The 57321-nt window shown below is 70.4% G+C and carries 51 protein-coding genes (1 of these 51 only partly in view); 17 read left to right on the top strand and 34 right to left on the bottom strand.

Annotated elements, in window-relative coordinates; all coding sequences use genetic code 11:
• Window positions 1-59 precede the first annotated feature (59 nt).
• Complete coding sequence (locus ACIRRY_RS41100) at window positions 60-1262, top strand: ricin-type beta-trefoil lectin domain protein (RefSeq protein WP_403983615.1); 1203 nt, start codon at window positions 60-62, stop codon at window positions 1260-1262.
• Window positions 1263-1794: 532 nt separating this feature from the next.
• Here the strand turns inward: ACIRRY_RS41100 and ACIRRY_RS41095 are convergent.
• The gene (locus ACIRRY_RS41095; protein WP_403983613.1) at window positions 1795-2646 is read right to left on the bottom strand and encodes a MarR family transcriptional regulator; all 852 of its coding nucleotides are present in this window, start codon (window positions 2644-2646) and stop codon (window positions 1795-1797) included.
• A 352-nt stretch (window positions 2647-2998) separates the two neighbouring features.
• On the opposite strand from ACIRRY_RS41095, the gene ACIRRY_RS41090 reads away from it, so the two are divergent.
• The gene (locus tag ACIRRY_RS41090) at window positions 2999-3379 is read left to right on the top strand and encodes a peptidase inhibitor family I36 protein (protein ID WP_403983611.1); all 381 of its coding nucleotides are present in this window, start codon (window positions 2999-3001) and stop codon (window positions 3377-3379) included.
• A gap of 462 nt (window positions 3380-3841) precedes the next feature.
• Here ACIRRY_RS41090 and ACIRRY_RS41085 read toward each other — a convergent pair whose 3' ends face one another.
• From ACIRRY_RS41085 to ACIRRY_RS41060, 6 genes are all read right to left on the bottom strand, one after another.
• Complete coding sequence (locus ACIRRY_RS41085; protein WP_403983609.1) at window positions 3842-4273, bottom strand: hypothetical protein; 432 nt, start codon at window positions 4271-4273, stop codon at window positions 3842-3844.
• Between the two features lie 156 nt (window positions 4274-4429).
• Complete coding sequence (locus tag ACIRRY_RS41080; protein ID WP_403983607.1) at window positions 4430-5443, bottom strand: NAD(P)H-dependent flavin oxidoreductase; 1014 nt, start codon at window positions 5441-5443, stop codon at window positions 4430-4432.
• A 51-nt stretch (window positions 5444-5494) separates the two neighbouring features.
• Window positions 5495-6649, bottom strand: coding sequence for an acyl-CoA dehydrogenase family protein (locus ACIRRY_RS41075; RefSeq protein ID WP_403983605.1), 1155 nt, complete (start codon window positions 6647-6649; stop codon window positions 5495-5497).
• A complete protein-coding gene (locus tag ACIRRY_RS41070) occupies window positions 6633-8744 on the bottom strand; it encodes an acetate--CoA ligase family protein (RefSeq protein WP_403983603.1) in 2112 nt (703 codons plus the stop codon). The genes ACIRRY_RS41075 and ACIRRY_RS41070 overlap by 17 nt, the downstream gene beginning before the upstream one ends.
• A gap of 79 nt (window positions 8745-8823) precedes the next feature.
• Window positions 8824-10206, bottom strand: a complete 1383-nt coding sequence (locus tag ACIRRY_RS41065) for an NAD-dependent succinate-semialdehyde dehydrogenase (protein WP_403983601.1) — start codon at window positions 10204-10206, stop codon at window positions 8824-8826.
• A gap of 41 nt (window positions 10207-10247) precedes the next feature.
• Window positions 10248-11837 carry an APC family permease gene (locus ACIRRY_RS41060; protein WP_403983599.1) on the bottom strand — a complete coding sequence of 530 codons (1590 nt, stop codon included), beginning with the start codon at window positions 11835-11837 and terminating at the stop codon, window positions 10248-10250.
• Between the two features lie 158 nt (window positions 11838-11995).
• Here ACIRRY_RS41060 and ACIRRY_RS41055 point away from each other — a divergent pair, with 158 nt between their 5' ends.
• Window positions 11996-13390, top strand: coding sequence for a flavin monoamine oxidase family protein (locus ACIRRY_RS41055; RefSeq protein WP_403983597.1), 1395 nt, complete (start codon window positions 11996-11998; stop codon window positions 13388-13390).
• A 29-nt stretch (window positions 13391-13419) separates the two neighbouring features.
• Entirely contained in the window at window positions 13420-14307 is an 888-nt protein-coding gene (locus tag ACIRRY_RS41050) for a TetR family transcriptional regulator C-terminal domain-containing protein (protein ID WP_403983595.1), read from the top strand.
• Window positions 14308-14332: 25 nt separating this feature from the next.
• Here the strand turns inward: ACIRRY_RS41050 and ACIRRY_RS41045 are convergent, their stop codons facing one another.
• Entirely contained in the window at window positions 14333-16237 is a 1905-nt protein-coding gene (locus ACIRRY_RS41045; RefSeq protein WP_403983593.1) for a glycoside hydrolase family 5 protein, read from the bottom strand.
• A 215-nt stretch (window positions 16238-16452) separates the two neighbouring features.
• Between ACIRRY_RS41045 and ACIRRY_RS41040 the strand changes: the two genes are divergently transcribed.
• Complete coding sequence (locus ACIRRY_RS41040; protein ID WP_403983591.1) at window positions 16453-17253, top strand: SDR family NAD(P)-dependent oxidoreductase; 801 nt, start codon at window positions 16453-16455, stop codon at window positions 17251-17253.
• A 48-nt stretch (window positions 17254-17301) separates the two neighbouring features.
• Window positions 17302-18051, top strand: coding sequence for an SDR family NAD(P)-dependent oxidoreductase (locus ACIRRY_RS41035; RefSeq protein WP_403983589.1), 750 nt, complete (start codon window positions 17302-17304; stop codon window positions 18049-18051).
• Window positions 18052-18057: 6 nt separating this feature from the next.
• Here ACIRRY_RS41035 and ACIRRY_RS41030 read toward each other — a convergent pair whose 3' ends face one another.
• The 17 genes from ACIRRY_RS41030 to ACIRRY_RS40950 all read right to left on the bottom strand — a co-directional run bounded on the left by ACIRRY_RS41030 (window position 18058) and on the right by ACIRRY_RS40950 (window position 33072).
• Entirely contained in the window at window positions 18058-19110 is a 1053-nt protein-coding gene (locus ACIRRY_RS41030; RefSeq protein ID WP_403983587.1) for an MBL fold metallo-hydrolase, read from the bottom strand.
• Window positions 19107-20639 (bottom strand): class I adenylate-forming enzyme family protein, encoded by a 1533-nt coding sequence (locus ACIRRY_RS41025; protein ID WP_403983585.1) that lies wholly within the window; start codon window positions 20637-20639, stop codon window positions 19107-19109. Before ACIRRY_RS41025 ends, ACIRRY_RS41030 begins: the two co-directional genes overlap by 4 nt.
• Window positions 20640-20687: 48 nt before the next feature.
• Window positions 20688-21038 carry an EthD family reductase gene (locus ACIRRY_RS41020; RefSeq protein WP_403983583.1) on the bottom strand — a complete coding sequence of 117 codons (351 nt, stop codon included), beginning with the start codon at window positions 21036-21038 and terminating at the stop codon, window positions 20688-20690.
• An 11-nt stretch (window positions 21039-21049) separates the two neighbouring features.
• Window positions 21050-21430: a hypothetical protein gene (locus tag ACIRRY_RS41015; RefSeq protein WP_403983581.1), complete on the bottom strand. Its 381-nt coding sequence runs from the start codon at window positions 21428-21430 to the stop codon at window positions 21050-21052.
• On the bottom strand, window positions 21427-21777 hold the full coding sequence (locus ACIRRY_RS41010; protein ID WP_403983579.1) for a nuclear transport factor 2 family protein: 351 nt from the start codon (window positions 21775-21777) through the stop codon (window positions 21427-21429). The genes ACIRRY_RS41015 and ACIRRY_RS41010 overlap by 4 nt, the downstream gene beginning before the upstream one ends.
• Before the next feature lie 142 nt (window positions 21778-21919).
• Complete coding sequence (locus tag ACIRRY_RS41005) at window positions 21920-22546, bottom strand: TetR/AcrR family transcriptional regulator (protein ID WP_403983577.1); 627 nt, start codon at window positions 22544-22546, stop codon at window positions 21920-21922.
• A gap of 234 nt (window positions 22547-22780) precedes the next feature.
• The gene (locus tag ACIRRY_RS41000; protein WP_403983575.1) at window positions 22781-23635 is read right to left on the bottom strand and encodes an enoyl-CoA hydratase/isomerase family protein; all 855 of its coding nucleotides are present in this window, start codon (window positions 23633-23635) and stop codon (window positions 22781-22783) included.
• Entirely contained in the window at window positions 23632-24408 is a 777-nt protein-coding gene (locus ACIRRY_RS40995; protein ID WP_403983573.1) for an SDR family NAD(P)-dependent oxidoreductase, read from the bottom strand. The genes ACIRRY_RS41000 and ACIRRY_RS40995 overlap by 4 nt, the downstream gene beginning before the upstream one ends.
• The gene (locus ACIRRY_RS40990; RefSeq protein ID WP_403983571.1) at window positions 24405-25214 is read right to left on the bottom strand and encodes an SDR family oxidoreductase; all 810 of its coding nucleotides are present in this window, start codon (window positions 25212-25214) and stop codon (window positions 24405-24407) included. Before ACIRRY_RS40990 ends, ACIRRY_RS40995 begins: the two co-directional genes overlap by 4 nt.
• Window positions 25211-26425, bottom strand: coding sequence for an acyl-CoA dehydrogenase family protein (locus ACIRRY_RS40985; RefSeq protein WP_403983569.1), 1215 nt, complete (start codon window positions 26423-26425; stop codon window positions 25211-25213). Before ACIRRY_RS40985 ends, ACIRRY_RS40990 begins: the two co-directional genes overlap by 4 nt.
• 12 nt (window positions 26426-26437) lie before the next feature.
• Window positions 26438-27406: a phosphotransferase family protein gene (locus ACIRRY_RS40980; protein ID WP_403983567.1), complete on the bottom strand. Its 969-nt coding sequence runs from the start codon at window positions 27404-27406 to the stop codon at window positions 26438-26440.
• A complete protein-coding gene (locus tag ACIRRY_RS40975) occupies window positions 27403-28614 on the bottom strand; it encodes an acyl-CoA dehydrogenase family protein (RefSeq protein WP_403983565.1) in 1212 nt (403 codons plus the stop codon). The genes ACIRRY_RS40980 and ACIRRY_RS40975 overlap by 4 nt, the downstream gene beginning before the upstream one ends.
• Window positions 28615-28649: 35 nt before the next feature.
• On the bottom strand, window positions 28650-29798 hold the full coding sequence (locus tag ACIRRY_RS40970; protein ID WP_403983563.1) for a thiolase family protein: 1149 nt from the start codon (window positions 29796-29798) through the stop codon (window positions 28650-28652).
• Entirely contained in the window at window positions 29795-30148 is a 354-nt protein-coding gene (locus ACIRRY_RS40965; RefSeq protein ID WP_403983561.1) for a Zn-ribbon domain-containing OB-fold protein, read from the bottom strand. The genes ACIRRY_RS40970 and ACIRRY_RS40965 overlap by 4 nt, the downstream gene beginning before the upstream one ends.
• Before the next feature lie 5 nt (window positions 30149-30153).
• The gene (locus tag ACIRRY_RS40960; protein WP_366499084.1) at window positions 30154-30942 is read right to left on the bottom strand and encodes an enoyl-CoA hydratase/isomerase family protein; all 789 of its coding nucleotides are present in this window, start codon (window positions 30940-30942) and stop codon (window positions 30154-30156) included.
• Between the two features lie 92 nt (window positions 30943-31034).
• On the bottom strand, window positions 31035-32159 hold the full coding sequence (locus ACIRRY_RS40955) for an acyl-CoA dehydrogenase family protein (protein WP_403983558.1): 1125 nt from the start codon (window positions 32157-32159) through the stop codon (window positions 31035-31037).
• Between the two features lie 118 nt (window positions 32160-32277).
• Window positions 32278-33072 carry an SDR family NAD(P)-dependent oxidoreductase gene (locus tag ACIRRY_RS40950; RefSeq protein WP_403983556.1) on the bottom strand — a complete coding sequence of 265 codons (795 nt, stop codon included), beginning with the start codon at window positions 33070-33072 and terminating at the stop codon, window positions 32278-32280.
• A 61-nt stretch (window positions 33073-33133) separates the two neighbouring features.
• Here ACIRRY_RS40950 and ACIRRY_RS40945 point away from each other — a divergent pair, with 61 nt between their 5' ends.
• The 6 genes from ACIRRY_RS40945 (at window position 33134) to ACIRRY_RS40920 (ending at window position 41437) form a co-directional block, all read left to right on the top strand.
• A complete protein-coding gene (locus ACIRRY_RS40945; RefSeq protein WP_403983554.1) occupies window positions 33134-34213 on the top strand; it encodes an NAD(P)-dependent alcohol dehydrogenase in 1080 nt (359 codons plus the stop codon).
• Between the two features lie 119 nt (window positions 34214-34332).
• On the top strand, window positions 34333-35691 hold the full coding sequence (locus ACIRRY_RS40940; RefSeq protein WP_403983552.1) for an FAD-dependent oxidoreductase: 1359 nt from the start codon (window positions 34333-34335) through the stop codon (window positions 35689-35691).
• A gap of 163 nt (window positions 35692-35854) precedes the next feature.
• Window positions 35855-36724: a branched-chain amino acid ABC transporter permease gene (locus ACIRRY_RS40935; protein WP_403983550.1), complete on the top strand. Its 870-nt coding sequence runs from the start codon at window positions 35855-35857 to the stop codon at window positions 36722-36724.
• Between the two features lie 12 nt (window positions 36725-36736).
• On the top strand, window positions 36737-39265 hold the full coding sequence (locus tag ACIRRY_RS40930) for an ATP-binding cassette domain-containing protein (RefSeq protein ID WP_403983548.1): 2529 nt from the start codon (window positions 36737-36739) through the stop codon (window positions 39263-39265).
• A gap of 49 nt (window positions 39266-39314) precedes the next feature.
• The gene (locus ACIRRY_RS40925; RefSeq protein WP_403983546.1) at window positions 39315-40523 is read left to right on the top strand and encodes an ABC transporter substrate-binding protein; all 1209 of its coding nucleotides are present in this window, start codon (window positions 39315-39317) and stop codon (window positions 40521-40523) included.
• A 236-nt stretch (window positions 40524-40759) separates the two neighbouring features.
• Window positions 40760-41437 carry a class I SAM-dependent methyltransferase gene (locus ACIRRY_RS40920; protein WP_403983544.1) on the top strand — a complete coding sequence of 226 codons (678 nt, stop codon included), beginning with the start codon at window positions 40760-40762 and terminating at the stop codon, window positions 41435-41437.
• Window positions 41438-41492: 55 nt separating this feature from the next.
• Here ACIRRY_RS40920 and ACIRRY_RS40915 read toward each other — a convergent pair whose 3' ends face one another.
• From ACIRRY_RS40915 to ACIRRY_RS40875, 9 genes are all read right to left on the bottom strand, one after another.
• On the bottom strand, window positions 41493-41804 hold the full coding sequence (locus ACIRRY_RS40915; RefSeq protein WP_403983542.1) for a type II toxin-antitoxin system PemK/MazF family toxin: 312 nt from the start codon (window positions 41802-41804) through the stop codon (window positions 41493-41495).
• Window positions 41801-41986, bottom strand: coding sequence for a hypothetical protein (locus ACIRRY_RS40910; protein WP_329241748.1), 186 nt, complete (start codon window positions 41984-41986; stop codon window positions 41801-41803). Before ACIRRY_RS40910 ends, ACIRRY_RS40915 begins: the two co-directional genes overlap by 4 nt.
• Window positions 41987-42141: 155 nt before the next feature.
• The gene (locus ACIRRY_RS40905) at window positions 42142-43284 is read right to left on the bottom strand and encodes a glycoside hydrolase family 19 protein (RefSeq protein ID WP_403983540.1); all 1143 of its coding nucleotides are present in this window, start codon (window positions 43282-43284) and stop codon (window positions 42142-42144) included.
• Between the two features lie 86 nt (window positions 43285-43370).
• Window positions 43371-44189, bottom strand: a complete 819-nt coding sequence (locus ACIRRY_RS40900; protein ID WP_403983538.1) for a ricin-type beta-trefoil lectin domain protein — start codon at window positions 44187-44189, stop codon at window positions 43371-43373.
• A 1019-nt stretch (window positions 44190-45208) separates the two neighbouring features.
• Window positions 45209-46057, bottom strand: a complete 849-nt coding sequence (locus ACIRRY_RS40895) for a carbohydrate ABC transporter permease (RefSeq protein WP_403983536.1) — start codon at window positions 46055-46057, stop codon at window positions 45209-45211.
• On the bottom strand, window positions 46047-47012 hold the full coding sequence (locus ACIRRY_RS40890) for a carbohydrate ABC transporter permease (RefSeq protein WP_403983534.1): 966 nt from the start codon (window positions 47010-47012) through the stop codon (window positions 46047-46049). Before ACIRRY_RS40890 ends, ACIRRY_RS40895 begins: the two co-directional genes overlap by 11 nt.
• Window positions 47009-48271 carry an extracellular solute-binding protein gene (locus ACIRRY_RS40885; protein ID WP_403983532.1) on the bottom strand — a complete coding sequence of 421 codons (1263 nt, stop codon included), beginning with the start codon at window positions 48269-48271 and terminating at the stop codon, window positions 47009-47011. Before ACIRRY_RS40885 ends, ACIRRY_RS40890 begins: the two co-directional genes overlap by 4 nt.
• A 36-nt stretch (window positions 48272-48307) precedes the next feature.
• Window positions 48308-49903 carry an FAD-dependent oxidoreductase gene (locus ACIRRY_RS40880; protein WP_403983530.1) on the bottom strand — a complete coding sequence of 532 codons (1596 nt, stop codon included), beginning with the start codon at window positions 49901-49903 and terminating at the stop codon, window positions 48308-48310.
• A 5-nt stretch (window positions 49904-49908) separates the two neighbouring features.
• Window positions 49909-50958, bottom strand: coding sequence for a LacI family DNA-binding transcriptional regulator (locus tag ACIRRY_RS40875; RefSeq protein ID WP_403983528.1), 1050 nt, complete (start codon window positions 50956-50958; stop codon window positions 49909-49911).
• 169 nt (window positions 50959-51127) lie between these two features.
• Here ACIRRY_RS40875 and ACIRRY_RS40870 point away from each other — a divergent pair, with 169 nt between their 5' ends.
• The 5 genes from ACIRRY_RS40870 to ACIRRY_RS40850 all read left to right on the top strand — a co-directional run.
• Window positions 51128-53470, top strand: coding sequence for a hypothetical protein (locus ACIRRY_RS40870; RefSeq protein ID WP_403983527.1), 2343 nt, complete (start codon window positions 51128-51130; stop codon window positions 53468-53470).
• A gap of 53 nt (window positions 53471-53523) precedes the next feature.
• On the top strand, window positions 53524-55170 hold the full coding sequence (locus ACIRRY_RS40865; protein WP_403983525.1) for a glycoside hydrolase family 13 protein: 1647 nt from the start codon (window positions 53524-53526) through the stop codon (window positions 55168-55170).
• Window positions 55171-55490: 320 nt separating this feature from the next.
• Window positions 55491-55865 (top strand): hypothetical protein, encoded by a 375-nt coding sequence (locus tag ACIRRY_RS40860; RefSeq protein ID WP_403983523.1) that lies wholly within the window; start codon window positions 55491-55493, stop codon window positions 55863-55865.
• Window positions 55866-56071: 206 nt separating this feature from the next.
• Window positions 56072-56431, top strand: a complete 360-nt coding sequence (locus ACIRRY_RS40855) for an ArsR/SmtB family transcription factor (protein ID WP_403983521.1) — start codon at window positions 56072-56074, stop codon at window positions 56429-56431.
• A gap of 149 nt (window positions 56432-56580) precedes the next feature.
• A protein-coding gene (locus ACIRRY_RS40850) for an AAA family ATPase (protein ID WP_403983519.1) crosses the window boundary here: on the top strand, window positions 56581-57321 show its beginning. Its footprint extends 2022 nt past the window's final position; the window shows 741 of its 2763 coding nt (coding positions 1-741); the start codon lies at window positions 56581-56583; its stop codon lies beyond the right edge, outside the window.

The following is a 57321-nucleotide window of genomic DNA, read 5'->3' as shown; positions in this document are numbered from 1 at the left end:
GTCGTGCGCACGACAGAATCGCCTCGGGCACGAGGACGGTGATCGTCGGCGCCCGCTCAATGCCATCGCGGACCACCGCGGGCCACCACGACGTCTTCGGCACTTCGACGCAGTACCGGCCGCGCGGGAATCCACAACTTCAGTACCGGAAGGACGACATGACGGCCTCCTCCGAGGATCCGACGGCGGAGGCCGCCACGGCCCGGCCCGACCAGTCCGACTCCGCGTCGCGGCCCCTGCCACGCCGGTCGAGGGGGCCCTCGGCGATCGCCGAGGCCGCCGCCGCGCTGGGGCCCGCTGCCGCCTCCGAGTCCGGGGCGGTGGCCGACCCCGAGCAGGTGCCTCCGCTGCCGCCCATGTCCGCGGTGGCGGCCGAGTTCGCGGCATCCACCGAACGCGCGGCGGTCACGGCGGCGTCAGACGCCCGTACCGATGCCCACGCGGGGGACGTGCCTGACCACCATGCCGACGTCACGCCCGTTCCGAGCCGGTCCGCGCCCCGACCCGCACGGCGCCGCAAGATACTGCTTGCCGCCGCCGCTACCGCCGGCGTCCTGCTGACCGGCTCCCTGTTCCTCATGGACGGCGATGGCGGCACGGGGCGTTCGGCGGCCGGCACCGGATCGGACACCGTCCGGGGCGACGGAGAGACCGGGGACGTGACCGACTCGTCGGACTCGGCCTCGCCGTCGGGTGAATCCTCCGCACTCGAAGCCGACTCCACGCGGCAGTCCAGCGGGCGGCCGTCCCCGAAGGCCGGCTTGCCGACGTCCGGAACGAACACCGGTGACACCACAGCCACTTCGGAGGGCGACACCAAGAACGGCGGGGCGCCGTCCGGGAGTTCCTCACCGGCCACCGATTCCAGCGACATCGCCAAGGGCGTACTGATCCGGGGTCACGCCTCCGACCGCTGTATCGACGTGACCGGAGGCAACCCGGTGGACAACACCCGCTTGCAGATCTGGGACTGCACGGGCGCCGCCCAGCAGAAGTGGCAGTTCGCGTCCGATGGAACAGTCCGCGCCCTGGGCAAGTGCATGGACGTCGACGGCGGTTCGCGGACGGACGGCGCGTGGATCAAACTTGTCGCCTGCAACGGCACCGGGGCCCAGCAGTTCCGGCTCAACGCCGCGCACGATCTGGTCAACATCCAGGCCGACAAGTGCGTCGACGTCACCGATGCGGGGACCGGCAACGGCGCGGAGCTGCAACTGTGGAGCTGTACCGGCGGGGGCAACCAGAAATGGAGCACCGGCTGACGGCACGCCCTTCGAGGTCAACGCCGTTGCTTTGTCGGCCTGTTGGGTCTGGGCGGGCGGATCGTGACGACACTGGCACCGGGCTTGCTCCGGAGCCGTCGTGGTCGTAGCAGGGTTGTCAGCAGGCTGTCCCGGAGTCGGATCGGTGCGGTGATCAGGGGCTCAGGGTGTGGCGGTGACGGTGCGCGGGCCACTCGCAGGGTGTCGGTGAAAGAAAGCCGGTCGGGGTCGACGTCGTGGACGGCGCCGGTTCTGGAGATCAGGGACCTCAAGGCGTGGTGGGCCCGCAAGGGGGCCCAGACCTGCCGGCGTACGCCGTCGAGATCCACCGCGACCTGGACCTGCCGGCCGCCGGCCCGCGCTGGGCGAGCGCGCCGCCCGTGTCCGCACGGGACTGCACCAGGTCCGGCGGCCTGCATATGACCATTCTTGCCAACACGAACCTCCAGGCTCACCAAGCCATCGCCCCACGGCGCGAGTGCTGTGTCAGCAGGACGGGCGGGCGTGGCTTCAGCCGCGCAATTTCTGCGTGTCACTGCGAGCCTGTGGCCACCAGGATCGCGGTGATGGGTTCGAGCTCGGTGATCAGTTCGTCGAGTTCGGCGGGGGACAGGGCGTCGTAGGGCGGGGTGGCGAGTTCGTCGGTGAGGGTCTCGATGCGTTGTTTGGTCGCGCGGCCGATGTCGGTGAAGTGGCCGTCGGTGTCGATGAGTTCGCGTTCTCGCATGCCGTCCATGACCGCGGCCAGGCGCTCCTTCGGCAGGTGATGGATGCGTCCGAACGACTCCGGGGGGTGGATGCCCTGTTCCAGGGCGGAGAGCACGTGGGCCTCCGTGCCGCCGATGCGCGCGCCGAGGAGTGCGGCGATGTGCCCGTCGCCGCGGTGCTCGCGCAGCATGGTCGCGGAGTGCCACAGACGGGCGACGGGGTCGGTGGGTACATCGAGGGTTCGCATGCCGGCGTACATCGCCCGGCCTTCGGTGGGGGCGCTCGTCGCGGCCTTCGTGGTCAGGTCCGCGGCGCGCACCAGGCCCGGGGAGCCGGCCAGTTCGTCGCCGAGGATGCGCCGTAGGGAGGCAGCGCTGCCCCGCTCCCGCGCGGCGACGGAGGCCTCGGGCGGGATCGTCTCCCAGGCACTGGGGATGTGCCGTGCGGCCTCCCCCTCGGCGAAACTGTAGAAGGCCGCGTGTACGACTTGAGCCGGCACCCGTCCCAGTGGTGCGGCGCGGCTGGCGAAGTAGCCGTCCCAGTAGGTGCGGTGGCCGAGTGCGGTCAGTTCCTCGTTGCACTCGTCGGCGGCGAAGGTGACCATGCAGATCGGCTCCAGGAGCTCGAACATGCGGCGGGCGATGTGAGTCGTCGGATGTGAGCGCGTCTTGCTCATCGGGTTCTCCCTTTGTTGGGTGTGCCGACTTGGACCGTGCAGCACACCGAAACTCATCGGTGACCGGAAGGGAAGCGGTGACCGAAACTCATCGGTGACCGTGTAGGCGAGAGCGGGTCCTGGTCCCAACGTCCGGGCTCCGTCGCGGATTTGATGGTGCGTGACGATCATGAGTAGGTGGGCATGGTCGTCGGGTTCGCCGGCCTGGGACCCTCCTCTGCCTGCTCCTTCCCTCATCCGATCGGGCGACAGCTCGGGGATTTGTTCGCTGTTTACCTTCTGTCCGAGTGGCCCAGATTGTCTGTGGTGGTGGGAATGCTCCGCGCCACCGACGAGGAAGAGGAGACCTGTCATGCGCCGCATCCAGTCGTTAGCCGTCGCCGTAGCTGCCTTCGCCGCAGTCCTCGGTACGGTGCCCGCCGCGACCGCGGCCCCCGCCGCACCCAGCAGTCGGGCGGCCTACAACTGCACCTCCGGATACTTCTGCATCTACAGCGACTGGAACGGCGGGGGAACCCGCTGTCAGTGGTCGCAGTCCAGCAAGGCGAACACCGCCGACGACTGCTCCTTCATCCAGCGAGGACAGAACGTGCTCTCCGTCTGGAACGGAACCGGGCACCGCGTGCAGTACTACACGCACACCAACTACAACTCGCGCGTCGGGTCCACCCCCGCCGTAGCGGGCGGCAACCTGCAGGGCAGCTACCAGATCCGCTCCTTCAAGCCCCAGTAAGGCCGTAGACGGCCGCAGGGCGCCTCCACAGCGGTGCCCTGCGGCCGATCGGCGCGAATCGTTCTAACCTCGCTGGCGATCCGGTCCGGGTCCGGCGTCGGAGGAGAGCCCGCGCGGCTCTCCGTGGTCGGCTCAACGTGCGAACGTACGCCGTACACGGAACCTGCAGTGGAGGGAGCCGCAGGAGTCCTGGCCGTGCGCTTTGGTTCTCGTTCCACCTTCTCAACGGCTGCCGGGGACAACCGGTTGCAGCCCGGCCCGCACACTGGTGTCGATTCTCAGCGCGTCGCCAACCTGCCGGGCCATCACCGGTCCCGAGCGAGGACGGTCGGCTCCACGGCTGACGTGCGGTGCGGTGCGGTGCGGTGCGGTGCGGAACCACCATGACGGCTTGTCCGCCGACTTGCCAGGGCGCCGAAGCGGCTGGGGGCACGCCCAGCCGCGAGCTGTCCGCTCATCCGTTCAAATACCCTTACGGCGACGGCGAGTTCGTCCCACCCGCACGAGATGGCGGGCAGCCACTCGACGGCGGCGGGCGGGATCCGGGCGGTCGGCTACCTGCTTCTGCTTTCGCCCCGTACCCAGGCCGGCTCTGGTGCTGTCATGCACCGGCCCTTTGATCTGCGACTTCAGGTCGGCGGAGGGTTGGGCGGGGGCTTCGTCCTCGCCGAAGCCGGTCGCGGTGAGGAAGTCGGCCTCGACCGGCATCAGGTTCGCGATCAGGGCGTCGAGCGGGTAGGTGTCGACGAAACGGGCCCGGGTGCTGGTGACGAGGAGGACCGCGAGGGGCTCGTCGCCGGGCATCGGGAGGCCGGGGTGGATGTCGCCGCCCCAGTACGTGACCGGACCGGCATCGGCCGACAACCCGCCCGGTGATCGTCGGGTGCCTCGCACGATAGCCCGGTCCACTGACGCCGCTTCGGACCCGCACACTTCCACGGCGAAACCCGAGGCGCCGCCTTCCCCGCAGTGGTCCGGAGCTGTTTCCGTCGCCACCAGCCCTACCCGTGCGGGGAGTTGATGGTCCTGCTCGATCGACGGAGGAGCCGGTCAGCCGACCACCGCCGGGCTCATGTCGACCGACGGCACGAGCTGCCGTCGGAGCCTGTCTCCGATGATGCTCTCGGCGTCCGCCACGATCGTGCGGACCACCGTCTCGCAGCTCTCCACACTGTCGATGAGACCCTGCGCCTGACCGGCCCACCACATGCCGCCCTCGATATCGCCGTCCCGCAACACCCGCTGCCTGGCGCGTTTCCCGGAGGCGAGTTCGGCCACGTCGGAGAAGTCGGCCCCGGGGCGCGCGCCCAGGCGGGCGATGTCCTGGGAGACCGAATTGCGCGCCACCCGGGCGGTGTTGCCGAACTCCCGGAACACGATCTGGGTGCCGCGCTCGTCGTTCGCGACGATCCGGGCCTTCACGTTCGGGTGGATCGGCGCCTCCTCGGTCGCCTCGAACCGGGTCCCCATGTTGATCGCGCACGCTCCGAGCGCCAGGGCCGCGACGAGGCCGGAGCCGGTGGCGAAGCCCCCGGACGCGATGATCGGGATGCGCAGCCTGCGGGCGGCGGCCGGGATGAGGACGAGGCCGGGGACGTCGTCCTGGCCGGGGTGCCCGGCACACTCGAACCCGTCGATGCTGACGGCGTCCACGCCCAGCGCCTCGGCCTTGAGCGCGTGCCGGACGGCGACGGCCTTGTGTACGACCTTCACCCCGGCCTCCTTGAACGCCGACAGGTGCGGTGCGGGGTTGCTGCCCGCCGTCTCCACGACCTTCACGCCCGAGTCGATGATGACCCCCCGGTAGTCGTCGTACGGCACTGGTTCGATGGTGGGCAGAATGGTGAGGTTGACGCCGAACGGCTTGTCGGTCAGTTCACGGCAGCGCGCGATCTCCCGCGCGAGCGCCTCGGGGGTGGGCTGGGTCAGCGCGCTGAGGAAGCCCAGCGCGCCGGCGTTCGCGACGGCCGAGATCAGCTCCGCGGTACCCACCGCGAGCATTCCGCCGCACACGATGGGATGTTCGACGCCGAACATCTCCGTGAACTCGTTCTGGAAGGTCATGTCACTCCTGTTGCCGGGGCAGGGCCGAAGACGTCACAGGTTTCGGCGGCGTCAGAGTCGTCGCGAGATGATCAGCCGCATGATGTCGGAGGTGCCCTCCTCGATCTCCTCCAACTTGGCGTCGCGCATCCACTGTTCGACCGGGAACTCGCGCGAGTAACCCCAGCCGCCGAGGGTCTGAACGGCACCCCAGGTCACCGCCATCGAGGTCTCCGAGGCCTGGAGCTTGGCCATGGCGGCGAGCTTCGTGGCATCCGCGCCGGCGTCCATCCGGCGTGCCGCGTGCAGGGTCAGCAGCCACGCGGACTCGATCCGGGTCGCCATGTCGGCCAGCCGGAACGCGACGGCCTGGTGCTCGATGATCGGCTTGCCGAACTGCTTGCGCTCCCGGGCGTAGTTGAGCGCGTACTCGTACGCCGCACGGGCCGCTCCGGTCGCCGCGGCGGCCAGCACGATCCGCGAGATGTCGAACGTCCTCATCAGCCCGCGGAAGCCCTGCCCCTCGTCCCCGAGACGGTCGGACTCCGGCACGAAGACGTCGTCGAAGAAGATCTCGCGGCAGACGATCGCGCGCTGGCCCATCTTGCGCATGGGCTCCCCGAACCTCATTCCCTCCGCACCCTTGCGCAGCAGGAAGGCGGTGACCCCGGAGGAGCCCCGGGTGGGGTCGGTCTTGGCGAAGACCACGTACTGCTCGGCCAGGCCCGCGTTGGAGATCCACACCTTCTGCCCGCTGATCGCGTAGCCGCCCTCGACCCGGACGGCCGTGGTGGCGATGGACGCGGCGTCGGAACCCGATTCCGGTTCGGTCGTCGCCAGCGCGGTGTAGAGGGGGTTGGGCCCGGCGAGCGGACGCAACCACTCCGCCTTCTGCTCCTCGGTGCCGAGCGCGAGCAGCGGGTCGGCGAAGAACCCGTTGGAGCACACGAAGTTGCCGATGCCCGGATCGCCCCAGCACATCTGCTCCTGCACCAGGCACTGCGTCACGACGTCGGTGAATCCGCCCCCGCCGTACTCCTCGGGCAGCATGAAGTCGGTGATGCCGACCTTCGCCGCCGCCCGGAAGATGTCCAGCGGCGACTCGATGTCACGCTCGTCGACCTCGCGTCCGCGCGGCCGGATCTCGTTCGTGGCGAACTCCCGGCACAGTTCGACGATCGCCCGCTGCTCATCGGTCAGCGGCCAGGGCTCAGTGGACGTGCTCACGCGATATCTCCTGCTTCTCGGTGGTTTCCCGGTGGCTGTTCACCCCGGTTGTCTCTGGTACGGCTTCTGTGGTGCCGGAGACGACGAGCGCGTCCACGGCGAGTGCGCCCTCGGGACCGACCCGGATCGGGTTGACCTCGATGTCCGTCACACCGGTGGTGGCCGCGATCGCCTCGGACACGGCGACGATCGCGTCGATCAGGGCGTCGAGGTCGACCGCCGGTTGTCCCCGCCAGCCGTCCAGCAGCCGGCGCGAGCGCAGGCGGTCGAGCATTCCGGCCGCCGTCCGTCGGTCGACCGGAGCCAGCTCCACGGACACGTCACGCCAGAGCTCGGCGTGGACCCCGCCATGACCCACGGCCACGGTCGGACCGAAGTCACGGTCCCGTCGGGCGCCGATCAGCATCTCGACGACGCCCGGCCGGGTGTCCTGCTCCTCGACGACATACTCACCGGGGCCGAGGCGTTCGTACATCTCTCGGAACACGGGAGCGGCGGTGTCCGGGCCCAACCCCGTTCTGACGGCCTGGTGTTCACTCTTGTGCTCGATCCACCCGGCCTTGAGCACCAGCGGCGGTCGCAGGGACGCGCAGGCCTCCGTGAACCCGGCCGCGTCGGTGGCCCGTCTCGCCTCGGGCATCGCGACGCCGAGTGCGGTGAGGAACGTACGAGCCGCCCAATAGCCGGGAGTCGGTACGGCCGTTTCGGTCCGTACGGTCGCTGGAGTCGGGCGGGGCTGTCCACCCAACCGGGTCACGTGGCCCAGCGCGCCCACGGCCGCGTCGGCGGTGTCGAAGACCGGTACGCGGTGCTCCCGTAGCCGGGCGATCGCGGGCGAGGCGGCGCTCATGCTGTGCACGATCAGGGGCACGCGCGCAGTGTCTGTCCGCCGGAGGCGGCCGATGCGGTCGATCACGGCGGACTCGGCCTCCACGAGGCTCGGCGAGTCCTCGCCGTAGCAACCCAGGTATCCGGACAGGACGATGGAGTCGACCTCGCCGGAGGCAGCCACCAACTCGGCGACCCGCGCGTAGATTTGGAGGTCCGCCTCCCCCGCACCCGCGAGATCCACCGGATTGGACACCGCTGCCGCGGCGGGGAGCAGGGCGCGCAGACCGGCTTGCAGCCCGTCGGTGAACACCGGCGCGCGGAGCCCATTCACCGTGGCGAGGTCGACGGCGATCCCGCCCTGTCCGCCGCTGTCGCTGATGATCGCGACCCGGCGTCCGCCCGGTGGTGCGATCGTGTCCAACACCCTTGCCGTGTCGACGAGTTCGCGTGGGGAGGCCACTCGAAGGGCTCCGGAGGCGCGGCACGCCGCGTCGACGACGTCGAGTGCCGAGGTCATCGAACCGGTGTGGGACCGCGCGAGCCGACGGCTGCCCTCGCTGGCACCGGTGGTGAGCACGAGTGCGTGCTTCCCGGCGCGGCGGAGGGCTTCGAGGGCGGCGACGATCCGTGTGCCGTCCGCGAAGCTCTCCAAGTAGAGGGCCACCGTGGTGGTGTGCTCGTCGGCGACGAGGGATTCGAGTACGTCGGCGGCTCCCACGTCGAGCTGGTTGCCGACCGAGTAGAAGCGGGACACACCCAGTCCGGCCCGGGCGCCGAGGCCGGCGATCTCGGAGCCGAGCTGACCGCTCTGCGACACGATCGCCAGGCTCCCGGGAGTGAAGTTCCCCCAGGCGAGCCGGAGTTGAGTGGCGGCGTTGAACAACCCGAGGCTGTTCGGCCCGATCATCCGGGCCCCCGCCCGGCGCAGCAGCGCGGCGAGTTCGGCCTCGTCGGCACCGAGCCCCGCAGTGATCGAGAGGAATGCGTGGCACCCCTTGGCGAGGGCGTCCCGCACGACCGGGAGGACGTGTCGCGGCGGCACGCAGACGACGACGAGATCGGGAGTCCGCGGCAGGTCGCCCACCGTCAAATGGCAGGGCTGCCCGAGGACTTGCGTGGCGCGGCGGTTGACCAGCCACACCTGCCGCCGGTCGGCTCCCGCGAGGGCACCGGTGGCGAGCCAGTAACCCCACTTGGCACGGTCTTCGGTCGCACCGACGACGGCTATGGAGGCCGGGTCGACGAAGGCCCGGGGAAAGGACACGGACGGTCTCCCGGTCTCGGGGGTCGCGGGTGCGGGGATCCCGGGCGGGCCGGAGCGGTGATCCGCGGTGCCGCACTGATCAGGCATGGGGCTGCACCGCCGTACAGACGAGCCTTCTGTTCACGAACTCGCCCATGGCCGGGCCCAGTTCGCGGCCGTAGCCGGAGCGCCTGACGCCGCCGAAGGGGAGTTCGGGTCCGTCCATCGACGGGGTGTTGATGCTCGCCATGCCGGTCTCCAGCCGCTCCGCGACGCGGTGCGCCCGTTCGGGATCGGCGCTGAACACGGCGGCGCCGAGTCCGTACGGGGTGGCGTTGGCGAGTTCGACCGCGTGCTCGTCGTGCGTCACGCGGTGGACGACGGCCACCGGCCCGAAGAGTTCCTCGTGCCAGGCCCGCATGTCCTCGGTGACGTCGACCAGGACGGCGGGGGAGTAGTGCGCCGAACGGTCCGGTGCCAGGACACCGCCGGCGAGCAGGCGGGCGCCCTCGGCGACGGCGTCCTCGACCTGCGCCGCGAGGTGCTCGGCCGCCGCGCGGGAGGCCAACGGCGGGTGTACGGCGGTGTCGACGGCCTTCGCTTCCAGGACGAGCGCGGTCACGAACTCGTCGTAGATGTCGGCCATCACGAGCATGCGCTTGTTGGAGGTGCAGGCCTGTCCGTTGTTGTGGATCCGCGTCTGCCAGGCGAGCGCCGCCACGGCGGTCACGTCGGGGGAGTCGAGCACGATGAACGGGTCCGAGCCGCCGAGTTCGAGCACGCACTTCTTCAGGTGCCGGCCCGCGGTCGCGGCGACGGCCGAGCCCGCACGCTCGGATCCCGTCAGCGACACACCCTGGACCCGGGGATCGGCGATGACGGTCTCGACCTGCTCGTGCGTGGCGAAGACGTTGAGGTACGTCCCGTGCGGCAGCCCCGCGTCGAGGAAGACCTCCTCGAGTGCGCGGGCGGTGAGCGGTACCGACTCGGCGTGCTTGACGATCACGGTGTTGCCCAGCACGAGATTCGGGACGGCGAAGCGCGCGACCTGATAGCAGGGGTAGTTCCAGGGCATGACGCCCAGCAGCGGGCCGATCGGGCGGGACCGCACGACCGCACGGCCTGCGCCACGGGTCGCGAGCTCCTCGTCCGCGAGCAGAGCGGGGCCCTGGTCGGCGTAGTAGTCGAAGATCGACGCGCAGTACTCGATCTCGGCGGTCCCTTCGGAGAGCGGCTTGCCCATCTCCAGCCGCATGGTCGCGGCCAGTTCGCGGGAACGCCGTAGGAGCGCGGCGCCCGCTCGGCGGACGAGATCGGCGCGTTCGGCGACGGCTCGCTCCCGCCAGTCGAGGTACGCCGACTGCGAGGCGTCCAGGATCTCGGCGACCTCGGCATCGGTGGCGTAGGGGAACGAGCGGCCCGGGTCGCCGGTCGCTGGATCGACGACCCGATAGGCGGGCTGCCTGGCGCCTGGCGGAGTCATGAGTGATCAACCTCGGGGGTCGTAGGGCAGAAGGTCTGAACTCAGGCCTGAGCCGTGGGAGTTGACCGGCGCGAGAAGAACTCGGGATACAGGCGTCGGCAGAGCAGCAGGGCGAGGAGGCCGAGTACGAGCGTCCCGGTGCCGATCAGGAACGTGCCGCCGACGTGGGTTCCCGAGGAGAACGGGAGGCTCCAACTCGTGCCGCTGTTGAGGGGATCCCACGCCTGGACCAGGCTCCACGCTCCCGCGGCGAGCAGGACGAGCCCGCCGATCGCGGGGAGGACGACGGTCAGCCAGAGGTCCGTCGCCTTGGCGCGTGGTCCGGCGCGGTGCACCCAGGCGGAGGTGAGGCCGGTGAGGCCGTAGTAGAAGGCGATCAGTACTCCGCAGGCGGACACCGCGTCACCGAGGACGAGACCGTGGCCGAGGAAGTTCAGCGCGACGTACACCACGGCACCGATGACGCCGACCGCGATCGTGCCCACGTGCGGGATGCGGAAGCGCGGGTGCACCCGGGCCAGTGCGCGGGGGAGTGCGCCCTGGTCGCCCATCGACAGCATCGTGCGGCTCAGGGTCAGTACGGTCGTCTCCGTCGAGGCGGCGGCCGAGGTGAGGACCATGAGGATCAGCAGGTGCCACAGCACCGAGCCGAAACCGCTCGACCCGAACACCGCGGTGCCGAAGCCGTAGAGGACGTCCCCCGAGTTGTCCGGGTTGTTCAGGCCGATCCCGGAGTCGCCGATGCCGGCGAAGGAGATCGCGGCGAAGGTGGCGAGGAGGTACAGCGTCACCAGGAGCACCGTGGACCAGGTCGCGGCGCGGCCGGGGATGCGGTGCCGGTCGGTGGTCTCCTCGTTGACGGTGAGTGCCGTCTCCCAGCCCCAGTAGATGAACAGCATCAGCACCAGCGCGCTGACGAACGCGCTCAGGGAGGCGCCCTCGAAGGGGTTGAGCCAGGACAGGCTCGGCCGCCGGGTCCCGGTCGGTGCGCTGCCGGCGTACACCTTGACGAGCGCGACCACGGACAGGGCCACGAGCATGCCGAACTCCAGGAAGAGCAGGGCGCGTTGGACCGCCGCCGCGATCTCGATACCGCGATAGCAGACGAGGGTCATCAGCGCGAGCCAGCCGAGTCCGGCCAGCAGCACCCGCCAGTCCGCCGGATCGGAGCCGACGTTCTCCGCGCCGAACAGCAGGAACACGTACTGCCCGGCGACCTGCGCGAGGCTGCCGATCACCAGGACGAAGGACGCGATGATCGCCCAGCCGCCGAGGAAGCCGAGGCTCGGGTTCAGTGAGCGGGTGGCCCAGGTGAAGATCGTGCCGCAGTCCGGATCGCGGCGGTTGAGGGCGGCGTAGCCGAAGGAGACGAACAGGATCGGGACGAAGGCGAGCACGACCACGGCCGGGGCCTGGAAGCCGACGTATCCGACGACGAACGCCAGCGTCGCGGTGAGGCTGTAGGCGGGCGCCGCGGACGCCACGGCGAGGATCAGGCTGGTGGCCATGCCGAGCGCGCCGGAGCGCAGGCCCTTGTCGGAGAACTCGCCGTCGATCGGCTCGACGGTGGGGCTGAGCGCCTGCGCGGGTGCCGGTGCCTTGCCTCGTTGATATTGCGAATCTGAGGTCATCGCCACTCCCGATCTGGTGGTCTACGGGTACCGACAACAAAACGCAATGACTGATTGGCGAGTCAGACTGGCCGTGGCCGGAAGCGCTGTCAAGACTCCGATCGCAATTTTGTGGAGTGTCTTGACTGGTGAGTCAATATTGCGACACGGTGTGCGGCGTGACAACACTCGAAACTTCTGCCGTCGACACCGAGGTCGTGGTCGTGGGCGCCGGCTACGCGGGGCTGAGCACCGCGTGGCGGCTGGCCGACGCCGGGGTCGACGTGGTCGTGCTGGAGGCCGCCGACCGCGTCGGTGGCCGCGTGTTCAGTCAGGTGAGTCCGTCAGGGGTGCGCATCGACCTCGGAGGACAGTGGATCGGGCCGAGCCAGCGACGGTTCCACGCGCTGGCGGACCGGTTCGGCTGCCGGACGTTCCCGACCTGGGAGACCGGACGGCACGTCGAGATCCGCGCCGACGGCACCCGCGTCGACTACGCGGGCGGCGCACCGGATGCCGGGCCGGGCATCGAGGAGTACGAACGCGTCACCGCCCTGCTCGACGATCTCGCCCGCACCGTCGACCTCGAACTGCCGTGGTCCACCCCGAGGTTCGCGGAGTTCGACGCCCTGTCCGCCGAGGACTTCTTCCGCGCGCAGACCGCCGACGAGGACGCCCTCCAGCGACTGGCGCTCGCGATCCAGGGCGTCTGGTGCGCCGAACCGCACGAGATCTCCTTCTTCCACGTGCTGTTCTACCTGGCATCCGGCGGCGGCTACGAACAGCTGATGGAGACCCGCGGCTGTGCACAGGACGCCCGGTTCTCCGACGGAGCGGACGCGGTGGCCCATGCGCTGGCCACGTCACTGGGCGGTCGCGTCCGCCTCGGCGAACCGGTGCTGTCCCTCCGGCAGACCGCACACGGAGTGGAGGCGTACACCGGCCACACCGTCGTCCGAGCGCGCCGAGCCGTCGTCGCCGTACCCCCGGCGGCGGTCGAACGGATCGCCTTCGACCCGGTACTGCCCGTCGGACGGCGCGGCTGGGTACGCCACTCCCCGATGGGCCGGGTCGCCAAGGTGCACGCCGTGTACGAGGAGCCCTTCTGGCGCACGGCGGGCCGCTCCGGCATCGCGACGCTCTACGGCGACCACCCGGTCGGCGTCGTCTTCGACAACTCCCCGGAGGACGCCTCGCGCGGCGTGCTCGTCGCGTTCGTCTACGGCGACCGGCTCGACCGCTGGTCCGCGGGAACCGACGCCGAGCGCCGCCAGGCGGTGCTGGCCGCGCTGTCGGCGGTGGCCGGACCCCGTGCCGGACACCCCATCGACTACGTCGAGAAGATCTGGCCGCGGACGGGCTGGACCATCGGCGGCTACGAGTGCTTCGTGACCCCGGGCGGCTGGACCCGCCACGGCCGGGACGGCTGGCGGGAGCCGTCCGGGCTCGTCCACTGGGCCGGGACCGAGACCGCCTCGGTGTGGAACGGCTACATCGACGGGGCGATCTCGTCCGGCGAGCGGGCCGCGGCCGAGGTGATCAGCGCCCTCGCGGCCGTCGTCCACCAGGGGTGAACATCCGTGCCTGACATACTGACCGGGTTATGACCAGCATCGAAGAGCGGCCGCCCGCGACCGTCGCCGATCTGCCGGAACGCGTCCGTACGGCGATCCGGGCCGCCGCCGTCTCCCAGCGCGAACTCGCCCATCGGATCGGCATGGACCCGACCGCCCTCTCCAAGGCACTGCGCGGGACGCGGCGGCTGCGCGACGAGGAGATCGCCGCCATCGGGAAGGCCTGCGGGGTGTCCACGGCGTATCTCGTCGAGGGAACCGGTCCGGAGCCCGTCCTCCCGCCCGACGCCGGCCGGGACCGGGCACAGCCGGTGACGTCACAGGAACGCCGGGACCAGATCCTGGAGGCCGCGACCGTCCTCATCGCGCGCCGGGGCTATCACAACGTGCGGGTCTCGGACATCGCCCGTTACTGCGGGACCAGCACGGCGACGGTGCACTACCACTTCCCCAGCAAGGAAGCCACGCTGCACGCGGCGCTGGAGTACTACGCCCAGCGGTTCCGCACCCGGCTCGACGAGGAGTTCGGCCGGGCGACGTCCGCGCGGGACAAACTGCGCCGCCTGATCGAGGTCCAACTCCCGCTCACCGCCGACGACATCGACGAATGGTCGGTGTGGATCCAGTTCTGGAACCAGGCGATGCTGGAGCCTCTCCTACGGCCCGCGCAGCGGCGGATCTACTCGGGCTGGTACCGGGTCGTGGTGGACGTGCTGCACGAGTGCCGGTCCGAGGGCCTCGCGCCGGAGGCGGACATCGAGGCCCTCGCCGACCGGTTCACCGCGATGGTCGACGGCCTGGCGATCCAGATCCTCGCCAACTCGACGGACATGCAGCCGGACCGCATGCGCTCGCTCCTGCTGCACGCCTTCGAACCACACCTCGACCTGACCGATCAGCTTCCGCCGCCCTCTTGAGACACCCGCCCACCCGCCATCGGCATCAGCCGGCCGGCTTGCGGCAGAACAGGGCCGCGGGGCCCGGCGAGCTGCCGGCGCGGGTGGTGTAGGCGATGCCCGCGGCGTACTCGTCGTCCGCGCACTGGCCCTTGTAGTCGCCGCTCGCGAAGTCACCGCCGCCGGCGGGCCGGTTGTCGGACCGGTCGAACCACACCGTGCGTCCCGTGCCCGCCAGTGCGACACGGGCGGGAGCGCAGAGGGCTGCCGACGTCCGCACGCCCCGGTGGCTGTAGCCGATGAGGAACTGGCCCTGGGCGCACTGGAGTTTGGTGTATCCCGAGGCCCAGTCGCCGCCCTGGGGAACGTTGCGCTCGTCGGTGACGACCGACTGGGCGCCGTCCGCGGCACGCAGGTCGCCCGCGGTGACGTCCGTGCACAGTCCCCGGCCCGAGGTGTGCCCGAGACCGATCAGCCGCAGGCCGTCCGGGCAGGCCGCCTTGGCGGCCCCCGTGTCCCAGTCGCCGGTGGCGCGCACCCGTACGGACTCGACGTAGTCGCCGTGGTCGGTGGCGAGCATCTGCCAAGCGGGGACCCGGGCGACCGGACCGGTGAGCGAGGAGGCGGACATCAGCCGCTGCCAGCCGACGATGCGCCAGTCCGTGTCGTCCAGGAGGCCGTGCCGGGTGCCGTCCGTGTCGTAGCGCAGCAGGGCCCAGTCGTCGTGGCCCTGCCAGCCGACCAGGGGCCAGTAGGCGAAGTCGGCGTCGTGGTCGGCGAAGTAGTCGGTCACGTTGCCGAACCAGGCGCGTGCCGCGGTGCCGGTCTCGCCCGCTCCGATGCCGAACTCGCTGATCCACACGGGGGCGGTGTAGTGCTTGCCGTCGTCCTGGAAGACGAAGAACGCCTCGTCGTACAGGGCCTGGAACAGAGCGTCGCGGCCGAGGTCCTGGTAGCGGGGGTCGCTGGTCTCGCCGAGGCCGGTGGCACCGCTGTGGTGGGGGCCGGTGTAGCCGTAGAAGTGGGCCGAGTAGACGAGTTTGTGGGCGGCCACAAGAGTGTGCGACAGCGTGAGCGCGGGGGTGAGCAGGGGGCGGCCGTGGGCGAAACCGTCGATGGGCAGGCCGGTCCAGTTGATGCCCTCGATGACGATGAGCAGGTTCGGGTCGGCCTCGGTGAGGATGCGGTCGGCGGCGAGTTGGGCGGCGGCGAACCAGTCGTGATCGTCGCCGCTTCCCCAGTTCGGGTCGTTCCAGACGTCACGGCGCACCTCGTTGTAGAGGTCGGCTCCCACCACACGGGGGTCGGCGGCGTAGCGGCGAGCCATGAACACCCAGTCGTCGGCCCACTGCCCAGTCGTCTGGCTGCTGTTCCACCGTTCGTTGCCGTCGACTCCGCAGCACCAACGGGACGTGTTGGTGTGGTTGTTGAGGATGACGGCGAAGTCGGCCGACGTCAGCGCGGAGACCACGGCGTCGTACACCGCAAGCGGAGTCCGGCCGCGCAACTGCGGGTTGGCCGCCACGGCGGCGTCCGGTACGGCGGCGGTGTCATGGATCATCTCGTTGGAGAACGGCAGCCGGATGCTGTTGATGCCCAACTTGTGGAAGTCGGCCATGAGTTGAGCCAGCGGTACTCGGTCGAGGCCCAGGGGGATGCCGTAGGAGTTCTGTCCGGCGTGGTGATTGGCGTTGTCGGCCTCGCTGCCACTGCCCGTCCAGGAACCCTGGGCGCCGTCCCAGTTGGCGGACTTCAGCCGGAAGCGGTTGCCGTTCGCGTCGACGATGTAGCGCCCGCGCGTGGACAGGGGTGGCTGCCAGGAGCCTTCGGCGGCGACGGTCGGGGTTGTGGCAGCTGTGGCCACCGGAGCCGCGGAGGCCGTTCCGGTGGACGGGAACAGGAGGGAGACACCTATGACCAGTGATGTCAGGTACCGGACAAGTCTAGCCATGGGGTGCCCTCCGTGCTGATACCGGCAGATGGCGGCGCTCCCGGGACGTGGGGTAGCGGCGGCCTGTGGGAGATTACCCGCGACCTGCGGACCCGTCGACGGGACAAAAGCGCCCAGTCGACGCCCTTCCGTCCCACCCCTCGTGAATCTAGACTCAAGAAAAGTGAAGCTAGTTCAGTTCAGGTGTCGCGACATGTGCTGGGAGCAGACTCGTGATGGGTTCCTTGGACGGCAGGACGATCCTCGTCACCGGCTCGGGGCAGGGCATCGGCAGAGCGATCGCCGTGGAGATGGCCCGGCAGGGCGCCTCCGCCGTGGCCGTCGCCGACCGGACCGAGGAGACCGCCGCCGAGACGGCCCACCTGGTGCGTGCCGCCGGGGCGGAGGCGGAGGTGATCGTCTGTGATCTGCGGGTGCGGGACGACATCGCCGGCATGGTGACGCGCACGGCGGAGCGCTTCGGCGGACTCGACGTCCTGGTCAACAACGCGGGCGCGATCGAGACCGCGTTCACCACCGCGCCGGACCGCGGCGTCGACGCGCTCCCGGAGGAGGTCTGGGACGCGGTCTATGAGGTCAACCTCAAGGCGGTGTGGCTGGCGACCAAGTTCGCCGCACCGTATCTGCGCCGCTCACGACGCGGGCCCGCCATCGTCAACACCGCGTCCGTGTCCGGCCTCACGGGCTTTCCCAACGCACCCGCCTACGGCGTCACCAAGGCCGGTGTCATCCACCTGACCAAGGTCACCGCGGTCGACCTGGCCCCGGTGCGCTGCAACTGCTTCTGCCCCGGCGTCATCGACACACCGCTCGCCCAGGACTACTTCGCCGCCGCGAAGGACCGCGAAGCCATGGAACGCGAGCTGACCGCACCGCAGTTGGTGGAGCGCCTCGGACGTCCGGAGGAGGTCGCCAAGCTGGCGTGCTTCCTCGCCTCCGACGACGCCGCCTTCATCACGGGATCGTCCTACGTGATCGACGGCGGCGCTCTCGCGTGGCTCGGCGCACGGAACTGAGGGCCACCACACGTCATGTGACGCCCCACCAGGAAATGAGGAGAACCGATGCAGCCCAGACTGGCCGGGAAGACGGCACTGGTGACCGGTGCCACGGGAGGCATCGGCGATGCCGTCGTGCGCAGGCTCGCGGCCGAGGGCGCGGCGGTCGTGGTGACCGACCTTGACGCCGATCGCTGCGCGAAGCTCGCCGGGGAGGTCGGGGGCGGTGCCCTCGGGATGGCCCTGGATGTCGCGGACGAGTCGGCGTGGAGCGAGGTCGTCCATGCGGCGACCGCCGCACTGGGCGAGCTGAACGTGCTGGTCAACAACGCCGGGATCGCCACCATGCATACGGTCGAGACCGAGACCATGGACTCCTGGGAGCGGGTGCTCGGTGTGACCCAGACCGGTGTCTGGCTCGGCATGAAGTACGGCGGCCCCTCCATCGAACGCTCCGGCGGCGGCTCGATCGTGAACGTCGCGTCGATCTTCGGCACGGTCGGCGGCTTCGGCGCGCAGTTCTCCTACCACGCGGCCAAGGGCGCCGTACGCCTCATGACGAAGAACGCCGCGCTGCACTGGGCGCAGCGCGGCGTGCGGGTGAACTCACTTCATCCCGGCTTCATCGAGACGCCCCGCTCCCGCGAACTGTGGCGTGACACGCCCCGGTTGAGCGCCATGGTGGAGGGAACGCCGCTCGGCCGACTGGGTACGCCCGATGAGGTGGCGGCCTGCGTGGCCTTCCTCGCCTCCGACGACGCGAGCTTCATGACCGGGTCCGAGCTGTACGTCGACGGGGGCTGGACGGCACGGTGAGCGACGCTAACCGGGTGTCGCCGTATACCGGTTGACCCCGTCGGACCGGGCGCACCGGGCGCGTCCGCGGTCCGCCAGTACGTCCAGGTGCGCCGCCGTCTCGTTGACGGCGAGCATCTGGTCGAAGGCGCCGAGGTCCCCGAAGAGAACCCTGCGCCGGGTCCAGCCGAGATCTCCCGCCACCTCGTACGCGGTGCGGGTGCGCTCACCGAGGGCGGTCAGCGCCTCGGCGAGCCGGTCGTCGTGGTGGGCCAGCAGCTCCCCGACCCGGGCGTGCACGCTGTCGCCGACCGGGCCGTGCGCGGGCAGCAGCCGGGCGTCCGCAAGGGTGGTCATCAGGTGGAGCGAGCCGAGGTAGTCGCCCAACGGGAGGGCGGGGCCGCCGAGTTCGAAGCCGATGGACGGGGTGATGTGCGGCAGGACGTGGTCCCCGGAGAACATCAGCCCCCGCGCACGGTCGAGGTAGACGACATGCCCCTGTGTGTGACCCGGAGTCGGGATCACCGTCAACCGCACGTCCCCGAAACGGAGTTCCTCCGCGTTCAGCCAGCGGTCGGGCGCCTCCCAGACGCTCGCGTCGAAGTCGCCGTCGTACATCCCCGAGACCCGCTCGGCGAGTTCGTGTGCCCCGGCGCGGCACAGTGTCTCCAGTGAGCCGACCGGCCGGTCCGTGCGCAGCTCGCCGAGCAACTCAAGACCGCGCCGCTCCCCTGCGCCGAGGTGGACGCGGGAGCCGAGCAGTCGGCGCAGTGCGACGGCCTGGGTGTAGTGGTCGCGGTGGATGTGGGTGACCAGGATGTGGTCGATCTCGCCGAGATCGTGGCCGAGTTGGGCCAGCGCGTCCTCAAGTGCTTTGCGGGACTCGGGAATCGACCAGCCCCCGTCGATCAGGACCAGGCCCTCCGTCAGCCCCTGCAACGCGTAGACATTGACCGCCCGCAGTCCGTCGTCCGGCAGCGGGAGGGGTATGCGATGGACCCCGGGCCGTACGGTCTCGGGTCCGGCCTGTGCCCAACGGCCGCGGTCGAAACGGGGAGTTCGGGTCGTCGGCGTGGTCATTCATCTCCTTGACGATGCGGGTCGAGGTGCGTGGCGAGCCCCGCGTGCAGGTCGTGGGCGAGCCTGCGGGCGCCCGACCGGTCGAGCTTGCCGACGGTGGTCTGGGGCAACTCGCCTACGGTGAAGGCGAATTCGGGCCACTTGGCCTTGGACAGGCCGGTGCCGGCGAGGTGTGCGGTGATCTCGTCGAGGCCGAGTTCGGCGTGACCGTCCTCCACCACGACGAGTACGGCGGCACGTTCGCCGAGGAGCGGGTCCGGCACAGGAGTCACGCAGGCGCGGGCCACCGCCGGATGCGCGGCTACGGCGCGTTCGATCTCGGTGATGTCGAGGTTGCGTCCGCCGCGGATGATGACGTCCTTCTCCCGGCCCATGACGGTGACCGTGCCGTCCTCGCCGGTGACCAGCAGGTCGCCGGTGGGGAAGAAGCCGTCCGGGGTGAGGGCCGGCGGTTCGACCTTGCCGTCCCGGGCGTAGCCGAGGAAGAGGGACGGGCCGCGGACCTGGGCCCGGCCGGTCGCCCCGGGCCCGAGAGGGGTGCCGTCCGGGGCGACGGCCCTGAGGTCGGTGCCGGGGAAGGGCCGTCCGTCGCGGCCGAGGCGGATCTCCTCGGGGTCCTCGGGCCGGGGTGAGGTGTGGCCGAGACACTCGGACATGCCGAAGACGCGCAGGATCCGTGTCCCCAGGGAGCGTTCGGCACGGGCGAGGGCCCCGCGGTCCATGGGGCCGCCGCCGACGGTGATCGAACGGACCCCGTCCAGGACCTTGGAACCGGCCGCCGCCGATCCCATCTGGAGGGCCATGGTGGGCACGCACATGGTCCACCGGACGTCGTGCGCGGCCATCCGCGCGAGCGCTTGCTCACGGTCCCAGCGGCCGGACAGCACGAGCGGTCCGCCCAGCATGAGCGCGAGGCCGACGCCGAAGCAGTAGGCGGCCGTGGAGGAGAGCGGGACGACGGCGGCCACCGCGTCCCCGGCGCGCAGGCCGTTGACGTCGATCGTGCAGGAGCACGCGTACCGCAGGGCGCTCTCGGACTGGACGACGCCCTTGGGCCGGCCGGTGGAGCCGGAGGTGAGGCCGATGAGCGTGCCGCCGGACCAGCGGGAGACATCGCGCGGGCCGAGTCCGGCGCGGACCGTCCACCCGTCGAGGGCCTCGGCGGTCACCGCGTCCGACAGCGCCGCGACACCGCCCCACTCCTCGATCGCGGACGGTTCGGCGATCAGTACGTCGGGGCGGATGTCCGCCACCGCGCCGGCGAACTCGGCGCGGGTCGTGTGCCTGTTGACCAAGGCCAGGACACCACCGGTCAGGCCCACGGCGAGGGTCGCCACGAAGGTGCGCCAGGAGTTGTCGGCCTGGAGCAGCACCGTGCCGCCGGGCGTGCCGTTCGGGTTCATCACCTCGGCCAACCCGGTTGCCCGCCGCAGCAGTTCATGTGCGCCGTGCGCTCCGTGGTCGTCGACGACGGCTGTGAAGTCGGCCTGTTCGGAGCGGTCGTAGAACTCCCGCACTGTCTGTCGCATCCACTTCCTCGCCTCGTTGCGAAGGGGGCGCTCCGGGTCGGCCCGGCGTTACGCCCCGGTGTGCTCGGTCCGCTGTGCCGGGCCGGCGTACAGTTCGGCCTCGCCGCCCATGACGGCGATCCGGCGTCCGCGCATGTCGCCGACCTGGGCGACGGCCGCCGCCCATTCCGGGCTGGCCAGTGCCGTGCGTAGGTCCTCGGGGGAGTCGAAGCCCAGGACGGAGAGGCCGTCCCAGCCCTCCGAGCGGGGTTCGAGGGCCGCGTCGAGGTCGGTGTGCCGCCAGGACCTGAGTCCGGGCAGGCGCCGGGTGAGTTCGGCGTGGTCGCCGCGCCACCACTCGATGAACCGTTCATGGGTCCACTCGGGCGGCCGGGCGGCGAGCAGGACGAGGTTGTACATCGTGTGTCTCCTCAGGTGAACAGGACCGCGGGCGAGCGCCCGATCAGCAGGCGCCGCACCCGGCCGTCGTCGTCCAGCCGGGCGGAGGCGACGAAGGTCGCCTCCGGCTCGCCCGACCTGCGCACCTCGCCGAGGTACAGCTCGTCCCGGCCGACGACGGACCCGGTGAGCAGGTGATGGGTGCGGACGCCCACCGCGCGCTGGGCGAGATAGCCCTCCATCTCGGCCCGGCCGCCGTGGAAGTCGGTGCCGGCGTCGCCGCCGGTCGAGAACAGGATGGAGAAGGAGAAGTCGTCGCTGATCAGGTCGAGGATCCGGTCGGCGTCGTCGCTGTCCAGGATCCCGAACCAGGTGGTCAGGAACGGGGCGGCGGACGTGGCCGGCGCGCTCACGGCCGGTCCACGAGGTCGAAGTCGGGCGTGAAGAACGACTGGTAGCGCGCCATCAGTCCGGCCGGAGACACCTGTGCGGCGGACAGGAAGGCCCCGCTCGTCACTCCACCGTCGACGACGAAGCCGTACGCCGTCTCGACGTCACCGTCGACCGAGTACCGCACGATCTCGTGCCTGCGGTCCACCGCGTTCCGTCCGGCGATGTAGCCGGCGAAGTCCTCGCGTGACGTGCCGGTCCGGCCGCCGCCCGGCAGCGCGATCAGGAACCGGAAGTCGGGTTCCAGGAGTTCGAGGGCCTTTTCCGGGTCCTGGCCGTCCATTCTGGCCATGTATTCGCGAAGCACCATCGCAGATCGCTCTCCCTCAGCACCACGGGTCCGACACCGATGCGTCCACCACCAAAGGGTCCGACCTCAATAAACAACCTGAGTTCAGTTCAGTTTGACTGTAAGGCGGCATCCCCGCCCCCGACAAGGGGCGGGGCAGGGGCTATTCGGCGACCATCCGCACCACGCACCCCTCGATCATCTCGCTGATCTCCGACAGGGGGATCGCCCCGGTCGGGCGGTACCAGCGCCAGACGCTCACGATCATGCCGAGCACCGAAAGGCCGAGCGTGTGGGCGTCACGGAGCGGGAACACGCCCTTCGACATGCCGCGCATCAGCAGACTCGTCCAGTCCCGCTCGACCATCTGGACCAGTTGACGGGCCGCGACGCGCTCGGTCTCCTCGCGCTTGGACTTCCGCGGATTGGCGAGCAGGGACATGTTGGCCTGGAGGATGCGCATCTGGCGGATCTCCTGCTCGGTCACCGCGAAGGCGGACCGCACCGCCGCGCGCACCTCCTCCACCGGGTCCGTCTCGTCCTTCGTGGCCTCGACGAACTGGTCGTGGGAGCGCTGGAGTTCGAGCCGCATGATGGTGAGCAGGCAGTGGGCCTTGGACTCGAAGTAGTGGTACAGGGCGGTCTGCCCGATGCCGACCTTGTCGGCCACGTCCGACCACTTGGTGTTCTCGTAGCCGTCCTCCCCGAACCGCTCCACGGCCGCCACGAGGATCGCGCCGCGCTTCGACCGGGGCCCTTCCTCCGGATCCACGATCCGTGCCCTCGCCATCGCCACTCCCTTTCCTTGGCGACCGGTGCCGATCGCCTTCCGGCCCGTCCGAGAGTAGACCCAAGTTCAAGTCGGCTACGAATCGAAGATCGACCGGGCTCGCCGGCTTGCCGTGTGGTCCGGTGAGGGGCGGGATTCGGTATGACCGCCGCCGACCGAATCGGGGGCGGGGTTCGATGAGACCGATGCCGGCCGTTCGGCCGGGGCGGGGTCCCGCGCGCTTCCGTCATTTGGTCACACCGAGCCACCCCTGCCGGACCGGGACGGCGATCGATCGATACCGACACCCTCAATCTCACCCCCCTCACTCCCACGGACCGCGAAAGCAGCCCGGCGCCCCGCGAGAAACGCCGCCACCCCCTCCCGCCCCTCCCACGACACCGCCGCGGCGGCCAGCTGGCGGGCCTCCGCGTCGAGGTGTTCGTCGAGGCCGGCGGTGAGCGACCGGTCGACCAGCCGCCGTGTCGCGCCGTACGCCCCCGTGGCCCCGCGCGCCAGCGTGCCCGCCGTCCGCATGGCTTCGTCGTTCAGCCGGTCCGGCTCCACGACCCGGCTCACCAGGCCCATGCTCAGCGCCTCCGCGGCCGATACGCGTCGGTTGGTCAGCAGCAGGTCCATCGCCCGGCGCGGTCCGACGAGCCGGGGGAGTGACCAGCTGACCCCGGCGTCCGGCGTGTACCCGATCGCGGTGTACGCGGCTGTGAAGCCGGCGTCGGTCGCCGCGAGGCTCACGTCCGCCGCCGCGACCAGCCCCAGGCCCGCACCCGCGACAGCCCCCTGCGCGGCGACGACCAGCGGGGCGTCCAGTCCGGCGAGGATCCGCAGCGCCGCGTGCAGCGCGTCGGTGACGTCGGTGAGGTGCTCCCGGAGGCGCTCCTGTGGCAGCGCGGCGAACTCCTTCAGATCGCCGCCGACGCAGAAGGATCGCCCCTGCGCGGTGAGCAGCACCGCCCGGACCCGCGCCCGCTCGCACTCCTCGGCCGCGTCCCGCAGCGCCCTGGCCATCGTCAGGTCGATCGCGTTGCCCGCCCCTCGGCACATCTCGATCCGGGCCAGGCCGTGGCCGTCGATCTCGACCGTGACCCTCATCGCGCCGTCCACCCGCCGTCCACGGTGAGAACGTGCCCGGTGCAGTACGAGGACGCGTCGGACGCCAGGTAGAGCAACGCCCCGTCCAGTTCGCCCTGTTCGCCGCCGCGCCCCAGCATCGTGCCGCGCTCGACCCAGCGCCGGGCGCGCTCGTCGGAGAAGAGCTCGTCGGTCATCTCGGAGCGGAACCAGCCTGGGGCAAGGGAGTTGACCCGTACTCCCAACTGCCCCCACTGTCCCGCCAGTTCACGGGTCAGCCCGACAAGCCCCGCCTTGGAGGCGGCGTAGGCCGCGCCGCCGAGCGGCGCACCGGAGACCAGCCCGAGGACGGACGAGATGTTCACGATCGACCGGGTCGTACGACCGTGGTCGTGGGCCGGAGCTTCCGCCAGCAGGCGCGCGAGGTGGAAGGGCGCGACGAGATTCACGGCCAGTACGTCCGCGAAGTCGTCGGCGCTCTCGTCCTCGGCGCGCACGGCGCCGGACATCCCGGCGTTGTTCACGAGCACATCGACACGCCCGGTCTCCTCGAGCGCCGTCTCCATCAGCCGTATGCGGTCCTCCGCCCGCGAGACATCGCAGACGACGGGATGGATACGCGGGTCCTCGTCGGCGAGTTCCTTGAGTTTCTCCAGCCGTCGGGCGGCGGCGAGGACGGTCGCGCCCGCCGCGGCCAGCACCAGGGCGAACCGGGCGCCGAGCCCGGACGACGCGCCGGTGACCACGGCGGTCCGGCCGTGCAGCGAGAACAGGTCGGTGATCTCCTGGCTCACTCCTCCACCCCGATCGGCAGCACGGTCGCCCCGCCGTCCAGAACCAGGGTCTGCCCCGTCATCCACGACGAAGCCCCGGATGCCAGGAAGAGGGCCGCGTGCGCCACGTCCTCCACCGTCCCGAGTCGACGCAGCGGCAGCCTCGCGGTCAGCACCGGCTCCCTGGGCTCCCAGACGGCCCGGGCCAGTTCGGTCTTGATGAGCCCGGGTGCGATCGCGTTCACGCGCACCAACGGGCCCAGTTCGTAGGCGAGTTGACGGGTCATGTGGAGCATGGCCGCCTTGGTGGCGTTGTACCAGCCGATGTGGGGGTCGACGATCAGGCCGCCGACGGAGGCTATGTTGACGACGGATCCGCCGTGCTCCCGCATCGAGGCCTGCCAGGCGGACCGGGTCCAGGCGATCATGCCGTACTGGTTGACGCGTACGGTCTTCTCCGCGCGGGGGAGGTCGAGGCCGAGGAGATCGCCCATGTAGGGGTTGGTGGCCGCGTTGTTGACCAGGATGTCGAGGCGGCCGAAGCGGGACACGGTCTCCTCGACGCAGCGCTCGGCGTCCTCGGGCTCCCCGGCGTTGGCGACCACCTCGTGCACCTCGCCGTCGCCCTTGGCCCGCAGCAACTCCTCGCGGGCGGCGGCCAGTCCGTCCGGTTTCCGGGCGGCGACGACCACATGGGCGCCCGCCTCCCGGTACGCCTTGGCGATCCCGAGGCCGATGCCCCGGGAGCCGCCGGTGATCACGGCGACCCGGCCGCCGAGAGCCTGCCGCCCGTACAGCGACTGTCCGTCCGTCTCGTGTCTGTTCACGCCGACTCCCCTGGATACTTGGCCAGTTCACGTCGCGCGACCGTCCGCAGATGCACCTCGTCCGGACCGTCCGCGATCCGCAGGGCCCGGGTGATCGCGTACAGCCGCGCCAGTACGGTGTCGTCGCTGACCCCTGCTGCTCCGTGTGCCTGCACGGCCCGGTCGACCACCCGGTGGGCCACCTCCAGCGCGGCCACCTTGATCGCGGCGACCTCGGTACGGGCCGCCGCGTTGCCCTGGGTGTCCATCAGCCAGGCCGACTTGAGGACCAGCAGCCGTAGTTGCTCGATCTCGATCCGGCTGCGGGCGATCCACTCCCGGATCACGCCCTGTTCGGCGAGCGCGCCCCCGAAGGCGCTGCGGGTCAGAGTTCGCCGGCACATCAACTCCAGTGCCCGCTCGGCGAATCCGACCGCGCGCATCGCGTAGTGCATGCGCCCGGGACCCAATCGCCCCTGGGCCAGGGCGAATCCCTCACCCTCGCCGACCAGCACTGCCGACACCGGGACCCGCACGTCCTCGAAGAGCACGTCACCGTGGCCGCACCGGTCGGTGTAGCCGAACATCGGCAGATCGCGCAGCACGGTGATCCCGGGGGTGTCGCGCGGGATCAGCAGCATGCTCTGCTGCCGGTACGCGGGCGCGTCCGGGTCGGTGACCCCCATCAGGATGATCAGCCGGCAGTCCGGGTCGAGGATCCCGGACGTGTACCACTTGTGGCCGTTGACGACGTACTCGTCGCCGTCGCGGGTGATGCGCGTACGGATGTTGCGCGCGTCGGAGCTGGCGACCTCGGGCTCGGTCATGGCGAAGCAGGAGCGGATCTCGGCGGCCAGCAACGGGCGCAGCCAGCGCTCCTGTTGCTCGGCCGAACCGAAGAGGGCGAGCAGTTCCATGTTGCCGGTGTCGGGGGCCGAGCAGTTGAACACCTCGGGGCCGATGATCGAGCGTCCGGCCAGCTCGGCGAGCGGCGCGTATTCGAGGTTGGTGAGGCCGGCGCCCAGTTCGCCGTGGGCGAGGAACAGGTTCCACAGGCCCTCGGCGCGTGCCTTCTCCTTCAACTCGCGCATGATGGGCGGCAGTTCGTGCGGGTCGGCGGCCTCGGCGAGTTGTCGGTCGAAGACGTCCTCGGCGGGCAGGACGTACTCGTCCATGAACGCGGCCATGCGCGAGCGGAGTTCGTCGGCCTTCGGTGAGAGTCCGAAATCCATGGTGCTGCTCCTTCAGGACCGTCGGGCGAGGAGGCCGCGCGCGGTGCGGATCATCGCCGCGATCGTCGGCGGCAGCCGCTCCTGGTCGGGGTCGTGGTGCTTGCCCTCGCGGTGTCTGCGCAGGTTGTGGCCCATGATCGCGGCCATCTTGGTGCGGGCGAGGGCGCGGAACCAGTCGAGGTCGGGGGGTTCGGGCCGGCCGTCGAGGTAGGCGGCGAGCAACTCGTCCTCGTCGGGCAGACCGGGTACGGCCCGGCCGAGCCGGGGGAAGTTGCGGTGGTCGGCGAAGAGGAGGAACCAGCCGAGGTCGATGCGCGGATCGCCGTACCCCCAGATCTCCCAGTCGACCACGGCGGCGGGCTGTTCGCCCTGGCACAGGACGTTGCCGAGGCGGAAGTCGCCGTGGGTCAGGGCGGGTTCGATGCCGGCGGGGGGCGTGGCGGTGAGGGTGGCGAGCAAGGCCTCGCCGCCTGGGCGGAGTTCCGTCGGAACGGCCCGCATGGTGCGGCGCCACTGCTCCAACTCGCCTGCGGGGGAGCGGGGTTCGTCACCCTTCGCATCGGTCCGATGCAGTGCGCGCAGGACGGGGGCCAGAGCCAGCATCCGGGTCCGGCACAGTCCCGGGTCGAGCCGGTGTTCGTCGAGGACCGGCTCGATCGCCTCCCCTTCGACGAACTCCATGGCGAACCAGGCCGGTTCACCTTCGTCAACGGCGACCACACTCGGCACGGGTACCGGCGATCCGGCCAGCGCGCGCAGCACCCGGGCCTGGCGCAGCACGTCGTTGCGGCCCACGGGCCGCTGCCCGGGCGGCACCGCCTTGACGACGTACGAGACCGGACCGGCAGCGATGCGGTAGGTGAGTCCCGAGTGGCCGCCGGGCAGGGTGCGCAACTCCCCGATGGGCACGCCGGGATGGTGTTCCGCCAGTCGTGTGCGGACCCGTGCCGCGAGTGCGGTGACCTCGGTCGTGGTGGTCAACGTCCCGTCCCCTTCGGTTCCTTGGGCAGTCCCAGCACCCGTTCCGCCAGGATGGTGCGCTGGATCTCGTCGCTGCCCCCGGCGATGCGGTATCCGGGTGCGCCGAGCAGGTGCTCGGTCCAGGCGTATGTGCCCCACTCCCCGGTGTCGGCGGCGAGGCGTGGCCCGAGGAGTTGCTGGACCAGGTCGGTGGTGGCGCGCATGGTCGCGGTGGCGTGGAGCTTGCCGACCGAGGCCTCGGCGCCGGGTTCACGGCCGGCGGCCAGGGCGGCTGTGACGCGCAGGGCGATCAGCCGCTGGACCAGGGCGCGGGCGAACAGGTCGGCCGCCTGCTGCTGTTCACCGCCGGTGAGCGGACGGGGGAGGTTCCGGGCGAGGTCGAGGGCGCGCTCGGCGTTGTCCAGCCCGAGGCCGCCGGAGTCGAGACGCTCGGCGGCCAGCACGCTGAGGGTCACCCGCCAGCCCGCGCCGACCGGCCCGAGCCGGTCGCTGTCGGGCACGAACACGTCGTCCAGATAGACCTCGTTGAAGCTGGCGCCGCCGGTCATCTGGCGGATGGGCCGTACGGTCACACCCGGTGCGTCCATGCGGACCAGGAAGACCGTGATGCCCGCGTGCTGGGGCACGGTGGGGTCCGAGCGGCAGACGGCGACACCCCAGGTGGCGACGCGGGCGCCGGAGGTCCAGATCTTGTGGCCGGTCAGCGTCCAGCCGTCGCCGTTCGGGATGGCCCGGGTGCGGACGGCGGCGAGATCGGAGCCGGCCTCGGTCTCGGAGAACAACTGGCAGGCGAGTTCGTCGGTGCGCAGCATGGGGCGCAGCCAGCGCCGCTTCTGTTCGTCGGTGCCCCAGATCCGGATCGCGGGTGCAACGAGTTGCTGGGTGACCGGGAAGATCTCGGTGCGTCGCGGTACGTCGAAGTCGGCTTCCTCGGCACGGTACAACTGCTCGTAGTACGAGGGCAGTTCGCGTCCGCCGTACTCCGGGGGCCAGCCGATCGCGCCCCAGCCCTGGTCGTAGCGGGTGCGTTCCCAGTCCCGTGTCCGGTCGGTGTGGGCGTGTTCCTCGGGCTCGGTCCAGTTCTCGAAGACGGCCACCGAGTCGTCGCCGCTGCCCCATTCCCGGTGTGCGGCGCGCGCTGTCGCCGCGCCCTTCAGCCAACTCCGGGCGTCGGCACGGAACTCGTCGGGGTCGGGTATGCCGTCCATGGCGGTCCTTCCTCCTTTCAGCAGGTCGGTACGGTTCAGCGGGTCAGTACGGTGCAGGCGCTGACGCCGGGCGCTCCGTAGACGTGGGTGAAGCCGGTCGCCGGATCGTTGGGCACCTGCCGTTCGCCGGCCCGGCCCCTCAACTGCTGGACGATCTCGTGGACTTGGCGCAGTCCGGAGGCGCCGATGGGCTCGCCGTTGGCGATGCAGCCGCCGTCGGTGTTGACCGGCAGCGAGCCGCCGATGCCCGTCGCCCCGAACGGGATGAGCGACTCCTGGTCGCCGTGCACGCAGAACCCGCACTCGGCCATGTGCATCACCTCGGCACCGCTCTCGGTGTCCTGCAACTGGCACACGTCGATGTCACAGGGCCCCAACCCGGCCTCCTCGAAGGCGAGTCGGGCGGCGTCGGCGGTCACACTCGTCGGTGTCCCGACCGGCGCCCAGGGGCTGAACACCTCGAAGGAGCCGAACCGCCGGGTCCGTACGACGGCCGCGCGCAACGCAACGGGAGTACCGCCGAGTCGGCGGGCCACCGCCCGGCTGCACAGGACCAGGGCGACAGCGCCCTGCCCCGGCGAGCAGAACATGTACCGGGTGAGGGGGTCGTTGACCATGCCGGACGCGAGGATCTCGGCCGCGTCGAGCGGCTTGCGGCGCCAGGCGTGGGGATTGAGCACCCCGTTCGCGTACGCCTTCTCGGCGACGAGGGCCAGGGTGCGCGGGCTGATGCCGTAGTCGTGCATGTAGCGCTGGATCTTCATGGCGAAGAACTGCGTGGTGACCATCAACCCGTCGCGGCCGTAGGACTCGTCGAGCCCCCAGTCGGCGGGCCGCGGATCGAAGGCACCGCGCGGATGCTTGTCGAAACCGACGGCGAGGGCCACGTCCGCCGCCCCGGACCGGATCGCGTTGACGGCCGACACGAGCGCGCTGCCGCCGGTGGCGCAGCCGTTGCGGACATTGGTGAACGGCACTCCGGTCAGGCCGAGTTCGGCGACCAGGGTGTCGGCGTTACCGGCCGCGTCACTGCCGCCGTAGGCCGCGCGCACCCGGGCCCACGGCAGCTCGGCGTCGGCGAGGGCGGCCCGCACGGCCCGGACGGCGAGCTGCCGGCCGCTCTCCTCCGTACGGGCGAAGGAGGTGATCCCGGCCCCGCAGACGAGGACTTCATCGGCAGTCATACGACGGCTCCCGTGGCCCTCGGTACCCCGTCGCCCGCCGAGATCGTCATCGGCATGCCGATCTCGGCGTCCTCGGGCCGGATGTCGAGGGCCGCCAACACCCGTACGCCTTCAAGCAGTTCGATGTAGCCGACGGCGAACGGCGTGAACCCGGCGGCGGGCGGGGCGTACGGCGGCGACTTGGGCGCGTACCGCTGCACGGTCCAGGTCCACAGCGTGCCCGTACCGGAGAGCTCGACCGGCTCGGCCGGTCCGCCGCAGCGCGGGCACGCCGGGTCGGCGGGGTAGGCGGCCACCGCGCAGTGGGCGCACCGGGAGCCGCGCAGCCGGCCCCCGGCCTGTGACGACACGGCGCTCAGCGCCCCTTCCACTGCGGTTCCCGCTTCTCCAGGAAGGCCGCCACACCCTCCGCGGCGTCCTCGGAGTTGAGCATCACGCCGACCGCGAGGTGCTCCATGACCATCAGCGACTGGATGTCGGCGTCGAGGCTGCGGTCGATGGTCATCTTGGTGATCCACATGGTGAACGGGCTCTTGTCGACGAGCTGGTCGGCGAACTCCTCGACCGTGGCGTCCAACTTGTCGGCGGGAGCCGAGGAGTTGATGAGACCGAACTCCGCGGCCTCGACCCCGGTGAGCAGCTTGCCGGTGAGCATCAGCTCCTTGGTCTTGCGGACGCCGATCATGCGCGGCACCCGGTAGATGGGACCGGCACCGCCGAACAGGGCGCGGCGGATGTGGAAGTCGCCGATGAGGGCGTCGTCCGCGGCGATCGCGAAGTCGCAGGAGATCATCAACTCGAAGCCACCCGCGGTGACATGACCTTCGAGGACGGCGATGGACGGGGTCTTCATCGAGTAGAGCCGGTCACAGACCTTCGCCGACAGCACGGCGACGTCGATCGCGTTGGACCTGCCCACGAACTCGGCCTTGAGGCTGTCCAGGTCGAACCCGGAGCAGAAGGTGTTCCCGCGACCGCGCAGCACCAGCACACGCAGTTCGGGGTCCGCGTCGACCTCGGTGATGATCTCGTCGAGTCGGTTGAGGATCGGCACGGTCACGCAGTTCTTCTTGTGCGGGCGGTTCAGCCAGACCCGCGCCACCTGTCCGTCGCGCTCGAACTGGATCTCGTCTTCGACTGCCATGAGCTCCTCCAAACTGAACTGAATTGAGTTCGATTCTGTGGGCGGATGGATGCCCCTGTCAATGGATCGGGAAGCGATCGGCCGGTAAGCGATCAGCCGGCGAGGCCGAGCAGTCCGGCCAGGCGCAGGCGGTGGTCGTCACCCGTGCCGAACAACGCCTCGTCCGCCCGCGCCCGGCGCAGATACAAATGGGCCGGGTGCTCCCAGGTGAAGCCGATACCGCCGTGGAGCTGCACGTATTCCGTGGTCGCGAGCCGGTAGGCGCCGGTGCACACGACCGCTGCGGCACCGGCGGCGAGCGGAAGTTCCGGCGATGCCGAGGCGAGGCAGGCACTCGCGTACGCGGAGGCCGACCGCGCCCCCTCGATCTCGACCAGCAGATCGGCCAGTCGATGCTTGACCGCCTGGAACGAACCGATGGCCCGCCCGAACTGAACCCGTTGGGACACATGGCCGAGTACGGCGTCCAACGCGTGCCCGCTGCCACCGACATGCTCGGCCGCCAGACTCACCCGCCCGGCGTCGAGCGCGGCCTCGACAACTCCCGCCGCCTGCGCGGCCTCACCGACCGGCTCGGCACGTGCTCCCCGGAAGCGGACGAGTGCCTGGCGCCGTGTGGGATCGAGGACCGTGCGAGGCGTACGGTCGCTGGTCGCGCCGTCCGGCTCACAGGCGAACAATCGCTCCCCGTCGGGCGCGCGGGCCATGACCAGCAGCAGATCGGCCCCCTCGCCGTCGGGCACGAAGTCGGCGTCTCCACGCAACACCCAGCCGCTGGGGCCCTGTTCGGCCGTCACGGCGGAAGGGTGCAGGAATCCGACGACCGTCGCCGTGAGCGCACCGGAAGCGATTCCCGGCAGCCATCGCGCACAGGCCCGCCGATCACCACTCGCCAGCAGGGCATGCCCGGCGAGGACAACTGTGGTGAGCAGGGGAGCGGGGCACAGAACACGCCCCAACTCCTGTAGGGCGACGGCAAGTTCGGCGTACGTATACCCGGCGCCGCCGTACTCCTCGGGCAACGCGAGCCCATGCACCCCGATCTCTCCGGCGAGCCGCTCCCAGAGCGCCTGGTCATATCCACGCGGGCTGTCGACCTGTGCGCGAACATCCTCGGGTCCACAGGATTCGCCGAGCAAGTCCCGTAGAACCACACGCAGTTGACGCTGCTCGTCAGTCTCCAGCAGCACTTCGGGACCCACATCAAGCGGAAACATCCCAACCTCCCTCGCTCGAACCCACCTGTAGGGGCGCGGGGTTGTATCGATTTGCGGCTCCGCCGCGTGGGCGCGACCAGCCACGGCGAACCCGCGGTCGCCCACCACCGTTGGCCCCTCAAACCGTGAACCGCCCCCCATTCGCAAGCACCACCGCCCCCACCACATTCGCCGCGTCCTCACTCACCAGAAACAGCGCGACATCGGCGATCTCCTCCGGCGTGGCGTAGGCGCGCACCCCGGGCTCAGCGAACCCCCGCCGAAGCGCCGCAGGCGTCCGCGCCGCCATCCCCGTCTCCGTCGGCCCCGGCGCCACCGTGTTGACGCGGACGCCGAACGCGATGGCCTCCTTGGCGACCGACTGACTCACGGCATGCGCGCCGGCCTTTGAGGCCGCGTAGTGCGGATAACCGGACTGGGCGTCGAAGGCCGAGGACGAGCCGACCGTGACGACGGCCCCGGACCCGCGAGGCCCCATGACCCGCAGAGCCGCACGCAGAACGTGGAACGTGCCGTCCAGATTGACGCGCATGACGCGCCGCCACGCGTCGTCGCCGAGCCGCCCCGTGACCTCAGGCGACCGCCCCGCGACCAACGCCTCGGCGATCCACTCCTTGGCCGCGGGGTCGTCGACTCCGGCCGCGTGCACCACGATGTCGAGCCGCCCGTGCCGGCGTACGGCCTCGCCGAAAGCGCTGTCGACCTGCGCCGGTTCGGCCACGTCGAGCGTCAGCGGGCGCGCTCGCGGCAGGTCCTTCGCGACGGCCTCCGCCGCCGGGCCGTCGACATCCGTGACGAGGACGTCGGCCCCCTGCGCGGAAAGTCGCCGAGCGACCGCCGCGCCGATGCCGGATCCCGCGCCCGTGACGAGCGCGATCCGCCCGTCGAAACGCCCCGCGTGCTCACCGCCCATGCACGGTCACCACCCCACATTCGGCACCTGAACTGACTTCATGTTTGTTACTGTCGCATGTATGTCAACAGGCGGGAAGAACGCGCGAGCGGTCCGGCTGACCCGTTGGGGCGGCCCACCGGTCCTCACCGAGGTGGCGCAGCCCACCCCCACGGACGAAGAGATCCTGATCCAGGTGGAGGCGGCCGGCCTCTGCCGTTCGGACCTCCATGTCATCGACTCCCGACCGGGAGACCTCCCCTACCGGCTCCCGTTCACCCTGGGACACGAGGTCGCGGGCCGGGTGCTGCGACGCGGCCCACTGGCGACGGGACCGGCGGTCGGCGAGCGGGTGATCGTCTACGGCCCCTGGGGCTGCGGGAGTTGTGCGCGCTGCGCGGTCGGTGCGGAGAACTACTGCGACCGGCGCACGGCGCTGGACGCCGATCGCGTCGGCACGGGGGCGGGCCTGGGGCGCGACGGCGGAATGGCGGACCTGCTGCTCGTGCCGTCCGGGCGGCTGCTGGTCCCGGTGGGCGACCTGGATGCCGTCCAGGCGGCGCCCTTGTCGGACGCCGGGCTCACCGCCTACCACGCCGTGGCCATGGTCCGGCATGCCTTGGGTGACGGCGTGGGAGGGCATGTGGTGGTCCTTGGTATCGGCGGGCTGGGGCATCTCGCCGTCCAGATCCTGCGCGCCACGACGACCGCGCGGATCCTGGCCGTGGACGTGCGCGAGGAGGCTCTCGCCCTCGCCGAGGAGTGCGGCGCGCACTTCGCCACGCTGCTGCGGCCGGACACCGCACGGGTCCTGCGGGACCGGACCGACGGTGTCGGGGCGACGGCGGTGCTCGACTTCGTCGGCAGCCGGTCCAGCCTGGAACTCGCGGTAGGGGTGCTGCGGGCGGGCGGAGAGCTGGCCGTGGTGGGCAGCGGCGGGGGGGAGGTGGCCGTGCGCAAGCCAGGTTCGCTCCCTCCGGGCGCGCGGATCTCGCTGCCGTTCTGGGGGACCCTGCCCGAGCTGGAAGCGGTCGCCGCCCTCGCGCGGAAGGGCGCGCTGAAGGTCGGTGTCGAGCGGTTCGCGCTGTCGTGCGCGGCGGAGGCGATCGAGAGGCTTCGGTCCGGTGCGGTACGCGGGCGCGCGGTCCTCGTGCCCGACTGACGGCCCGCGCGGCCGAAACCCGTATCACCGCATCCTCCGTCGTCCATCCTCTCGACTCCAGAAGTGAGTTCAATTAGCGTCGGATTCCAGTCAGCGACACAGAGGCGGTGGGACCCGTTATGGACACGGAGACAGTGGATCTGCTGGTGATCGGCGGTGGCATGGCAGGTCTCTCGGCCGCCGCCCGGGTGGCCGCTGAGGGCGGTTCGGTGGTGCTGGTGGAGAAGGCGGAACGCACCGGCGGCTCCGCCCGCTTCGCCGGTTTCGTGTGGACGACCCCGACCGTCGAGGAGATGCGCCGGGTCAACCCGGACGGTGATCCCGAGTTGGCCGCCGCCCTGCTGGACGGGTTCGCCGACGGCGTGGCCTGGATCCGGTCCCTCGGCGTGGACTGCCGTCCGCCGGTGCCGGTGCTCGGTTTCGGCCGGGGCCATCAGCTCGACACGAACCACTACCTCGACACGTGCGAGCGACTGATCCGCGACCGGGGCCAAGACGTGCTGACCGGCACGTGGACCCAGTCCCTCGTGACGGAGAACGGGGTGGTCAAAGGGGCGAACGTCCTGCTGCCGGACGGAACTCCGCGCCGCATCGAGGCCACCTGGACGCTGCTCGCGACCGGCGGTTTCCAGGGCGATCCGGATCTGCGCGCCGAACACATCCACCCGCGGGCCGCCGACATCGGGCTACGGGCCAATCCGCACAGCCGGGGCGACGGCCTGGCGCTCGGGCGGACCGTGGACGCGGTCTTCGGCAGGAAGGACGCGGGGTTCTACGGCCATCTGATGCCGGCCGGCGTCTCGCTCGCCGACCCGGCACGCTTCGTGGACCTGGCGCTCTACTACAGCGAGCACGCCCTGCTGTTCGACATCACCGGTGAGCGCTTCGTCGACGAGACGGTCGGGGACCATCTCACCGCGATGGCACTGCTCGAACGACCGGAAGCGCGCGGCCTGTTGGTGGCCGACGCGCGGGTGCACCGGGAGTGGATCAGCGCCTCGTACGTGGAGGGCATCCCCGGAGTGGACAAGTTCCAGCTCTGCCATCGCGCCGGTGCTCGCAGCGCGGTGGCGGACAGCCTGGAGGACTTCGCGTCGATGCCCGAGGAGTGGGGCTATCCCGGCGCCGTGATCCGCGACCGGATCGAGGAGTTCAACGCCGTCGCGGGCGCGAACGGGAGCCCGGTGCCCGGCCGTCGCCTCGACCGACCGCCGCTCGACGAGCCGCCGTTCTACGTCGTCGAGGCGGCCCCGGCGATCACGTTCACCTTCGGCGGCCTGCTGATCGACACCGGGGCGCACGCACTGTCGGCGGCCTCCGACGGGCAGGCGCCGATCCCGGGCCTGCTGGCGGCCGGCGCCGACGCGGGCGGCCTGTACCGGCGTGCCTATGCGGGCGGTCTCGCCCCGGCGCTGGTCTTCGGCCTGGCGGCGGCACGCACCGCGCTCGCCGGTTCACCGTCGGCCACCGGGTGCTGAGCCCGCTCGGGCCGCCCGGCACAAATCCCGTGCACGAGGCTTGCCCCTCCGGCGCGACAGTGCCTAGCTTACTGAAGTGAGTTCACTTTAACTCAAGGCTCCGTGAGGTGATCATGCTTCCCGCACATGTGGCGCGAACGCGCTCTTCCCCGAAGGAGGGACTGTGAGTCAGTTCCTGCTCGTCCTGGTGAGCGGTGTGGCCAGTGGAGCCGTCTACGGCCTCATGGGTCTCGGGCTGGTCATCATCTACCGGGCCACGGACGTCGTGAACTTCGCGATGGCGTCGCTCGCGACCCTCGGCCTGTACGTGGCGCTCTCGCTGCACGACCGCGGTGTGGCCACGATCCTCGGCATCCTCGCCGCCGTCGTGATCACGGTGGTGGCGGGCCTGCTCGTACGGGAGACGGTCATCCGGCCGCTCGGTCAGGGCCAGTTGTTCTCCGCCCTCGTCGTGACGATGGGCGTGTCCCTGATCGCGGAGAACGTGGCCGGATCGATCTGGGGCGACCAGCCCAAGTCCTTCCCCAGTCTGGTCGACGGGACGGTGCGCTGGTCGGGGGCCGCGGTGCCGACCCAGAGTCTGCTGACGATCGGTGTCGCCGCCGTGGCGATGGCTCTGGTCGGGTACCTGTTCGCGCGCACCACGATCGGTTCGGCCATGCGTGCCGCCGCCGAATCGGCGGAGACCGCGCGCGTGGTCGGGCTCAGTTCGCAACGGCTGGCCCGGATCTCCTGGGCGCTCGGCCTGGGCCTCGCCGCCCTCGCCGCCTGCCTGTACGCACCACGGTCCGGCCTGGTGCCCACCGCACTGGTCGCGCCGCTCTTCCGGTCCTTCGCCGGCATCTTCCTCGGCGGCCTGACCAGCATGTACGGCGCCGTCCTCGGCGGACTGACCATCGGCGTCCTGGACAACCTGGCGGCGAACTACGTCTCCGCCAGCTTCCGGGACACGTTCGTTTTCTCCTTCACCGTGCTGGTGCTGCTGATCCGCCCGCAGGGCATGTTCGGCACCCGCACCTTCCAACGGGTCTGAGGGGTCGCATCCATGGTCTTCAACCGTTCCCTCCTGGCACGGGCCGCCCTGGGCCCGGCGGCCGGCGCGGTGCTCATGGCGTTCATGGCCTCCGGCGCGATCCCCGCGTACCAGATGTACTCGGTGGGGCTCGCGGCCGTGTACACGATCGTCATCCTGTCGGTAGGCCTGCTCGCCGGCTGGTCCGGCATCTGGTCGGTGGGCCACCCCGCGTTCTTCGCCATCGGCGCCTACTTCGCCGCGTACGGCAGCGGTCACGGCTGGTCCCTGGAGACGGTGGTCCTCGGCGCGGTCGCCGCCGGTGCCGCGCTGGGCGCCTTCCTGGGATACGCGGGCGCCAGGTTCTCGGTGCTCTACATCGCCCTGCTGACCCTCGCGTTCACGACGGTGACCCTGGAGCTGATCAACCGCTGGAGCAGCGTGACCGGCGGCGACCAGGGCGTGCCGGTGGTCCAACTGCGCAGCGCCCTCGGCTTCGGCACCCTCGCGGGCGGCGGCACCGAGACCCAGTACCTGGCGGTCGGCGCCGCGGCCGTCGTCCTCGCGCTGGCCGTACCGGCCGCCGCCTCCGGGCTGCGGATGCGCCTGGTGGCCGCCAAGTCGCATCCCCTGGCCGCTCGTACGACCGGCATCGCGCCGGAGGCCCAGTCCGCTCTGTCGTTCGCGGTGAGCGGGGCGTGCACCTGCTTCGCGGGCGTACTGCTCGGACTGCTCACCGGGTTCGTGAGCCCGGACCCGTTCTCGCTGACGTTCGGCATCTCGCTGATCGCGGCCTGCGTGCTCGGCGGGGTCGGCACGATCGTCGGCGCCGTGGTCGGCGGCGTCTACCTCACCTGGAACCCCTCGCTCTCCTCCGCCGTGGGACTGCCCCAACCCGTCGTGCAGGGCCTCGTGTTGATCGCGGTGCTGCTCTTCCTGCCGGGCGGGGTCGTGCCGTTCCTCGGCCGGCTCGCGGGCCGTGTCCTGCGCCGGTCGCCCGCCCCACACCTGCCGTCGTCGTCCGAGGAGCCGCCGGTTTCCGCGTCGCCGCCATCCGCGTCCGATGCCCCCGGCGACGGACCCGAACTGCTGCGCCTGGAAAACGTCTCGGTCTCGTACGGAGGCCTCAAGGCCCTGGAGGACGCCTCCTTGACACTCCGTCAGAACGAGATCCTGGCGATCATCGGTCCCAACGGGGCCGGAAAGACAACGCTGTTGAACGCCCTGTCCGGACTGACCGGCAACGGCCGGGTGAGCGGGACCGCCGACTTCGCCGGGCAACCGCTGCTGGGAGCCAGGGCGACCGCGCGGCGGCGGCTGGGCATCGGGCGTACGTTCCAGCACGCGGAGGTGTTCTCCGAACTCACCGTCGCGGAGAACGTGTTGTGCACCCGGCGCCGGATCACCGCCGGGCACCGGGCCGATGTCGCGCGACTGCTGCGGTCCGTGGGTCTCGCCGAGGTGGCCGAACGCCGCCCGGGAGAGCTGCCCTTCGGCCTCCAGAAGCGTCTCGACCTGGCGCGCGCGATGGCCGAGAAACCGAAACTGCTGATCCTGGACGAGCCCTTCGGCGGCCTCGACGCGGGCGAACGGGCGCTGCTGGCAGGGCACATCAGGCGGCTGCACGCCGACGGCACCGCCGTGGTGGTCATCGACCACGTCCTGGACGACCTGTTCTCCGTCGCCCACCGGGTGCTCGCGTTCGACTTCGGGCGCACGATCGGCGAGGGCACCCCGGACACCGTGCTCAAGGACCCGAAGGTGCGGTCGTCCTACCTGGGAACAGTCGAGGGCAGGACCCGGCCGCCCGAGCGCGTGGGCGAGCGGAGCATGATCCGCCTGCACGGGGTCGGCCACACCTATGGTGGGGTCGTCGCGCTCCGGGACGTCGACCTCGATGTCCGCCAGGGGGTGGTGCTGGGCATCGCCGGAGCCAACGGTGCGGGCAAGAGCACGCTGGCAGGCATCCTGCACGGATCACTCGAACCCGCCCGTGGACAAAGGGAGTTGGGCGGAGTCGTCCGCACCAGCCTGGCGCCGGAAGGCCGGGCCCTGTTCAAGACGCTGTCCCTGCGCGAGAACCTCGAAGTCGCCGCGTACGCGGCGGGCATCACCGGTGCGCCGCTGCGCGAGCGGATGGAGGAGACCGTCCAGTGGTTGCCGGCGCGGTTGCGCGACCGGATGTCCGCAGCCGCCGGTGGACTCTCGGGTGGCGAACAGCAGATGCTCGCCATCGCCCGGGCCCTGATCGTCGCGCCGGACGTGCTGATCGTCGACGAACCGGCCCTCGGACTCGCCCCCGCCCTGGTCGACGAGGTCTACGACCGGCTCGCCCGGCTGGCCCACGAGGGTCTGACCGTCGTCCTGCTCGAACAACTCCTCAGCCGCGCCCTGTCCGTGTGCCACGAGGTGGCCGTACTGCACGAGGGCGTCGTCGCGGCCCGAGGGCGGCCCGGCGACCCGGAGTTCGCGGCCCTGGCGGAATCGGCGTACTTCAGCGGCGGCCGGGATCAGGCCACCCCTGCGGCAGTGACCAACACCCGTACCTCCCCGGTGAATTGACAGCTCGTACCGAACCCCGCACCGAACCCTGTACCGAACGAGGTGGACCGTGTTCCGGACCCAGAGAAAACTCCGCCGCGCCACGGGCGCGATGGCCGTCATGGCCGCGGTGGCACTCACCGCCAACGCCTGTGCCGGCCAGGACTCCGCGACTGCCGGTGGCAGTTCCTCCGAGATCCACATCGGCGCGTGGCTCCCTCTCAGCGGCGCCACCGCGACATACGGCGTGGGCGAAAAGGCGGGCGCCGACGCGTACTTCAAGATGGTCAACGCGCAGGGCGGCGTCAACGGCCGCAAGATCACATGGACCGTCAAGGACAACGCGGCAGATCCGCAGCAGACCGTTCAGATCGCGCGCGAACTGGTCGGGCAGGACAAGGTTGTTGCCATCGTCAACGCGAACGGCACGGCGCAGGCGGAAGCGGCCTTCCCGTTCGTCCTCAACCAGTCCAAGGTGCCGGTCCTCAACGAGGTCGGCGGCACCGAGTCCTGGTACAAGCCCTCGCGCTCCGGGCTGTTCGGCACACAGACCCTCTACGAGGACCAGGCGGCGGCGATCGCCGCGTGGGCGGTGCAGGACGGCGCGAAGAAGATCCTCGTGGTCCACAGTGACCCGGCCGCGTTCGTGAACGTGGCCAAGCAGGTGGAGCCCGTCGCGAAGAAACTCGACCCCTCGGTCGAGGTCGACCGGCTGCCGGTCAAGTACCAGACCACCGACTACACGCCCGTGATCAGCAAGGTGAAGGCCGCGAAGACGCAGGCGGTCGTCCTGATCCTCACCTCACCCGAAGCCGCCGCCTTCCTCAAGGAGGCCAAGCTCCAGGGTCTGTCCCTGCCCACCTACGCCTACGCACCGGTGGCCGCCGAGTCGACGCTCGCGCTGGCCAAGGACGCCGCCGAGGGACTCAAGGCCGTACAACTGGTGAAGGCGCCCTCCGACGACGACCCCGCGGTGAAGGAGTTCCGGACCGCGATGGCCAAGTACGAGCCTGGTCAGGACGCGGGGTTCCTCGCGCTGTGGGGCTGGAGCAACGCGAAGGTGTTCGCCGAGATCGCGAAGACCATCAAGGGGCCCGTCACGTCCAAGGCCATCATCGCGGCGTACGAGAAGGCGTCTTCGGTGGATCCCGGGGTGTCACCGGTGATGAAGTTCAGCGCGAGCGATCACCTCGGCACGCGCAGTGTGCAGCGCGTGGTCGTGAAGAACGGCGTGTGGACGTCCGTCGGCGACTTCTACACGCCGCCGGCTCGCGACTGAACGGTCCTCTCGGACACCGCGGACGGGGCCGCGCGATCATCGTGGCCCCGGTCCGGTGGACCACAGGGCTGGGCTCCGTACGGTTTGATCCCGAACGATCAGTGTGAGTCGGAAAGGCCGTGACCGGTGCCTCTCGTGCCGTCTGCGCTGTGCCCTTTCACCGTGCCTCGGCCGACGTTTTGCCGGAGCGGCAACAGGATTGGCGTGACCGGGAGGTGGTGGGTGACCGTGGGCCGGTGACCGACAACATCGCAGGATCGCCCGCGCCCGACACCTTCTTGCCCGCCGACGGATACGTCGGAGACCCCGAGGTCCGGGCGGAGTGGGACAACCGCTACGCCGACCGCCTACAACTGTGGAGCGGCCGGCCCAACGGCGCGCTCGTGGCCGAGGTCGCCGGGCTCACGCCCGGACGGGTACTCGATGTCGGCTGCGGCGAGGGCGCGGACGCCGTCTGGCTCGCGCGCGGCGGCTGGGACGTGACCGCGCTCGAAGTCTCGGGCGTGGCGCTGGAGCGGGCCGCGGGCCACGCGAGGGACGCCGGTGTCACCGTCCGCTGGGTGCACGCCGCCCTGACGGAAGCGGCACTTCCCTCGGCCTCCTTCGACCTGGTCTCCGCGCAGTACCCGGCCCTGCTGCGGACACCCGACGCCGCGGCCGAGCGAGCGCTGCTCGCGGCCGTCGCGCCCGGCGGCGTACTGCTGCTCGTGCACCACGCGGGGATGGACACGCGGCACGAACACGACGGCGGGTTCGACCCGGCCGACTACGTCTGGCCCTCCATGGTCGCCGCCCTGCTCGACGACGACTGGACGGTGGAGGTGGACGAGCAGCGGCCACGGGTGGCACCTGACGGCGGCGCCGGTGCGCACCACGCCGATGACGTGGTGCTGCGGGCACGTCGACTGCGCTGACGGCCCGTCCGCCGAAGGCGGGCTCGGCGCTTGAGGGTGGCCATCCTGCTGGGGTTCACAGGTCGAGGACGGCGCGGAGGGCGTTGTCGACGAGTTCCTGTTGTTCGGGGCCGATGTTGCCGTGCGGTGTGCCGGTCTCGAAGCGGAGGGTGGCGAGCTGGAGGAGGTTGACGGCGACGGCGGAGGCGTCGACCGGAGTGGTCAGGTGCACGCTCATCGCCGTGTCGGGGTGCTGGGCCGGGGCGTGCAGGACCAGGACGACGACGGCGCCGTAGGCGTCGGCGAGTCCGTCGAGGCTGACGACGAGGACGGTGCGGGTGCCTTTGCCGGTGTCGACGTCCCAGACGTCGCCCTTGCGGATGATCACAGGGCGTCGCCTTCGCCCGCCAGGTCGAGGGGGGCGATGGAGGCGAGTTTGCGTGCGGCGTCGAGGGTCATCTGGCGGCGTACGGCTCGCACGATGTAGTCGTTCAGGGACGAGGCGCCGGCAGCGGCGTCGCGCAGTTGTTTGTCCATGGCGTCGGGAATGCGCAGGGTGATGGCAGTCATGACACCAATTCTAGTGGCAAGAGTGCCGTCATGGGTGTTGTCGAGAATTTCCGGGGCCGGAGCCGCTGAGCCGGGCTTGTGGTTGTAGAGGTGTGGTGCGCGGGCCGGTGCACTGATGAACCGGCCCGCGCGTCGGGCGGGCATGGGGGCGAGCGTCAGCAGTAGAGGTTGCTGCCGGGGCTGACGCCGAGGATGGAGGTGAAGCGGTTGTAGGCGTCGACGCGGCTCTGGACCTGCGCGGGGTTGCGTCCGTCGCATTCGAGGGAGCCGTTGATGGAGCGGATGGTCTGGCCGAAGCCGGCGCCGTTGACCATGGCGTTGTGCGGGGTCATCGTGCCCGGGCCTGACTGGGTGTTCCAGTACCAGAGGCCGGTCTTCCAGGCGACGGCCGAGTCGTTCTGCACCAGCCAGGGGTTGTTGAGCAGATCGATGCCCAACGCGTCACCGGCGGCCTTGTAGTTGAAGTTCCAGGACAGCTGTATCGGGCCGCGCCCGTAGTAGGCGGCCTGACCCGCCGGGCAGCCGTACGACTGGCTCGCGTCGCAGTAGTGGGGGTAGTTGGCGGTGTTCTGCTCGACGACGTAGACCAGTCCGCCGGTCTCGTGGTTGACGTTGGCGAGGAAGGCGGCGGCCTCCTGCTTCTTCGTGGTGTCGCTGCCGGTCTTGGCGAAGCCGGGGTAGGCGGACAGGGCGGCGGTCAGGCCCTGGTAGGTGTAGAAGCCGTTCCGGCTCGGGAACATCTGGTTGAACTGGGCCTCGCTGACGACGAAGCCGGACGGGGTGGTGCCGCCGCCGCTGGCGGGGGCGCTCCACTTCTGGTTGGCGCCGCCGGAGCAGGTCCAGATCTGGAGCCGGGTGCCGTTGGCCGAGTTGTTGCCCGTGACGTCCAGGCACTTGTTGGCCTGCGGGTTGACGATGTCGTTCGCCGAACTGACGGCCCACTTCTGAGCGGCCGAGCCGTTGCAGTCGTAGAGCTGGACCGTCGTACCGTCCGCCGTGCCGCCGGAGGTCACGTCCAGACACTTGCCGAGCGCGCGCAGTGTTCCGTCACCGGGGTTGGACCAGGTCTGGGCGCTGGTGCCGTTGCAGTCGTAGAGCTGAACGGCGGTCCCGTTGGCGGAGTTCGCCCCGGCGACGTCGACGCACTTTCCGGCCAGACCGGTGATCCGGCCGTCCGCAGCGCGGGCGGGGGAGATGGTGAACAGGGCGGACAGGGCCGCGGCGAGCAGCATGACGAGAGTCAGTCTGCTCAGGGTCGTGAGTCTGCGGAGACTTGGTGTCAAGTGGGGGGTGACCATGGGTCTTTGCTCCTGTGGTTGGGGGGTGGACGGGGGTGATCGGCCCGCATCGGTCGTCGCCGCGCGAGTCGGGCGTGCCGTAGCCGTCAGCCCAGAACGGTCTGGGTGACGACGAAGTGTCCGGCGTCCGGGTCGAGGACGCCTCCGAGGCGGCTGAAGGCGCCGTCGGTGAGATCGAGGCACTTCGGTTCCTGCGGGGTCTGGGCGAACGTCCCGCGGTCGTTGATCCGTACGGTCAGGGAGCGGCCGTTGGTGACATTGGTGACCTGGACCCGTGTACCGAAGGGGAGTTGGGGCTGGCGTGAGAGCGAAGTGGCCGCGGTGTCCGCGTTGTTGTCGAAGACCTCGCCGCTGGCCGTGAGGGCACCCGCGGGCTGGGGACCGTAGTGCGTGGCCCAGCACTGCTCCCCGGACTGGGGCGCGGGGGCGTTCCACTTCTGGTTGGCGCCGCCGGAGCAGGTCCAGATCTGGATGCGCGCCCCGTTGGCGGAGGAGTTGTCGGAGACGTCGAGGCACTTGTTCGCGGCCGGGTTGACGATGTCGTTCGCGGCGGTGACGGTCCAGCGCTGGTTCACACCGCCGCCGCAGGTCCACAGCTGGACCTTGACGCCGTCGGCGGTCGAACTACCGGTGACGTCCAGGCATTTGCCCAGGGCGCGGACGGTGCTGTCCGTGCCGACCGTCCACTGCTGGGCGCCGGTGGCGTTGCAGTCGTAGAGCTGAACCGGTGTGCCGTCGGCGGAGTTGGCTCCGGCGACGTCGAGGCACTTGCCGGCGAGGCCGGTGATCGACCCGGTCGCCGCGGCGGCCGGCACCGCGGTGAGGAGGGCGATCAGCAGGGTCAGGAGGGCGAGGACGGGGGTGCCGCGTAACGCGATGCGGGGGAGGGGGGAGCGGGTGGTCATGGGGGAGTGGGGCCCTTTCGAGCGGGTCGGCGCACGCGGAGGAGGGCGCCGGTTCCAACTGGGCGCTAGCCGAAGGGAATTGACCACTCGAAAGTAAAAGTCTAGACCAATTTGGTCAAGGTGTGTGCATGACAGCGTTTGGCGGCGCCGCTCCTGCGCCGCTCATGGCGCTGATTACGTTCATGACACTTGTCATCGACAGTCGTGACCGATGGCATCGGTGGTGGGGCCGACCGGCGTCAGGAATCTGAGCATGACCAGGTACCAGCATCAGGAGCACCAGGCAGGAGAGCCGGCACCGCAACCCGCTTGGAGCGCCGGCGGCAGTCGGAACCGTGGCGAGCGCATCGTCCGCTGTCGCGTCGCCGCTGGCCCCGCCCCGGTGTCTCGTGCTGCCCGCGCCGACGGGGCGGCATGCGATCGGCATCCACATCCTGCGGTTGGTGGACTGTTTTCGTCGTGACCCGTGGGTGCCGTCCAAACCCGTACGCGAGTTCATGGTCCAGATCTGGTATCCGGCCGAGCGCGCCGACGACCGGCGCCGCGCCCCGTGGACGACACCGGCGGCGGCCCGTCACTATCCGGAGTTCCGGCTTGCTGCCCGCCGGGTATGTCGTCCTCCCGACCACCCACGCGGCACTCGACGCCGCCGCGCGCAGAGCCGGTGGCGCGGTGCACGCGGTGGCGTTCAGCCCCGGCCGTTGCGGACCGCGTACGGGATCTTGAGACCGCGAGCAGCCCATGGCAGGCTCATCCCGCATGATCGATGAGTTCGCGAAGGAGAACTCGCAGGGGAGAGAGACTGCGGCGGGACCGCAAAGGGCACCTGCCGCTGTCGATCAAGCAGAAGACCGGCCTGGCCGGCAATCAGTGCTTCACCGACGCCAGGACGCCGCGATCCGGCGACCGCACCGCGACTCCGTCGGCATCCACCCTCGGCGGGCCCGCACCACGGTGGGACAACTGGACCCGCACCACCGTCGGAACGCGGGACACCTGGACCGTCGGCGTCCCGGTATTCATTTGAGGCCGGAGTGGGAGAGGCCCTCGATGAAGTGGCGCTGGGCCAGGACGAAGACGATCAGCATCGGCAGGACGGTCATGGTGGCCGCGGCGAGTTGGGTGTTCCACATCGGACCGCCGTAGGAGTCGGCGAAGCGGGTGAGGGCCTGCGGGAGGGTGAAGAGGTCCGGCGAGGTGATGTAGACCGTGGGTTCCAGGTAGAGGTTCCAGGAGGCGAGGAACGTCAGGATCGCCACCGCCGACAGGGCCGGCCTGGCCAGCGGCAGAGAGATCCGCCACCAGATCGCGGGGCGGCCGAGGCCGTCGAGGCGGCCGGCCTCCTCCAGTTCGACGGGGAGGGCGATGAAGAACTGCCGCATGATGAACGTGGCCAGCACACATGGTCCGGCCAGTGCGGTCACCAGGATCAGCGGCCAGTGCGTGTTGATCAGGCCGGCCGACTTGAAGAGTTGGAACAGCGGCACGATCGTCACTTCGCTCGGTACCAGCATCCCGGTCAGCACCACCAGGAACAGCGCGTTGGCGCCGGGGAAGCGGATCCGGGCGAAGGCGTACCCGGCCAGACCGGACACCAGGAGAGTGATCAGTGTGACCAGGACGGCGATGTAGACGCTGTTGAAGTACTGCCGGGCGAAGGGCTGGAAGGTGAATGCCTCGCGGTACGCGGACAGGGTCGGCGAGTCGGTCCACAGCGACGGCGGGGACTTGAAGATTTCCGCCAGTGGTTTCACCGACGCGGCGACCATCCAGATCGTCGGCACCACGAACGGGATCGCCAGCACGCCCAGCGCGATCAGCAGAAGTACCGAACGGGCCCTGGCGGTCGGGACTCTGTCAGTCCTCATAGAACACCCACTTACGGCGCAGCTGCCATTGCAGCAAGGTGAGCAGCATGACGAACGACAGCAGCATCAGGGCCAGCGTCGAGCCGTAGCCGATGTCGTTGAACTCGAAGGCCTGCTGGAAGACGTAGTAGACGAGGACCGTGGTGGACAGGCCGGGGCCGCCACCGGTCAGGACGGCGATCTGGGCGAAGGACTGCAATGCCCCGGCCACCGTGACGATGACGGTCAGCAGCACCGTCGGGGAGATCATCGGCAGCGTGATCCGGGTGAAGAGGGTGCGGCTGCTCGCGCCGTCGATGCGGGCGGCCTCGTACAGTTCCCGCGGCACACCCTGGAGGGCCGCCAGGAACAGCACCATGTTGACCCCGACGCTGCGGACCACCTGGGAGACGATCACCGAGACCATCGCGGTGTCGCCCTCCTGGAGCCAGTTCGGTCCGTCGATTCCGACGGTGCCCAGCAGGCCGTTGATGCCGCCGTTGTCCTGGAGGAGGAAGCCCCAGACCAGGGTCCAGGCGACCACGGAGACCACCACCGGAGAGAAGAACAGCGTCCGGAACACCGTGACACCGCGGAACTTCCGGTTGAGCAGGACGGCGATCAGTAGCCCGAGTGTGACGTTGAGGATCACCACCCCGACGGAGAAGAGCACTGTCGCCAGGAGCACCTTGGGCAGTTGCGGGTCGTGGGCCAGGGCCGCGTAGTTCGCGCCGCCGACGAAGGTCTGCTTGCCGGTGAAGACGTTCCGCTTGTTGAGGCTGTACCAGATCGCCATGCCGACCGGCAGCAGCACGAACACCGCCACCCCGACGAGCTGCGGCAGGACGAACAGATAGCCGGTCAGGACGTCCCGACGGCGGGTGGTCCAGAAGGCCGGGCCCACCGGCCCCGACGGTCGCGCGGTCTCGACCGCGGACTTCACAACCGCCCGCTCGGCGGCTCGTGTCCCGCTCACTTTTCCAGAATCGGATCGATCGCGGCGCACACCGACTTCAGGACGGCCGGGATGTCGGCATCGGCGTGCCACATGGCGTCGAGCGCCGTCTTGCCCTTCTGCGCGATCTCCGCCGGGCTGGTGTGGTTCGGCAGCGTGACGGCGCCCGGCAGCTGGTCGACCACCGCGGCCTGGAGCTGGTCGGCCTTGAGGACCTTGTTGTTCGCGGCGAGCTTGTCCCCAGTCAGCAGCGACTTCCGGGGCGGCGGGAAGTACTGGGCGAGCTTGGCGGCGTTCTCCGGATCGGTCAGGTACGCGAGGAAGTCCGCGGCCTGCTTCGGGTGCTTGCTGGAGGCCAGGACGCCCATCCCGGCCTGGCCGAGGACGGAGTACTTGCCCTTGGGACCCGCGGGCAGCGGGTACAGGCCGAACTTGAACGAGCCGGTCAGCAGCGAGGCGCGGGAGACCTGCGCGACCGTGAAGGCGGCGTCGCCGGCGAAGAAGTCGGCGGTGGTGCCGGGGCCAGGCATCGCCTTGGTCTTGAACGCCGCGTCGTGCAGGAAGGTGAACGCCTGCTGCATCTCCGGGCTGTCGAAGGTGCAGGTCTTGCCGTCCGCGCTCCACGCCGACGCGCCCCAGCCGGTCCACACGGTGGCCAGCGTGTTCCACGCCTTGTAGTCGAAGTCACGGACGACGAAACCGGCCTTGCCCGTCTTCGCGTGCACGGCCGCTCCGGCCGCTGCGACCTTGTCCCAGGTCAGGGTGGCCGGATCGATCTTCTGCCCGGCCTTGGCCAGCAGGTCGGTGTTCACGTAGAGGGCGAACGGAGAGTTGGAGAACGGGTAGGCGTACAGCGTGCCGTCGTGGCTGTACTCCGCCGTCGCGCTGCCGAGCAGGTCGTCGTACTTCCAGCCGGGGGTCGCCTTGAACGTGTCGGTCAGCCCGAGGAGTGCGTCGGAGGCGATGAGGTCCCGCGACAGGTCGCCCATCCACGCGAGGTCCGGGGCGTTGCCGCCGGCGATCTGGGTGGTGAGCGTCGTGTTGTAGTCGGCGAACGGGAGACTCTCGAAGGTGATCTTCGCGACGTCGGGGTGGTCGGCCCGGTAGGCGGCGGCGATGCTGTCGAACAGCTTCAACTGGGCCTTGTCCGCGGTCCAGACCGTCATCCGCAGCTCGACGGCCTTGTCCGAGGTGCCGGTCGACGACCCGCCGCAGGCCGCGGTCAGCGCGAGGACCGTCGTCAGGGCGACGGCGCTCAGCGCCTTTCTGGTTCCGATCATGGGTGGGTTCCTTTCACGTGCGGGTGCCGGTCCGGCTCAGTAGCCGACGACCTCGGGCCAGTGGAGTTCGACGCCGGCCTCGACCAGGCGGCGTTGGAACTGCTCGACGAGTGCGGGTTCGGCGGCGACCTGCCGCGGGCTCAGCCCGCGGTCGAGGCAGAACGCGGCCAGCTCGCCCGCGGACTCGCCGATGTTCCACTCGACCGGGTGGAGCCGGTAGGCGCCGTTGGTGATGTGGGTGGTGCCGATGTTCTTGGCGGCGGGGATCAGGTTCTGGGTCCGGACCGGGACCAGGGCGCCCAGCGGGATCTCGAACGGCGCCGACTCGACGTCGATGTAGTTGTCGCCCCCGGTGGAGGGGTGCAGGTCGATCCGGTACATCCCCACCCCGACGGACGCGTCGAAGCGGGCCGGCCCGCCGTACCCTCGGGCCTTCACCGAGATGTCCTGTTCGCGGACGGTCGTCAGTGCCTTGATACGGCGGGATTCGCGGATGTACGGAGCCTGCGCGAAGCCGTCGTCGGTGCCCACGAGGTCCCCGCGCAGCCGCAGTCCCGGCCAGCCCCGGCCGCCGTCGGGACGGGGCGCCTCCGTCTGAAGCCAGTGGACGTAGGCCCGGGACTGGGCCTTCGCCGCCGCCAGGTGCCGCTCTCGTTCGTCGGTGTCGATGACCGAGCCGCCGACATAGTCCAGTTGGGGCCAGTTGGCCAGCACGATGTCGCTGTCGTACAGGCCGTCGGCGAAGGTCTGACGGGCGGCGATCCGCCGGAACTGCCACAGGTCCCGGTCCCCGGCGTCGAAGCGCGGATCGCCGGAGACGTCCTGCTCCGGATTGACGACCATGGTGCGCCGTTCCGGAACGAGGGTGCGCGGATCGGGCGCGGTGAACGACAGCATCGGCGCGCCCCAGTAGGGCAGTTCGAAGGAGCGCCACTCGTCGTAGTCGTCGGGCCGGGCGATCGTGTGGTCCCCGGGGACGTGGTCGAAGACGAAACACCAGGCGATCGACTGCACGTTGGCCGGGTCGGCGACATCGGGGGCGCTCGGCTCGCCGGTGTCGGACCGCGCCTCGGCGCCGACGACGTACTCGGTGCCGGTCAGCGGCAGCAGGTCACCGGTCTCGGTGCCGTCCAGCACGAACTCCGCGGTGATCAGGCTCTGTTGCCCGGTCCGCGGATCGGCGACCGTGACCGAGCGGACCACCCCGTCGACGGTCTCGGCCGCGACCGGGACCGCGGGCTGCAGGACGGTCAGCCGGCCGCTCGACCGGTACGGCGCGAGGAGGGCCTCGATCACCGCGAGCGCCACCCTCGGTTCGTGGCAGAGCCGGCTCACCCGGCCGCGCCCCGGGTTGAGTTCACGGTCCGCGCGGGCCTCGTCCGAGAGCGGGTAGTGGTCCCGGTAGTAGCGGCGGATGTTCTCCCGCAGGGTGCGGTAGCGGGCCGTCACGCCGAACTGCTCCACCCAGATGTGCTCGTCCGGTGGCACCGCCTGGGACGTCAACTGCCCGCCCAGCCAAGGGAATTCCTCGGTCAGCACCACGCGATGCCCACGCTGGAGCAGGGCGAGAGCGGCCGCCACCGAGCCGAGCCCGCCGCCTATGACCGCCACCTCGGCGGCGACATTGTTCACGACGGTCACGACAGCCCCGCCGACCGGGCGGCGATGGTGTCGCCCGCTTCGACCTCGGCCACCAGGAGCCGCTGGGTGTCCAGACCCGCCCACTCCTGCGGGTCCGTGGTGATCAACTGCTGGAGCAGCCCGAGTGCTTCGGCGGCGACCCGAGCGCGCGGCACGTGAAAGCCCGACAGCGCCCGTCCGTCGGTGCGATGACCCCGCACCTCACCGAACGCGGCGACCGAGATCTCGCCGGGCACGTCCACCCCGGCTTCGACCAGCGAGAGGACGACGTCCTCGGTGAGGAAGGCGTCCTCGGCGATGATCAGCGTGGCGCCAGTCGCCCGGGCCAGCCGGGGCAGATCGGCGACGCGCTCCTCGCCCACCAGCATGAACGCCATACGGCCCGCCGCCGAAGCGGTCTCGACCGCGCCGCGCCGGTCCCTCGCGGTCGCGGTGTCCCGGCCGCGGTGCACATACAGGGCCTGGCGGTGTCCGCTGTCCGCGGCCAGGTCGATGAGGGCGTGCGCCGGAGTGACGTAGTCGACGCCGACGTACGGGACGGGCGCGGTCGTCTCGTCCCTGCGGCCGACCGCGACGAACGGGAACTGCTCGGCGACCAGGCGTTCCAGTTCGGAGCCGAGCATCTGCTGGCCGAGCAGGACACAGCCGTCGGTGAGCCGCAGCCGGGTCTTGCGGTGGAACAGACTGCGGGTGCCGTTCTCCACCGGCGAGGACGTGAAGAGCAGCAGATCCCAGCCGATCTCCTCGGCCGCACGCTCGATGCCGTTCAGCAGCGGGCCGTAGAAGTCGAGGCTCTCCGGCGACAGGGCTGCCTCGTAGGTGAAGACGCCGATGATCTGGTTGTCCAGACCTGCCAGCCGGCGGGCCGCCGGATCGGCTACGTACGTCGCCTCCTCGATCGCCCGCCTGACCCGCGCCCGGGTCTCCTCCGGGATACGCACGTTCGTGCCGTCACGGTCGTTCAGCACGAGCGAGACGGTGGTCTGACTGACCCCCGCGATCTCGGCGATCTCGCGCTGGGTGACTCGGCGCGGCTTCGTTGGCATCGATCCTCCGTTGATAATGCGTAACTTCAGCGGACGTCGGTGACGTTAAACCGCCCGAAACAAAAGCGCAATACCCCTTGACCAACAGCATGTCCGATTGAGACCGTCCGTGTCACGCCGTTGAAGATACGCATTATCAGGACGGCTCTCGGCCAGACAGGAGCAGACGATGACACCCTCAGATGCCCAAGGCGCTCAAGGGCCCCACCTCAGCCGTCGCGGTCTTCTCGGCGCGGTCCTCGCCGCCGGCGTCGTACTGATCACCGAGCGCACCGCCGTGACGGCCCACGCCGCGGACGGAGATGTCACCCTCAGCGCGGGCGGGATCAGCCTGCTGGCGAGCGTCGGCGGACGGCTCGCCATCCGGGACACGGCCGGTGTCACGCGCAGCGCCGGGTCGAAGTTCCAGATCAAGGACCAGCTCACCGGCATCCACCTGTCGACCGGCGGCACCCCCGCCCTGTCCGCCCTGGCGGACGGGACACCGGCGATCCGGATGGACTACGTCTTCGACGCGGCCGCCGGGGCGGTCACCGTCACCGGCTGGTTCAGCGTGAGCACCGGGCACGCCCGGCTGGAGTGGCGGATCACCGGCCCGGACACCCTGCTGCCGGACGGCTTCCTGTTCAGCCGGGCGATCCAGGCGCCGACCGAACCCGACGACTACCTCGCGATCGCCGAATGGGTACGGGACTCCGGCGGCGGTATCCCCTACGAGGAACCCGCAGGCGTCGCCCACACCTCGACCTGGGGCGGCCTGCACGGGCTGTTCCTGCTGGACCGCTCACGCCAGGCCTGGACGAACACCACCTGGATCCACGCACCGGGATCGGCCGACCCGGCCGGCGGCTGGACCAGCGGCGCCGACTTCTTCTTCTCCGCGACCAGAACGTCGGCCACCGCCACCATCGGCCGAGGCGTCGAACTCGGCCTGGAGCTGACCACCGACAGCGACTTCAACCTGTACGACACCCCCGGCGAGTCCATGCAGCTCACCGCCCTCGTCGCCAACGGCGGTGCCGCGCGTACGGCCGAACTGGAGCTGTCGGTAAGGGACTTCGACGGCGCGCTGCTGACCGCGACCACAGTGGCCGGCAGCATCGGCGCGGCCGGCACCTGGCAGCACACCTTCACCGTGCCCGCACCGGCCGCCGGCCTCGTGTTCGCCGAGGTCGTCGTACGGTCCGGGACCGATGAGGCGTTCGCCCGGACCAACCTCGCGACCCTGCCGCCGTTCACCTACCAGGCGGGCACGGACAGCATGTTCGGGATCGCCAACTACCCCTGGCTGCAACGCCCCGGCGCCGACGCCGTGCTCGACCTTTGGCAGCGGACGGGCATCTCGCTGGTCCGTATCGCCTACGACGGCGGCCCGGGCCTGCCGCCCTCGGCGTTCGACGCCCGGGACATGCGCCACAACATCGAACTTCAGCCGTCCCTCGACGCCAACGACACCGACGCGGCGGCCTGGGCGGCCGACAAACTGGCCGTGGCACAGGGCGCCGGAGCCGGGTACTTCGAGGTCGGCAACGAACTGAACCGGCCGTTCAACACCGGAACGGCCGCCCCGTCCTACCTGGACAAGGCGCTGCGCCCGGTCTTCGACCGACGGGCCGTGACCGGCGACACCGTCAAGCTGATGAACAACGGACTCGCAGGGATGGACAAGCCCTGGGTGGAGAACTTCATCGCCGCCGGCGGCTGGGACCTGATCGACGCGTTCGCCTACCACCCCGGCCGCGGCAACTTCACCCCGGACTACATACCGGCGGGCGACGACTGGAGCACCGGCTCGGCGGGCACGTACTGGAACTTCTACGGCGGCCTGAAGCAGCTGAAGGCGCTGATGGCGCAGCACGGCGAGAAGGAGATCTGGCTGACCGAGGCGTACGCGCCGACCAAGCCGAACAGTTGGTGGCACGACACCTACCGACACGCAGCCGAGAACGTCCTCCTCACCCTGGCACTGGCGAAGGCCGAAGGCGTCACCTGCGTGTGCTGGTACCAGTTCCACGACAGCGTGCTGGGCATGCCGCAGATCGCCGATCCGGACAACGTCGAGTACCACTACGGCCTGATGAACCGCGACCTCAGCGCGAAGCCGTCGCTCCTGGCGTACGCGACCGCGGCCCGCGCACTCGACCAGGCCACGTTCCAGGGCCACTTGACCTTCCCCGACCCGGAAACCTTCGGCCTGTGGTTCGCCACCCCCGACGGCCCGGCGGTCGTCCTGTGGAACCGGGCCGACGGCTATCTGCTGAACACCTCCGGCACGCGCACCGACTGGCACTTCCCCGCGCCCGAGGTCTGGACCGACCCCTGGCCGACCAAGGCCCTCCTCACGGTCACCGCGGGCAGCGCCGTACGCGAGCTGGACGCCATCGGCCGCAGCCGCCAACTGCCGACCGCCCAGGGCAAGGTGACGCTCACGCTCGACGGCGCGCCGCGCGTCTTCTACGGCCTGACCCCGGTGGCGGGGCCGGATGCCAACACTCTGGCGGGCTGCTGCTGACGACTGCTCGCCGACCACCCCCGCACCCCCGCGTCCAAGGAGCAATCAGCCACATGTCCGTTCCCGATACCTCCCCGTGGTGGCGCAGCGCTGTCATCTACCAGGTCTACATCCGCAGTTTCGCCGACGGCGATGGCGACGGTGTCGGCGACATCGCCGGCATCCGCTCCCGTCTGCCGTATCTCAAGTCGCTCGGTGTGGACGCCATTTGGATCAACCCCTGGTACAAGTCGCCGATGGCGGACCACGGTTACGACGTGGCCGACTTCCGGGCGATCGACGGTCTGTTCGGCACGGTGGCCGGTGCCGAGCAGCTCATCGCGGAGGCGCATCAGCAGGGGATCCGCGTCATCCCCGACCTGGTCCCGAACCACACCTCGGACCAACACGTCTGGTTCCAGGCGGCTTTGGCGGCGGGCCCGGGCAGCCCGGAGCGGGAGCGATATGTCTTCCGGGCCGGGCGGGGCGAGGGCGGCGCGCTGCCTCCCAACAACTGGGTCTCCGAATTCGGTGGCCCGGCGTGGACCCGGCTGCCCGACGGCGACTGGTATCTGCATCTGTTCGCCCCGCAGCAGCCGGACCTCAACTGGGAACACCCCGACGTGCACGCCGAGTTCGAGGACATCCTGCGGTTCTGGTTCGGGCGGGGTGTGGACGGCTTCCGTATCGACGTCGCCCACGGCCTCGTCAAGCACCCCGAACTGCCCGATGCCCCCGCCCGGTTGGACGCGGCGGACCAGCAGCCCCGGCAACACATCGACCACCCGCACTGGGACCGCGACGAGGTGCACGACATCTACCGCGCCTGGCGCAAGGTCGCCGACGAGTTCGAGGGCGACCGGTGTTTCGTCGCCGAGGCGTGGGCGGACACCCCGGAGCGCCTCGCCGCCTACGTCCGGGAGGGCGCCCTGCACACCGCCTTCAACTTCGACTACCTCATGGCGAGTTGGGACCCGGAGGAGCTGCGCACGGCCATCGACGACTCCCTCACCATGCTCGGTGCCGTCGGCGCGCCCGCCACCTGGGTGCTCTCCAACCACGATGTCGTGCGCCACCCCAGCCGTTACGGCCGCAGCGCCGCCAAGCGGTGGGTCGCCGGCGAGCGCTACGCACCCGTCGGCCCTCTCGATCTCGACCTGGGCACGCGCCGCGCCCGCGCCGCCGCCCTCCTCACTCTCGCCCTCCCCGGTGGCGCCTACATCTACCAGGGCGAGGAACTCGGCCTCCCGGAGGTGGAGGACCTGCCCGAGGACGTCCTCCAGGACCCCATCTGGGAACGCTCCGGACACACCGACGCCGGCCGTGACAGCTGCCGGGTACCCATTCCCTGGGCCGGGCAGCATCCGCCGTACGGCTTCAGTCCCGACCACGCCACCGCCACACCGTGGCTGCCCCAGCCCGTCGGCTGGAGCGGGTTCACCGTCGAGGCGCAGACCGGTGACCCGGCCTCCGTGCTGGAGCTGTACCGAACCGCCCTGCGCCTGCGCCGCGCCCACCCCGCCCTCGGCGACGGCACGTTGACCTGGCTGGACACGCCACCCGGTGTTCTCGCCTTCCGCCGCGACCCCGGCTTCGTGTGCGTGGTCAACCTCTCCGCCGCCCCGTACCCACTCCCCGACGGCTCCTCCGTCCTGCTCGGCAGCGCCTCTGTCGAGGACGGTCTGCTGGCGCCGGACCACACGGTCTGGCTCGACGTCTAGAGAGCCGCGGCGCGGGCACCGGGCCACGTGCCCGCGCCGCGGTTCCCCCTGTCCGCCAGGGTCCGTCCGGTGTTCAACCCCGCCGGCCGGACGGTCCCTGGTTCATTCGTCCGTGGCCCGCTCCTGGTGTTGCGTCAACGTCCGTACCAGGTAGGGCAGTTCTGGTTCCTCAAGAGATCCCTTAGGGCCGCCGTTCGATCGTTGCGAGTCAGTCTCAAAGACACTCTCCGCGAGTCAGGGCCGCTTGCGTACGGTCCGGACGTCGAGGCGGGTCGACAGCACCGGCCCGCCGCAGTCAACGGAACACAAGGGGAGGCACCGTGGCGAGTGTGGAAGTGTCGCTGAAGGAGATGATGGCCGGCGTCGAGGGGGCGTTGGGGGCAGCGGTCGTCGACTACACCAGCGGGATGGCGCTGGGCACGTTGGGCGGCAGCAAGAGTCTGGACCTGACGGTCGCCGCGGCGGGCAACACGGATGTGATCCGCTCCAAGGTGCGCACCATGGAACAGCTGGGCCTCAAGGGCGAGATCGAGGACATCCTGATCACGCTGGACAGCCAGTACCACCTGATCCGCCTGGTCACCGGCCGCAACGGCAACGGACTGTTCCTGTATCTCGTGCTCGACAAGGCCCGCTCGAACCTGGCCATGGCCCGTCACCAACTCAAACGCGTCGAGGGGGCGATCGAGATCTAGCCCGTCCCGACAGGCCGGACCACCCATGCCCCTGATGTGAAGACTTCTTCAACTCACCATGTCCGCATGGTCACAATGTGCGGTCGTACGGTCGGCGGGGCGTGAAGGATCGGCTTCCGAGGGCGGCCTGTGAGGTGGCGGCACTCTCGGGTACCGCCACCTCACGGCGGCCGCATTCCCAACCACCCGGCGAGGAGCGAGCGTCCATGCAGGTCCCCCTCTACCAGGTCAAGGCAGACTTCTTCCGCATGCTCGGGCACCCCGTGCGCATCAGGGTCCTGGAACTCCTCCAGTACGGTCCGGTGTCCGTACGGGACCTGCTCGCCGACATCGAGATCGAGCCCTCCAACCTGTCGCAGCAACTGGCCGTCCTGCGACGCTCCGGGATCGTCGTGTCCACGCGGGAGGGCTCCACCGTCCGCTACGAACTCGCCGGCGGAGACGTCGCCGACCTCCTGCGTGCCGCTCGCCGTATCCTCACCGAACTCCTCACCGGACAGAACCAGATCCTCGCCGAACTCCAGCAGGCGGACGCCTCTCCGCGACCGCTGCCCACACCCCGGTGACCGGCCCCAGGGCCTTCGACGGCTGAAGCCCCGCGAGTTCGACACCTGGACTCTTCGCGCCTTCCTGAGGACGATGCCCGCAGGGGCGGCCGAGGAGGTGAGCCGGGGTGGACCACGGGGGGCCCGCTGTTCGGTCAGGATCGGCGGGAGTGTTCGTCGGGCGTACGGAGAGCCTTGCGCTGCTGGCGGGTGCCCGGGAGCGGGCACGAGCCGGAGTCCCCGCGCGCGTTCTCGTCGAGGGCCCGGCGGGTATCGGCAAGACCGCTCTCGTACGTCATTTCCTGCGCGGTTCCGGGCAAGTGTCGCGGGCCGCGGGCGAGGAGGCCGAGTCCGAGCTGGCCTTCGGTGTGCTGGCGCAGTTGCTGGGCCGACGGGCCCGCTGGCCCGACGCCTCGACGGCGGGAGGGGAACTGCTGGAGGCATGGGACGAGACGCAGCAGACGGACCCGGAGCCCGGGGGAGCGGCAGGGGAACCGGTCGTCGTCGTGGTGGACGACGCCCAATGGGCAGACCGTGCCTCCCTCCAGGCACTCACCTTCGCCCTACGGCGGCTGCGGGCCGACCGGGTGCTGGTGCTGCTGGTCGTACGGGACATCGACGATGCGCGGCTGCCGGGTGGACTGCGGCGGTGCTTCACCGCCGACGATGTCGCGCGGGTCCGGCTCGACGGGCTCGCGCCCACCGAACTGCGCCGACTGGGAAGCGAGTTGGGCGCGGCCGGGCTGACGGCCGGGGCAGCCGATCGGCTGCACGCGCACACCGGGGGCAACCCCCTCCACGTGAGGACCTTGTTGGAGCAGGAAGGCCCCGGGCTGCTGGAGGCGTTGGCGCGGACCGATGTCGCGCCGCCCGCACCCAGGTCGTTCACGGCGCTGGTGCTGGCCCGGCTC

The sequence above is a fragment of the Streptomyces sp. NPDC101776 genome (genome assembly GCF_044766845.1).
Classification (GTDB): Bacteria; Actinomycetota; Actinomycetes; order Streptomycetales; family Streptomycetaceae; genus Streptomyces.
This window is presented reverse-complemented; position numbering and strand designations above follow the sequence as displayed.

What these genes read in the sequence shown, in the direction of transcription:
- ACIRRY_RS41035 (WP_403983589.1), top strand. Translation starts at nt 17,302, where the DNA reads ATGCAGCCCAGACTGGCCGGGAAGACGGCACTGGTGACCGGTGCCACG.
- ACIRRY_RS41090 (WP_403983611.1), top strand. Translation starts at nt 2,999, where the DNA reads ATGCGCCGCATCCAGTCGTTAGCCGTCGCCGTAGCTGCCTTCGCCGCA.
- ACIRRY_RS41025 (WP_403983585.1), bottom strand. Translation starts at nt 20,639, where the DNA reads ATGCGACAGACAGTGCGGGAGTTCTACGACCGCTCCGAACAGGCCGAC.
- ACIRRY_RS40950 (WP_403983556.1), bottom strand. Translation starts at nt 33,072, where the DNA reads ATGGGCGGTGAGCACGCGGGGCGTTTCGACGGGCGGATCGCGCTCGTC.
- ACIRRY_RS41000 (WP_403983575.1), bottom strand. Translation starts at nt 23,635, where the DNA reads ATGAGGGTCACGGTCGAGATCGACGGCCACGGCCTGGCCCGGATCGAG.
- ACIRRY_RS41060 (WP_403983599.1), bottom strand. Translation starts at nt 11,837, where the DNA reads ATGACCTCAGATTCGCAATATCAACGAGGCAAGGCACCGGCACCCGCG.
- ACIRRY_RS40895 (WP_403983536.1), bottom strand. Translation starts at nt 46,057, where the DNA reads ATGAGGACTGACAGAGTCCCGACCGCCAGGGCCCGTTCGGTACTTCTG.
- ACIRRY_RS41095 (WP_403983613.1), bottom strand. Translation starts at nt 2,646, where the DNA reads ATGAGCAAGACGCGCTCACATCCGACGACTCACATCGCCCGCCGCATG.
- ACIRRY_RS40960 (WP_366499084.1), bottom strand. Translation starts at nt 30,942, where the DNA reads ATGGCAGTCGAAGACGAGATCCAGTTCGAGCGCGACGGACAGGTGGCG.
- ACIRRY_RS40870 (WP_403983527.1), top strand. Translation starts at nt 51,128, where the DNA reads ATGACACCCTCAGATGCCCAAGGCGCTCAAGGGCCCCACCTCAGCCGT.
- ACIRRY_RS41005 (WP_403983577.1), bottom strand. Translation starts at nt 22,546, where the DNA reads ATGGCGAGGGCACGGATCGTGGATCCGGAGGAAGGGCCCCGGTCGAAG.
- ACIRRY_RS40885 (WP_403983532.1), bottom strand. Translation starts at nt 48,271, where the DNA reads ATGATCGGAACCAGAAAGGCGCTGAGCGCCGTCGCCCTGACGACGGTC.
- ACIRRY_RS40900 (WP_403983538.1), bottom strand. Translation starts at nt 44,189, where the DNA reads ATGACCACCCGCTCCCCCCTCCCCCGCATCGCGTTACGCGGCACCCCC.
- ACIRRY_RS41010 (WP_403983579.1), bottom strand. Translation starts at nt 21,777, where the DNA reads ATGGTGCTTCGCGAATACATGGCCAGAATGGACGGCCAGGACCCGGAA.
- ACIRRY_RS40940 (WP_403983552.1), top strand. Translation starts at nt 34,333, where the DNA reads ATGGACACGGAGACAGTGGATCTGCTGGTGATCGGCGGTGGCATGGCA.
- ACIRRY_RS40855 (WP_403983521.1), top strand. Translation starts at nt 56,072, where the DNA reads ATGCAGGTCCCCCTCTACCAGGTCAAGGCAGACTTCTTCCGCATGCTC.
- ACIRRY_RS41030 (WP_403983587.1), bottom strand. Translation starts at nt 19,110, where the DNA reads ATGACCACGCCGACGACCCGAACTCCCCGTTTCGACCGCGGCCGTTGG.
- ACIRRY_RS41050 (WP_403983595.1), top strand. Translation starts at nt 13,420, where the DNA reads ATGACCAGCATCGAAGAGCGGCCGCCCGCGACCGTCGCCGATCTGCCG.
- ACIRRY_RS40875 (WP_403983528.1), bottom strand. Translation starts at nt 50,958, where the DNA reads ATGCCAACGAAGCCGCGCCGAGTCACCCAGCGCGAGATCGCCGAGATC.
- ACIRRY_RS40955 (WP_403983558.1), bottom strand. Translation starts at nt 32,159, where the DNA reads ATGTTTCCGCTTGATGTGGGTCCCGAAGTGCTGCTGGAGACTGACGAG.
- ACIRRY_RS40945 (WP_403983554.1), top strand. Translation starts at nt 33,134, where the DNA reads ATGTCAACAGGCGGGAAGAACGCGCGAGCGGTCCGGCTGACCCGTTGG.
- ACIRRY_RS41080 (WP_403983607.1), bottom strand. Translation starts at nt 5,443, where the DNA reads ATGACCTTCCAGAACGAGTTCACGGAGATGTTCGGCGTCGAACATCCC.
- ACIRRY_RS41100 (WP_403983615.1), top strand. Translation starts at nt 60, where the DNA reads ATGCCATCGCGGACCACCGCGGGCCACCACGACGTCTTCGGCACTTCG.
- ACIRRY_RS40985 (WP_403983569.1), bottom strand. Translation starts at nt 26,425, where the DNA reads ATGGATTTCGGACTCTCACCGAAGGCCGACGAACTCCGCTCGCGCATG.
- ACIRRY_RS40865 (WP_403983525.1), top strand. Translation starts at nt 53,524, where the DNA reads ATGTCCGTTCCCGATACCTCCCCGTGGTGGCGCAGCGCTGTCATCTAC.
- ACIRRY_RS40910 (WP_329241748.1), bottom strand. Translation starts at nt 41,986, where the DNA reads ATGACTGCCATCACCCTGCGCATTCCCGACGCCATGGACAAACAACTG.
- ACIRRY_RS41020 (WP_403983583.1), bottom strand. Translation starts at nt 21,038, where the DNA reads ATGTACAACCTCGTCCTGCTCGCCGCCCGGCCGCCCGAGTGGACCCAT.
- ACIRRY_RS40975 (WP_403983565.1), bottom strand. Translation starts at nt 28,614, where the DNA reads ATGGACGGCATACCCGACCCCGACGAGTTCCGTGCCGACGCCCGGAGT.
- ACIRRY_RS40930 (WP_403983548.1), top strand. Translation starts at nt 36,737, where the DNA reads ATGGTCTTCAACCGTTCCCTCCTGGCACGGGCCGCCCTGGGCCCGGCG.
- ACIRRY_RS40970 (WP_403983563.1), bottom strand. Translation starts at nt 29,798, where the DNA reads ATGACTGCCGATGAAGTCCTCGTCTGCGGGGCCGGGATCACCTCCTTC.
- ACIRRY_RS41065 (WP_403983601.1), bottom strand. Translation starts at nt 10,206, where the DNA reads ATGACTCCGCCAGGCGCCAGGCAGCCCGCCTATCGGGTCGTCGATCCA.
- ACIRRY_RS41040 (WP_403983591.1), top strand. Translation starts at nt 16,453, where the DNA reads ATGGGTTCCTTGGACGGCAGGACGATCCTCGTCACCGGCTCGGGGCAG.
- ACIRRY_RS40905 (WP_403983540.1), bottom strand. Translation starts at nt 43,284, where the DNA reads ATGGTCACCCCCCACTTGACACCAAGTCTCCGCAGACTCACGACCCTG.
- ACIRRY_RS41045 (WP_403983593.1), bottom strand. Translation starts at nt 16,237, where the DNA reads ATGGCTAGACTTGTCCGGTACCTGACATCACTGGTCATAGGTGTCTCC.